This window comes from Streptomyces sp. NPDC085932 (assembly GCF_044540525.1).
GTDB lineage: Bacteria > Actinomycetota > Actinomycetes > Streptomycetales > Streptomycetaceae > Streptomyces > Streptomyces levis.
In genome coordinates, this window is record NZ_JBITSJ010000008.1 from 112977 (window position 1) to 169337 (window position 56361).

Consider the following 56361-nt stretch of genomic DNA (forward strand, 5'->3'; position numbering starts at 1 on the left):
TGCGGTTGCCTCTCCCTCGACACGTGCGTCCTGTCCAACCCGGGCGACGTCTTCGGCGAACGCCGTGCCGGCTCCCGCCTGATGGTGGAACGCAATGGCGGCGGGGGTGCGCGGGACGCCTAGGCGGCGGGGTGGATGGGCCGCGCCGGAGGGTGCCCGTCCCCGTCCTCGGACCGGCGCGATCGTTTGCGTGCCGACCGACTGTCTGTTGACGCGCCAACCGCTGCGGCGGACGCCCCCCGGCACGGCCCCTTGCGCCGTCCGGCGGGTGCGGGCGCGCTCCCGCTGAGCTGCGGGCGGCCCCCGGCACGTCCCCTTGCGGGCGCCGGCGGGCGCCGGCGCGTGCCGGTCCGCTCGGCTGCGGGCATGCGTGCCGCCTGGGGCGATGGGGGTCCCCCCTGCTCGAGCGAAGTCGAGAGCTTGGGGGGGATGGGCGCAGCGGTGCCCCGTCCCGCCGGGTCGCGCGGCGCCTCGGCCCCGGCAGCGACGCCCCGGCCCGTCAATGGCCGTACTGCGCCAGCCCCGCCGCCACCAACTCCGCGTTGGACCCCGCCCGTCGGCCGTCCGGCAGGACCAGGACGTCCTCCAGCCCCACCCGCGTGGCCAGCCCCAGTTCGCCCGCCAGTCGCAGCACCGGCCACGCGCCCCCGTCCTCCCCGTGCAGCAGCACGGGCCGGCCGTGCGCGGACCCCAGCTCGGACAGCAACCCCCGGGCCGAGGCCACCGCCGTGGAAGGCTCCGTGTCCGTCACCTCGGCCAGAACCCTGAGCACCCTCGGCCCGAGCGGTGAGGACGCGAACCGCCGTGCCCCGTCCGTGCCCGACCAGATGCCCGCCTCCACGCCCACCCCGAGGTCGAGCAGCGCGGCGGCGATCTCCTCCGCCCCGGGCTCGTGCCAGTTGACCGAGGCGTGGTCCGGCAGGACCGTCCAGCCCCGGATCCGGTCGAGCCGCGCGGCGGGATCCGGTTCGGCCCACGCCCCGGTGGTCACGCCCACCGGCACCGGCACGCGCGAACGCATCGCCGTCAGCGTCTCCGCCAGCACCCGCGGCGAGAGCGTGTCCCGCCCGCACGGCGTCTTGGGATGAACGTGGACGTCCGTGGCCCCGGCCGCGACGGCGGCCGCGGCGGAGGCGGCCATCGCCTCCGGCGTCAGCGGCACCGCCGTACCGTCAGCGGCCGTCCGCGGACCGTTCAGACATACCTGCACCATGCCGTCGATGGTGCCAGTCCCCACCGACAGTGGGGGTGCGGCATCCCCGGCGCACCCCCCGCGCACCCGCATCCGTCAAGCCGACACCAGCAGCCTCGCCCGCCTGGCGTCCGCCAGGGCTTCGGGCGTGAGCACGGGACGCGGCACCAGGATTCCGCAGTCCGTGCAGACCGGACCCGCCGAGGGTTCGTGATCCAGGTCGTACTTCCAGGCGAGTCGTTCCCCGTCGCACACGGGGCAGTTCGAACCCGGTTCGCGCTCCAGCGCGGCGATCAGCCGGCGCAGTACCTCGGCCAGCGGTTCACGGGGATGGACCGCCGGATCGTCGCACCACGCCACACCGAAACCGCCCCAGGTCAGCCGGTGCCAGTCGTCCACGCTGCCGGGCCTGCGCAGCCCGTCGTGCTTCTCCTTCTTGCGGCGCTCGGCGAACTCGACCTCGTAGGCGAGCCAGACCGCCCGGGCCTCCTCCAGTTCGTCCAGTGCGGCCACGAGCCGCACCGGATCGGGGGAGCGGTCCTCGGGACCGAACCCTGCCCGGGAGCACAGATGGTCCCAGGTCGCCCTGTGTCCGTAAGGCGCGAACCTCTCAAGGCACTTGCGCAGCGAATAACGCCGCAAGGCCAGATCGCACCGCGGATCGCGGACCTGTCTCGCCAGACTCCGGAAACCGGCCATCGTCCTGCACCTCCGTCACACCTGCACCTGTACATCCGGTCACTTCGGCGTCGTCGTAAGGACGTCGCCGAATAGACGTATCGACAAGCGAATCGGCTCCATCCGATTTCAAATGCCCTCCATAAGCCGTCCGACGAGGCCCGCTTGTCGACTGCCGTGATCCCTGTGCCTGTTGTGCTGACTTCCGAAAGTGACGCTTGTTCACCTTCAAAGGCGGGGATACCGGCGGTAACATCCCGCCCACCCCACGTCGGGAGGAGTCCCCATGCCACGGCGTCACCCACGCACCGTCCTCCACAGACTGAGAACTCCCCGCGGAATCCCCGGGTTCCTGAAGACCGCCTCCGTATGCGCCCTGATCGCGGGTCTTTTGTCGCCGATCGCCCCCGCGGCGGCCGCCGGGACCGCGCCTCCGCAGGTCGCGGCGGCCGCGAACGACCACTGCGGGAACCAGTGTTCGGACATCCTCCCGCCCGGCCAGAACGGCAACGCCACCCTCGCCCAGATCCTCCTCAACCAGGCCTTCGGCACCCAGCCCGAGCACGCCGAGGACCAGCTCGGGCCCTACAACGACCTCGCCAAGGGCCACCCCGGCCTCACCAACGACAAGATCAACACCTTCTTCAACGACGCGTCCTTCGGTGTCCCGGCGAACCAGGTCGCCTCCACAGTCAAGCCCGCCGGGCGCGGTGACGTGACGATCGTCCGGGACAAGAAGACCGGCGTGCCGCACATCACCGGCACCACCCGGTACGGCACCGAGTTCGGCGCCGGCTGGGCGGCGGCCCAGGACCGCCTGTGGCTCATGGACGTCTTCCGGCACGTCGGGCGGGGACAGCTGACCTCCTTCGCTGGCGGCGCGCCCTCCAACCAGGGGCTGGAGCAGCAGTTCTGGCGGCACGCCCCGTACACCGAGGCGGATCTGCAGGCGCAGATCGACAACGCCGTGGCCACGAACGGCGAACGCGGCCGACAGGCCCTCGCCGACGCCAAGGCCTACCTCGACGGCATCAACGCCTACATCGACGCCTCCGACAGCGGCCGCTACTTCCCCGGTGAGTACGTGCTGACCGGGCACAAGGACTCAATCACCAACGCCGGGAAGATAGAACACTTCAAGATCACCGACCTGGTGGCGCTCGCCTCGGTCATCGGCGCCCTGTTCGGCTCCGGCGGGGGCGGCGAGGTCAACAACGCCCTCTCCCTCCTGGCCGCCCAGGAGAAGTACGGCGTCGCCGAAGGCACCCGCGTCTGGGAGTCCTTCCGGATGCGCAACGACCCGGAGGCCGTCCTCACCCAGCAGACGGGCAGCTTCCCCTACGCCACCCGGCCCGACGCCCCGCAGGGCACCGCCCTGCCCGACGCCGGCTCGGTGCGCGCGGAGCCGCTGGTGTACGACCGCACCGGCAGCGCCACGACGTCCGCCGCCACCGGCGCCTCCGGAGAGGCGGCCCGGACGGCCCTGTCGTCCGCGAAGCGCGGCATGTCCAACGCCCTCGTGGTCAGCGGGAAGCACACCGCCAGTGGGCACCCCGTCGCCGTGTTCGGCCCCCAGACCGGCTACTTCGCCCCGCAGTTGCTGCTGCTCCAGGAGATCCAGGGCCCGGGCATCAGCGCCCGCGGCGCCTCCTTCGCCGGGCTGAGCTTCTACGTCGAACTCGGCCGCGGCCAGGACTACGCGTGGAGCGCCACGACCTCGGGCCAGGACATCATCGACACCTACGCCGTCGAACTGTGCCAGGACGACCACCACTACCTCTACCGCGGCACCTGCACCCCGATGGAGAAGGTCGAGCAGAAGAACGCCTGGAAGCCCACGGTCGCCGACGGCACCGCGGCCGGTTCCTACACGATGCGCGTGTGGCGAACGAAGTACGGGCCCGTGGAGTACCGCGCCACGGTCGGCGGCAAGAAGGTCGCCTACACCACCCTGCGCTCGTCCTTCCTGCACGAGGCCGACTCCATCATCGGCTTCCAGATGCTGAACGACCCGGACCACGTCAAGGGCCCGGAGGACTTCCAGGAGGCGGTGCGGCACATCAACTACACCTTCAACTGGTTCTACGCCGACTCCGAGCACACCGCGTACTACAACAGCGGCGACAACCCGGTCCGCGCGAGCGGCGTCGACGCCGAGTTCCCGGTGTGGGCACGGCCCGCGTACGAGTGGCGCGGCTGGCAGCCGGCGACCAACACCGCCGACTACACCCCGCCCTCCGCGCACCCGCACTCCGTCGACCAGGACTACTACGTCTCCTGGAACAACAAGCAGGCCAAGGACTACACGACCGCGCCCTGGGGCAACGGCTCCGTGCACCGCGGCAACCTCCTGGACGACCGGGTGCGCGAGCTGGTCCGGCAGGGCGGGGTGACCCGGGCCTCGCTGGTCAAGGCCATGGCGGACGCCGGGCTCACCGACCTGCGCGCCGAGGACGTCCTGCCCCGACTGCTGAAGGTCGTCACCGCCTCGCCGGTCACCGACCCCGCCGCGGCGGCCGCCGTGAGCAGGCTGCAGGCCTGGGTGGCCGCCGGGGGCAAGCGCACCGAGACCTCCGCCGGCTCCCGCACGTACGCCGACGCCGACGCGATCCGCATCCTGGACGCCTGGTGGCCGCTGCTGGTCAGGGCCGAGTTCGAACCCGGCCTCGGCAGCGGGCTGTACCGGGCCATGACCGCCAACCTGCCCGTCGACGAGTCCCCGTCGGCCGCGCACGGCCCGACCGGCTCGCACGCCGGGAGCTCCTTCCAGTACGGCTGGTGGAGCTACGTCGACAAGGACATCCGGGCCGTCCTCGGTGAACAGGTGAAGGGCCCGCTGGCCCGCGCGTACTGCGGCGACGGCAGCCTCGGCGCCTGCCGGGACACCCTTCTCCGCACGCTGAAGGAGGCGGCCGGGAAGACCATGGCCCAGGTCTATCCGGGCGACGACGTGTGCGCGGCCGGCGACCAGTGGTGCGCCGACTCGATCAATCACCGCACCCTCGGCGGCATCAAGCACCGCCCGATCAGCTGGCAGAACCGGCCCACCTACCAGCAGGTCGTGGAGTTCACCTCGCACCGGTGAGCACACCGGGTACGGAGTGCCGTACGGGGTGACGTACCGTCCGGCGGCGGGTCAGCGGACGCGGCCCGCCGCCAGGACCAGCCGGGCCAGCTCCTCGTGCAGGATGTCGCCGTGCGCGCCGGCCGGCGGGCCGCCCCGCCGGACCACCGCCGACGCGTCGACGTTCACGCACCCCGAGGCGGGCAGCCCCGCCCGCAGGGCCTCGGCGAGGGTGTACGCGCGCGTGCCCGGTACGGCTGCGATCCCGCCGTACCCCATCGCGCCCCACCGGGCGCCCAGGGCCCGCCGGACGGCCGGGCCGGCGACCGACCGGCTGTCGCCCGCCATGCGCGAGGCCAGCGGGTACATCGTTCCCAGGGCCGTGTCGTACCGGGAGTGACAGCACACCAGGGGCCCGTCGACGCGGTTCTGCTGTCCCTGGAGGACTCCTCCGGCCCGGGGGTCGTGCGGCAGCCGGGCGGCGAACGCGTAGTGCGAGAAGGCCCCTTGGAGCAGCGTCACCGACTTCACCGTGCGTACGCCCTCGGGCAGTCCGCGCAGCGCGAACGACACCAGCCGCGCGCCGAAGCTGTGGCCCACGAGGTGCACGCGCACCTCCGGCGCCCTCTCGGCGAGCTGCCCGACGACCCGGCCCAGACCGCGCTCGCCGACCGTGCCCGCGCGCCGCTTCATCGCGTAGTACGTGGCCTGCCGCAGCAGTTCGTGGGCACCGTCCCAGGGGTTCGGGATCCGCAGGTCGCGCCGCTCCCCGTCGGACGCGGGATCCGCCAGCGCCCGAGCGAACTCCGCACAGGCCGCCGCCGAGGAGCCGGCGAACATCTCCGGCTCGCTCTGCGGCACGCCCTCCGCCACGGTGTCGGCGGCGAACAGCTCCTGCGGCCCGGGCGCCACCACCTCCACCAGCAGGCGCACCAGCCGCCCGAACTCCTCCAGTTCGGCCTCCTCCGGCGGCTGCTGCTCCAGCAGCCGGGCGATCTGCTCGACCAGGACCGCCCGGCCCGGGAACGTCTCCAGCAGCGCGTGCCGGGTGTCCTTGTCCAGGACCGGCCGCCGGGGCGCCCCGGCGGCGACGGCCCGCGGAAAGTCGGGGATGGGCTCGTCGGAGAACCGCATCGCCGGCCACAGCACCCCGGCACAGCCGATCCGGGCCGCCGGGGCCAGCCGCGGCACGGGCGCGAGGAAGCGGTCGTAGAGGCGTCTCGCGCCCGAACGGTCGTTGTTCCAGCCGTGCGCGAAGACGATCAGGTCGCGCACCTTCCGCTCGCGCACCCCGGCGAGCAGCCGGTCGCGCGCGCGTCCCAGCGGATCCCCGTCCGCGTCGAACGTCAGCTCCCAGTAGGGACTCACACGCATCGCCGGATCCGCCATGACAGGCCCCCTCGTCCCCCGGGTGACGCCGCGATGTGGGCGCATCGTCCTGCCGACGGGCGGGATTGGCCATACGTCACGGACACATCGGGGGCGACCGGCCGATCGCTCAGCGGTAGAGGAGGTACTTCCGCCGGGTCCTGCGGAACGCCGCGAGCTCCTCCTGCCACCCGGCGACCACCTCGTCGGTGTCCGCGCCCGCGTCGATCATCGTGCGCACGAGCGTGCTGCCGGTGAGTTTGTCGATCCAGTGGTCCGGCCGCCAGGCGAAGCCGCTCCAGCCCCGCTTGGCGGTGACCAGCAGCCCGATCCCGGTGCGCACCGGGTCGAAGGCCGCCCGGTCGTGCACATGGAGCTGCACCCCGCCGACGGTCTTCCCCTGGAACTTGGAGAAGGTGGGGGCGAAGTACGCCTCCCTGAACCGGACACCGGGCAGGGCGAGTTCGTTCGCCGCGGCCGCCCAGTGCCGGTCGATCCCCTCCGCGCCGAGCAGTTCGAACGGCCGCGTGGTGCCACGTCCCTCCGACAGGTTGGTGCCCTCGAACAGGCACGTCCCGGAGTAGACCAGGGCCGTCTCCGGCGTGGGCATGTTGGGGCTCGGCGGCACCCAGGGCAGCCCGGAGGCGTCGTAGAAGTCGGAGCGCCTCCAGCCCGACATCGTCACGGTCTCCAGCGGCACGGGCTCGGTCAGGAACTCCCCGTTGAACAGTCGCGCCAGCTCCGCGACGGTCATGCCGTGCGCCTGGGAGATCGGCTGCCGTCCGACGAACGTCGCGAACTCCCGGTGCAGGACGGGCCCGAGGGCCGCCCGGCCGGTCACCGGGTTCGGCCGGTCCAGGACCACGAACCGCTTCCCCGCGAGCTGCGCCGCCTCCATGCAGTCGTACAGGGTCCAGATGTACGTGTAGAACCGCGCGCCGACGTCCTGGATGTCGAAGACGACCGTGTCCACGCCGGAGGCGGTGAAGACGTCCGCGAGCGGACGGCCGCTCTTGAGGTAGGTGTCGTAGACGGGCAGTCCGGTGGCCGGGTCGTCGTGGCGGCCCTCGGAGCCGCCGGCCTGGGCGGTGCCGCGGAAGCCGTGCTCCGGGCCGAAGACGGCGGTGAGGTCGACGCGGTCGTCCGCGTGCATCACGTCGACGATGTGGCGGGCGTCGCGGGTGATGCCGGTGGGGTTGGTGACGACGCCGACCTTCTGGTTCTGGAGCAGGGCGTAGCCGTCACGGGCGAGCCGGTCGAAGCCGGTGCGGAGCCGCTGGTGGGGCGGGGCCGCGGCGGCGGTGGGCGCTGCCGAGACGGCGGCCGTGGCGGCTGCCGTGAGGACGGCTCGTCTGGAAGGGCGCATGCAGGGGCCTCCGTGATCCGTTTTGTTCCGGTTCGTCGTGGCTGGTCGCGCAGTTCCTCGCGCCCCTAGGGTGCTGCGCCGCCCCCTTCCTTGAAACATACCGACCGGTTAGTCTGGGCCTGTTGCTGAGCCGCGTCTTAAGGAGACCGATGGTGGGAGCCTTTCAGGGGTCGGGCGTCGTTGTCACGGGAGCCGGGGGCGGGATCGGAGCCGCGCTCGCCCGGCGGTTCGCCGACGAAGGGGCCCGGGTCGTCGTCAACGACCTGGACGCCGAGCGCGCCAAGCGCGTCGCCGAGGAGATCGGCGGGATCGCCGTCGCCGGCGACGCCTCGGCGATCGTCGCCGACGCCCTGGACGCGCTCGACGGGACCGTGGACGTCTACTGCGCCAACGCCGGTGTCGCCTTCGGCGGCGGCGACGCGGACGCGCCGCTGGACGAGACGGGCTGGGCCGCCTCCTGGGACGTGAACGTCATGGCCCACGTCCGGGCCGCCCACGCCCTGCTGCCCCACTGGCTGGAGCGCGGGAACGGGCGGTTCGTCTCCACGGTCTCGGCCGCCGGACTGCTCACCATGATCGGGGCCGCGCCCTACGCCGTCACCAAGCACGGCGCTCTCGCCTTCGCCGAGTGGCTGTCGCTGACCTACCGGCACCGGGGCGTGAAGGTGCACGCCATCTGCCCGCAGGGCGTGCGCACCGACATGCTGGCCGCGACCGGCAGCGCCGGCGACCTGGTGCTCCAGCCGACCGCGATCGAGCCGGAGGACGTCGCGGACGCCCTGTTCCAGGGCATCGCGGACGACCGCTTCCTGATCCTGCCGCACCCCGAGGTCGCCGCCTACTACCAGGCCCGGGCCGGTGAGCCCGACCGGTGGCTGTCCGGCATGAACCGCCTCCAGCAGCAGTGGGAGGCCACCCGGTGACCGGCTCCCGTTACGCCGCCAAGCCCTGGCTCGCCCTGCTCAGCGACGCACAGAAGGGCGCGATCGACCCCGACGGCTCCCTGGTGCACGCCCTGCGCCGGGTGGCGGCCGAGACACCGGACGCCGGCTTCCTGGCCTACTTCGACGGCCGGCTGACCTACCGCGAGGCCGACGAGCTCAGCGACTCCGTCGCCGGGCACCTGGCCGCGCGCGGGCTCGAGCGCGGCGACCGGGTCGCGGTGCTGCTGCAGAACTCCCCGCACTTCGTGCTCGCCGTGCTCGGCGCCTGGAAGGCGGGCGCGGTCGTCGTGCCCGTCAACCCGATGTACAAGTCGGGAGAGGTGGCCCACGTCCTGCGTGACGGCGAGGTGGCCGCGCTGATCTGCTCGGACCGGGCCTGGGAGTCGTATCTGCGCGAGACGGCGGCCGGCTCGCCGGTGCGGATCGTGCTCACCGCCTGCGAGCTGGACTTCCAGACCCGGGGCGACGCGCGCGTGCTGACCTTCGAGCGCCTGCCGCAGGCCCCGGACGCGGACGACCTGGTGGCCGTCGCGCGGGCCGGGCACCGGCCGCCCGAGGGCCGGGACCCCGACCCGGCCGGTACCGCCCTGATCAGCTACACCTCGGGCACCAGCGGCACGCCCAAGGGCGCCACCAACACGCACCGCAACATCATGTACAACGCCGAGCGGCAGCGGACCGGCCTCGGCCTGCCCGAGCGCCCCGTGTACTTCGCGCTGGCGCCGCTGTTCCACATCACCGGCATGGTCTGCCAGTTCGGCGCCTGCCTGAACAGCGCTGGCACGCTCGTGCTGGCCTACCGCTTCGAGGCGGGCGTCGTCCTCGACGCGTTCGCCGAGCACCGGCCGCACTACACGGTGGGCCCGTCCACGGCCTTCATGGCCCTGACCGCGCACCCGGACGTCACCCGGGACCACTTCTCCTCCTTCCGGGTGATCTCCTCCGGAGGCGCCCCGCTGCCCCCGGCGCTGGTCGAGAAGTTCCGGGCGGGCTTCGGCCCGTACATCCGCAACGGCTACGGACTGACCGAGTGCACCGCGCCCTGCGCCTCCGTACCACCCGGTCTGGAGGCGCCCGTCGATCCGGTCTCCGGGACGCTCGCCGTGGGGCTGCCCGGCCCCGACACGGTCGTCCGGATCGTCGACGACACCGGCGAGGAGGTGCCCTTCGGCGAGCAGGGCGAGATCGTCGTGAGCGGTCCCCAGGTGGTGCCCGGCTACTGGCGCCGCCCCGACGCCACCGCCGAGACCTTCCCCGGGGCCGAGCTGCGCACCGGCGACATCGGCTTCATGGACGAGCAGGGCTGGCTGTACGTCGTGGACCGCAAGAAGGACATGATCAACGCGTCGGGCTTCAAGGTGTGGCCGCGCGAGGTCGAGGACGTGCTCTACACGCACCCGGCCGTGCGGGAGGCCGCCGTGGTGGGCGTGCCCGACGGGTACCGCGGCGAGACCGTCAAGGCGTACATCAGCCTGCGCCCGGGCGCCGAGACGGACCCGGATGCGCTCGCCGCCCACTGCAAGGAGAGACTGGCCGCCTACAAATACCCGCGCCAGGTGGAGATCCTGCCGGACTTGCCGAAGACGGCCAGTGGGAAGATCCTCCGTCGGGAACTCCGTTCCCGGACGCACGACAACTGACAGCAGTACGGAAAGGCAGGTGGCGGCAGTGCCCAGGACCACGGACCCGGACGGCACTCCCGTCCCTCAGCGGCTCCTGGCCGCCGCCACCCGGCTCTTCGCCGAGCAGGGCTACGACCGCACCTCGGTGCAGGAGATTGTCGAGGCGGCCGGTGTCACCAAAGGGGCGCTGTACCACTACTTCGGCTCGAAGGACGACCTGCTGCACGAGGTGTACGCGCGCGTGCTGCGCATCCAGCAGGAGCGTCTCGACGCGGTCGCGGGCGCGGACGAACCGGTCGAGAAGCGGTTGCGGGCCGCGGCGGCGGACGTCGTGGTGACGACGATCGACAACCTCGACGACGCGATGATCTTCTGGCGGTCGATGCACCACCTGAGTCCCGAGAAGAACAAGCAGGTGCGCGCGGAGCGCCGCCGCTACCACGAGCGCTTCCGCGCGCTGATCGAGGAGGGCCAGCAGACGGGCGTCTTCTCCAAGGCGACCCCGGCGGACCTGGTCGTGGACTACCACTTCGGCTCCGTCCACCACCTGTCCACGTGGTACCGCCCCGACGGCCCGCTCAGCCCCCAGGAGGTCGCCGACCACCTGGCCGACCTGCTGGTCAGAGCCCTGCGCCCGTAACGCTCGCGGGCCGGGTGGGGTTCAGGGGGCGCAGCCCCCTGAACCCGCCCTCTCACACGTACCGCTTCAGCTCCCGCCGGGCCAGCGAGCGCTGGTGCACCTCGTCCGGACCGTCCGCGATCATCAGCGTCCGCGCCCCCGCGTAGAGCTCCGCCAGCGGGAAGTCCTGGCTCACGCCACCCGCTCCGTGCAGCTGGATCGCCCGGTCGAGGATCTCCACGACCGCCCGCGGCGTCGCGATCTTGATCGCCTGGATCTCGGTGTGCGCCCCGCGGTTGCCCACCGTGTCCATCAGCCACGCCGTCTTCAGCACCAGCAGCCGCAGCTGCTCCACCGTCACCCGCGCGTCGGCGATCCAGTTGTGCACCACGCCCTGCTGCGCGAGCGCCTTCCCGAAGGCCTGGCGCGACACCGCCCGCCGGCACATCAGCTCGATCGCCCGCTCGGCCATGCCGATCAGCCGCATGCAGTGGTGGATCCGTCCCGGCCCGAGCCGCGCCTGGGCGATCGCGAAGCCGCCGCCCTCCTCGCCGACGAGGTTCGACACCGGCACGCGCGCCCCGTCGAAGATCACCTCGGCGTGCCCGCCGTGGTAGTGGTCCTCGTAGCCGAACACCTGCATCGCCCGCTTGATCGTGACGCCCGGGGTGTCACGCGGCACCAGCACCATGGACTGCTGGCGCCGGATGTCCTCCCCGTCCGGGTCGGTCTTGCCCATCACGATGAAGATCTTGCAGTCGGGGTGCATGGCCCCGGAGATGTACCACTTGCGGCCGGTGATGACGTACTCGTCGCCGTCCCGCTCGATGTGGGTCGTGATGTTCGTGGCGTCGGAGGAGGCCACGTCCGGCTCGGTCATCGCGAACGCCGAGCGGATCTCACCGGCCAGCAGCGGCTCCAGCCACTGCTTGCGCTGCTGTTCGTCGCCGAACTGGGTGAGCACCTCCATGTTGCCGGTGTCGGGCGCCGCGCAGTTCGTCACCGTCGGCGCCAGCTGCGGCGAGCGGCCCATGATCTCGGCGAGGGGCGCGTACTGCAGGTTGGTGAGCCCGGCGCCGTACTCGGAGTCCGGAAGGAACAGGTTCCACAGGCCCTGCCTGCGCGCCTCGGCCTTCAGCTCCTCCACCACGGGCGGGTTCTCCCACGGGGACGCGAGCCGTTCGCGCTGCTCGTGCGCCACGGCCTCGGCCGGGTAGACGTGCTCGTCCATGAAGGCGAGGAGCTTGGCGCGCAGCTCTTCGGTGCGCGCGTCGAAAGCGAAGTCCATACGGATCAGCCCTCCTGGAGGCCTTCGTTGAGCGTGGTCAGTCCGTGCCGGACGAAGACGGGCACGAGGTCGCCGATGCGGTCGAAGCCACGCCCGACCGTCTGGCCGAGCGTGTAGCGGTAGTGGATGCCCTCCAGGATCACGGCGAGCTTGAACCAGGCGAAGGCCGTGTACCAGGAGACGGCGGAGACGTCGCGCCCCGAGCGCGCGGCGTACCGCTCGATGAGTTCGGACGGCGAGGGGTGCCCGGGCGCCTCGGCGGTGGTCGAGACGGGCGACTCGGGCATGCCGAGCGGCATGCTGTACATCACCAGCAGGCCGAGGTCGGTGAGCGGGTCGCCCAGGGTCGACATCTCCCAGTCGAGGATCGCCCGGATCGCGTCGTCCTCGCCGATCAGCACGTTGTCCAGGCGGTAGTCGCCGTGCACCACGGCCGGGGCGGGGGAGCGGGGCAGTTCCCGCCCGAGCGCGGCGTGCAGCTCGTCGATGCCGTCCAGGTCGCGGTTGCGGGAGGCGTCCAGCTGCTTGCCCCAGCGCCGCAGCTGCCGGTCCAGGAAGCCCTCGGGCCGCCCGAAGTCGGCGAGACCCACCGCGCCCGGGTCGACCGCGTGCAGCTCCACCAGCGTGTCGACCAGGTTCAGCACCGCGCCCCGGGTCCGCTCCGCACCGAGCGGGAGGAGCTGGTCGGCGGTGCGGTAGGGCGTGCCCTCGACGAACTCCATGACGTAGAACGGCGCCCCGAGCACCTCCTCGTCCTCGCACAGCAGCACCGGCCGCGGCACCGGCACGGCGGTCGGGTGCAGTGCGCTGATCACCCGGTGCTCGCGCTTCATGTCGTGCGCGGTGGCCAGGACGTGGCCGAGCGGCGGCCGCCGTACGACCCAGCGGTCGGTACCGTCGGTCACCGCGTAGGTGAGGTTCGACCGTCCGCCCTCGATCAGCCGGCCGGACAGCGGGCCGTCGACCAGGCCGGGGCGCTCGCGGTCGAGCAGGCCGCGCAGCCGGTCGAGATCGAGTCCGGGCGGGTGGTCGGGGCTCATGCGTCGCTCCTACGGGCAGGTGAACAGTTCCCGACTCATGATGCCGACCGGTCGGTATGTCGTCCAGAGCCGGGCCGAAACGTGATCGGAGCCACGATAGGCCGACGGCGGTCCCGGCGGGGCTCGGGGCGCTTTCCGGCCGGTTCGTTCAGGCCATCCGGCTTGCGTGCCACCCGCCGAGCCGTGAGGGTCGAACCCATGAAGGCGATCAGCTACTCACGGTACGGCGGACCCGAGGTGCTGGCGTTCGGGGAGGTGCGCGACCCGGTCGTCGGCCCGGACGCGGTGCTGGTGAAGGTGCGGGCGGCGGCCGTGAACCCCGTCGACTGGAAGGCCCGCGAGGGCTACCTGGCCGGCATCCTCGCCCCCGTCTTCCCCGTGGTGCCCGGCTGGGACCTCTCGGGTGTCGTCGTCCGCCCCGGGGTGGCCGTCTCGGAGTTCGACGTCGGCGACGAGGTCATCGGCTACGTCCGGGAGGACTTCCTCTCGCGCGGCACCTTCGCCGAGTACGTGGCCGCGCCGCTGCGCACCCTCGCCCGCAAGCCGCGCAACCTCACCTGGGAGGAGGCGGCCGGCCTGCCCCTGGTGGGACTCACCGCCTACCAGGTGCTGCGCAAGGTGCTCGAAGTGAAGCGGGGCGAGACCGTGCTGGTGCACGCGGCGGCCGGCGGCGTCGGCTCGATCGCCGTGCAGCTCGGCGTCCACCTCGGGGCGCGGGTGATCGGTACGGCCGGCGAGCGGAACCACGACTTCGTACGGGGCCTGGGCGGGGAGCCGGTGACGTACGGCGAGGGTCTGGGCGAGCGGGTGCGGGGCCTGGCGCCCGAGGGCGTGGACGCGGTGTTCGACACGGTCGGCGGCGACGCCCTGAAGGTCTCCGCGAACCTGCTGGCCCCGGAGGGCCGGCTGGTGTCCATCGCCGACAACGAGGTGGTGAACTACGGCGGCCGCTACTACTTCGTCCGCCCCGACGCCGAGGACCTGCGCCGGCTGTCCGACCTGGCGGAGCAGGGCGTGGTGAGCGTGCACGTCGACGAGACGTTTCCGCTGGAGCGGGCGGCGGACGCGCACCGCCTGAACCAGGAGGGCCGCACCCGCGGCAAGATCGTCGTCACGGTGGACCAGGGCCGGTGAGGAGCGCGGCGCCTGCGGACACGGCCTAGAGGACGAGGGTCGCACCGCACACCGCCATCGCCACCGTGCACAGCACCGCCGCGGCGGCGTGCCGGGGCGCGAACGCCGCGGGACCCGGCGACGCCGCGAGCACGCGGATCCGGCGGTGGGCGATGACGAGCACCCCGAGCCAGAGCGCACAGCACAGCGCGCACGCCACGATCCCGGCCGCCGACGCCCCGCCGTGCAGCGTGGTCTTCACGGCGAGCACGGCGACGACCGTGCCGGACAGTGTCGTACGCCGCCAGGCGAGCCGGGTCCGCTCCGGCTGCAGCCCGGGGTCGCGCTCGGGACCCCGCCGGACCGCCGGCGGGCTCATCCCTCCCATCCCACGAGCACCACGACGACCATGGCGACGGCCACGACCGCCACGACGAGGCTCAGCAGCGCGGGGAACCGGGACACCGGCAGGTCCTCGCCCCGGCGCATCGCCCGCTCGCAGCGCACCCAGTGGTTGACCGCCCGCAGCGAGCACAGCACGCCCGCGGCGAGCAGCGCGAGCGCCAGCCCGACCCGCCAGCCCCAGCGCAGGTCCGGCAGGAACTGGTCCACGGCGAAGCCGCCGCCGATCAGCGCGAGCGCGGTGCGCAGCCAGGCGAGGAAGGTGCGTTCGTTCGCCAGCGAGAACCGGTAGTCCGGCGTCTCGCCGTCCCGCCGCACCTCGGCGGGCGCGAACCACAACCGGACGTTCCGTACGAACTCGATCACGTGCGCGACCCTACCCGGGGCGGGATCGCCCGCGGCGTCAGCCCGTCGCCCGGAACGCCCTGAGCCGTTCGTACGCCGCGAGCCCGTCCGGCACCCACTCCCAGTCGGCCAGGCGCCGCTCCACCTCGTCCTCGGGCAGGAAGTCGTGCCAGGCGACCTCCTCGGCCTGCGGCCGTACGGGCAGCTCGCAGCGCACCTCGTACACCGCCGACCACCAGCTGCGGCCGGCGCCGTCGTCGTAGAGGAACTTGAAGAGGAATCGCGGGTCCGGCAGGCCGCTGACGCCCAGCTCCTCCTCGGCCTCGCGCAGGGCGGCCGTGTCGTAGGCCTCGCCCGCGCCGACGACGCCGCCGACGAACATGTCGTACAGGGAGGGGAAGACCAGTTTGGTCGGCGTCCGGCGGTGCACGAAGATCCGGCCCTCACCGTCTCTGGCCAGCACGAACACACAGCGGTGCCGCAGGCCCCGGGCGTAGGCCGCACCGCGGGCGGACCGCCCGACGACCCGGTCGTGCTCGTCGACGATGTCGAGGATCTCGTCAGCAGCGCTCATACCCACATCCAAGCAGGGGCGGGGGAGCGGGGGCAGGACCGTCAGGGGGAGGCCGGGCTCACGGCGGGTGTGGCGGCCCGCGCGGGCCGCGCCGCCGACCCCGTCGGCAGCGCCGGGTGCAGCCCCAGCAGCACGATCCCCGCGACGACGGCCGCGAGACCGCCCGCCTCCCAGGTCAGCGCCACCACGTCGGTGCGCAGCCGGTCGCCCAGGAAGCCGACGCCGCAGATGATCCCGGCGAGCGGCTGGGCCGCGGTCAGCGCGGGCAGCGACTTGCGCAGGGACGCCGTCTCGAAGGCGCTCTGCACGAGGACCAGCCCGGTCACGCCGAGCGCCAGGACCGCGTAGGGCTGCCAGCCGGTCAGCAGCTCGGCCAGGCCGCCCTCGGCGGCTTTCTGCCCGCTCACCCGGGTCAGTGCGTCCTGCACCCCGTAGAGCAGCCCGGCGGCCAGGGCCAGCAGCACCGGACCGGAACCCAGCCGGGAGCGCCGGCCGCGGGCCGTGAGGAGCAGGGCGAGCCCGATCATCACGCCGATGATCAGCCACTGCCGCACCGGATCGGCCGTGGCCGTGCCGCCCTCGGGCTGCCCGGCCACGATGAACGCCGTGACGCCGCCCGCGAGCAGCAGCAGACCCGCCCAGCCCTGGCGGCCCAGCGGCTGCCCGGACTGCTTGCGGGAGAGCGCGAGCGCGAAGAGCAGGTTCGTGGCCAGCAGCGGCTCCACCAGCGACAGCTCGCCCTGTCCGAGGGCGGCTGCGCCCAGCGCCATGCCGACCACCATCAGCCCGATGCCGCCGAGCCAGCGGGGCACCTTGACCAGGTCGAGCAGCAGCCGGAAGGAGAGGAAGTCGCTCAGCGGGGCCCGCTGGGCCGCGTTCTGCTGCAGGACGAAGCCGAAGCCGAGACAGCAGGCGGCGCCGAGGGCGAGCGCCAGGACAAGAACCGACACGCGGTGTACCTCGATCGTCAGGTCGGGTCACGATGGCGTAGGGGCCGACTGTACCGGCCGGCTCAGCCCGGCGCGCCCGTACGTCCTGTCATCGTCGGGGCCGCTGTCCGCCCGCGCTATGACGTACGTCACAAAGGGCGAAACGGATAAAACGGCCGCCGGTCACCTGGTCACCAGGCGTCTCATTGATCACAAGGCCCTCACGGGCAACGGTAGTTGACGCGTGTAACGCGACGGCGGGCCTTGACGGCAAGCGTTGGCACGGGGTTGGCTGTGCGTGATCAGTTCATGGCGGTGCGCACATCCCGCGCGCCGACGACCACCGTGAGCCGAAACACAAGAAGAGCGCGTGAGGAAGTCCCGCGGTGTCCCCACCCCCGCCTCCCCTCGGCCGTGGCCGCAGACGTGCGGCGCAGGCCTTCGACGAGGCCCTCGACGACGCCGATCTGGTGACCGCGCGCGCCGCCCTGGCGCAGGGCCGCTGGCAGAACGCCCGTTCCCTGCTGGTCCACACCGGCGACGACTGGGACCGCCGCGGCCACCGCGTCGCGGTCCTGGCCCGCGAGTCCTACACGGCAGCCTGGGCCGGGGAGTGGCTGCTCGCCGAACCCGAGTCCGCCGACGCCCCGGTGCTGCTCGCCGTGGCCCAGGTCCGGCGGGTCCTGCAGGGCAAGGGCAAACCCGCCCGCGCCCGTGAGGCCTGCCGGGAGGCCGCCGCCCGCGTCCCCGCCGACCCCACCCCCTGGCTCGGGCTGCTCATGCTGGAGTGCGCGGTCGGCACCGACCAGGACGTCGTCCGGACCTTCGAGCAGGTCCGCGCCCGGTACGCCGACCACCACCACGCCCACCACCTGATGGTCGCCCGCCTCGCCGGCCGCCGCACGGAGGCCGGGCCCGACCCCCTGCACGAGGTCTACGACTTCGCCAACTGGGCCGCCGAACAGGCCCCCGCCGACTCCCCGCTAGCGATCCTGCCGGTCATCGCCCACGCCGAGCGCTACCGCGCCCTGGCCGCCGCCGGGCACGAGTCCGCCGACCCGGCCGCCTCCGGCCACTGGACCGGCCGCCGTGCCCGGCAGGTGATGAAGGCCGCCTTCGACTGGTGGCTGGAGTGGGAGCTGGAGGGGCATCCGCGGCGGCTGATCGACCTCAACTTCCTCGCCCACGCCAAGTTCTGCGAGGGACGGGGTGCCGAGGCCGCCGCCCTGTTCCACCGCATCGGTCCCCACGCCACCCCGGCGCCCTGGTCGTACCCGGACCGCGACCCGCACACCGCCTTCGCCGCCGCCCGCGCCGGCGCGCTCGGCACGGCCTGATCCCCCGTATCCCCGTCTCCCACCAGTGAGGACGCCCTCCCGATGACCACGGACAGTTCGCGCACGAGCACCTCCGCCCCAGGTGGCGGCATCAGTACGTTCAAGGGGCAGGAGCGGGCCCTGCGCGCCGACCGGCTCGGCACCGGCGGCCTGCTGCTGTCCGTGCTCGCCGCGACCGCACCGCTGATGGTCGTCGCCGGTGTCATGCCCACGACATTCGCGGTGATGGGCATCGTCGGCCAGCCCCTGCTCTTCGTGCTCCTGGGCGTGGTCCTGATCCTGTTCAGCATCGGCTACGCCGAGATGAGCCGCCACGTCCACAACGCGGGCGCCTTCTACGCCTACATCTCCCGCGGCCTCGGCGGTACCGCCGGAGCGGGCGCCGCCCTGGTCGCCCTCGTCGCCTACAACGCGCTCCAGATCGGCATCTACGGGATCCTCGGCTTCGAGGTCTCCGGGCTCCTCGCCACCTACGCCGAGATCGAGGTCGCCTGGTGGATACCGGCCCTCGTGGCCGCGCTCGCCGTCGGACTGCTGGGCTGGCTGAAGATCGACGTCAACGCCCGCGTGCTGGGGGTCCTGCTGGCCATCGAGGTGCTCCTCGTGGTGATCTTCGACGTCGCGGCCCTGGCCGACCCCGGCACCCAGGGCCTGTCGCTGCACGCCTTCAACCCCGACACCCTCACCGGTGCGGGCGTCGGCACCGCGCTGTGCTTCTGCATCGCCGCGTTCCTCGGCTTCGAGCAGGCTCCGGTCTACGCCGAGGAGACCAGCCGCCCGCACGTGCTGGTGCCGCGCGTGATGTTCCTCGCCGTCGGCGGGGTCGCCGTCTTCTTCGCGCTGAGCAGCTGGGCCCTGACCGTCGCCACCGGCCCCGCGGCGATCGTCGGCACGGCGCAGAAGCAGAGCGCCGGGCTGCTGTTCTTCCTCACCGAGTCGCGCCTGGGCGCCACCTTCACGGACGTCCTGCACGTCCTGTTCGTCACCGGCATGTTCGCCGCGCTGCTCAGCTTCCACAACGTCGTCGCCCGGTACGCCTTCGCCATGGGCCGCGAGGGCCTGCTGCCCGCCGCCTTCGGCCGCACCAGCGGCAGCAGCGGCGCCCCCGGAACCGGCTCGCTGCTCCAGACCGTCGTCGCCGTGGTCGTCGTGAGCGGCTTCGCGATCGCCGACGACAAGCCGGTCGGCGACCCGACCGCCCCCGTCCTGCACCTGTTCACCTGGCTCGGCAACATCGGCGCCCTCGGCGTGATCGTCCTGATGGCGGCGGCCTCCCTGTCGGTCGTCGTCTTCTTCGTCCGCCGCGGCGCGGCCGGTGCCCAGGCCTGGCGGCTGGTCACCTCCGCCCTGGCCGGGATCGCGCTGCTGGTCATCGCCGGCTACACGGTCAAGGACTTCGACGTCCTGGTCGGCGCCGGCCCCGGCTCCGCGCTCAGCTGGGTGCTGCCCGGCGTCATCGGCCTCGCCCTCGTGGCCGGGCTGCTCCTCGGCCTGGTGCTGCGCGCCCGCGCTCCCGAGAAGCACGCCCGCATCGGACTCGGCAACGAGGCCTTCCAGCTGGACAAGGCGGCGTCGTCCTGACCCCGCCCGCACGCGAAGTGGTTACGGAACTCTGACGAGCACCCGCGATCCCTGTCCTGGAGGGACCGCGGGTGTTCGAATGAGGACGTGAACCCGGACGTACATCAGGGCGTGGACACGGACCACCCCGAGCAGCGGGGCACCCCGGTCGGCCGCCGCGTCTTCCTCGGCACGCTCGCCCTGGGCGCCCTCGGCGTGGTGGCGGCACCCCCGCTGCAACGCGGCCTGGAGGGCTTCCTCGGCAGCGCCGCCGACCAGGACCCCACCGGCCTGACCGGCCTGCTCCCGAACGGCGGCGGCTTCCGCTACTACTCGGTCGCCTCGTCGGTCCCGCGCAGGAACGCCGACACCTACCGCCTCAAGGTCGACGGACTGGTCGACCGTCCCACCACCTACACCCTGGCCGACCTCAGGGCCCTCCCGCAGACCCGCATGGTCCGCGACGTCCAGTGCGTCACCGGCTGGCGCGTCCCGGACACCCCCTTCGAGGGTGTACGCCTGTCCCGTCTCCTGGACGCGGCGGGCGTCCGTCCCACGGCCCGGGCCATCCGCTTCACCTGCTTCGACGGCACGTACACCGAGAGCCTCACCCTCGCCCAGGCCCGCCGCGCCGACGTCCTGGTCGCCCTGCGCATGCAGGACGAGGACCTCGGCCACTCCCACGGCGGCCCCGTCCGCCTCTACGTGGCGCCCATGTACTTCTACAAGTCCGCCAAGTGGCTCTCCGGCATCACCGTCACCGACGAGGTCAGGCCCGGCTACTGGGAGGAGCGCGGCTACGACGTCGACGCCTGGGTGGGCCGCTCGAACGGACGCGACGATGAGCCTACGAGCTGACCCGCGCCCGGCAGCGGTGGAGGTGCGCCGCTTCACCCCGGCCCAGCGCCGGGTCCACCGCACCACGGCCGTCCTGATGGGCGTCTGCGTGGCGACGGCGGCCTGCCTCTACGTCCCGCAGCTCGCCGAACTCGTCGGCCGCCGGGCCCTCGTCGTCACGCTGCACGTGTGGGCCGGACTCGCCCTGCCCGTCCCCGTGCTGGCGGGCCTGGCCTCCCGGGCCTTCCGCGCCGACCTGGGACGCCTCAACCGCTTCGGCCCGCACGACCGCACCTGGCTGCGCGCCGCCCTGCATCGCGACAGACGCCACGCGTCCCGGCCGGCGGGCAAGTTCAACGCCGGCCAGAAGATCTACGCGGCCTGGGTCGCCGGGGCGAGCGTGGTCATGCTCGCCACGGGCCTGATGATGTGGCTCACGCACCTCACCCCCCTGTTGTGGCGCACCAGCGCGACCTTCGTCCACGACTGGCTGGCCCTCACCCTCGGCATCGTCCTGGCCGGGCACATCGGCATGGCCCTGGCGGATCCGGAGGCGCGACGGGGGATGCGCACCGGCAGCGTGAGCAGGGAGTGGGCGGACAGGGAGCACCCGTTGTGGCGCGACTAGCCCTTCGCCCCGGGGGCGCCCCGTCCCACGGGCTCTCACCCGCCGGGGCGCCCCGTACGCCGCCGCGCTCCTAGATCACGAGGGACAACAGCAGGACCAGACCGCCGGCGACCACCGAGATGATCGTCTCCATGACGGACCAGGTCTTGATGTTCTGGCCGACGCTCAGCCCGAAGTACTCCTTCACCATCCAGAACCCGGCGTCGTTGACGTGGCTGAAGAACAGCGAGCCGGCACCGATGGCGAGGACGAGGAGAGCGGCGTGCGTGGTGGACATGTCCGCCGCGAGCGGGGCGACCAGACCGGCGGCCGAGACCGTGGCCACCGTCGCCGAACCGGTCGCGAGCCGGATCACCACCGCGATCAGCCAGGCCAGCAGCAGCGCGGGGATGGCCCAGTCCTCGGAGATGTCCAGGACCATCTGCCCCACGCCCGTGTCGATGAGCGTCTGCTTGAAGCCGCCGCCCGCGCCCACGATCAGCAGGATGCCCGCGATCGGCATGAGGCTCTTCTCGACGAGCGGCGAGATCCGCTCCTTGGAGAACCCGGCGGGCCGCAGCAGCGTGAAGATGCCGACCAGCACCGAGGCCAGCAGGGCGATCATCGGGGCCCCGACGACGTCGAAGACGCGCTGCACGGCGTTCTCGGGGTCGTCCACCACGATGTCGACCAGTGCCTTGGCGAGCATGAGGATCACCGGGAGCAGCACGGTGAAGAGCGTGGCGCCGAAGCCGGGACGCTTCTCCAGGTCCTCGGAGGCGCGCTGCGGGATCATCTTCTCGGGGGCCGGGACGTCGACCCAGCGGGCCGCGTACTTCGAGAACACCGGCCCGGCGATGATCACCGTCGGGATGGCGACGAGGACGCCGAGCGCCAGCGTCACGCCGAGGTCGGCCCCCACGGCGTCGATCGCGACCAGCGGGCCGGGGTGCGGCGGCACCAGGCCGTGCATCACGGACAGGCCCGCCAGCGCCGGGATGCCGATGCGCATCAGCGAGTAGTTGCCGCGCTTGGCGACCATCAGCACCACCGGGATCAGCAGCACGATGCCGACCTCGAAGAACAGCGGCAGTCCGATCACGGAGGCGATGAGCACCATCGCCCACGGCATCGAACGCCCCCCGGCCCTGTCGAGGATGGTGTCGACGATCTGGTCGGCGCCCCCTGAGTCGGCGAGCATCTTGCCGAGGATCGCGCCGAGGGCGATCAGCACTCCGACACCGGCGACCGTGGAGCCGAGGCCGGTGCTGAAACTCGTGAGGACCTTGTCCAGGGGCGCCCCGGCGATCGCGCCGAGCGCCAGCGACCCGATGGTCAGCGCCAGGAAGGCGTGCAGCTTGAACTTGGTGATGAGCAGGACGATGACGGCGATGCCCGCCAGGACGGCGATGCCCAGCTGAGCGTGGCCGGCCGAGGTGATCGGCTCGGGTGCGTCCGCTGCCAGCATCTCGACGCTGAGTCTGGTCACGGGGTGTTTCCCTTGCGTTGGGGGAGTCGGGGAGAGGGGAAGCGCCGGAAAGGGCTAGCCGATCGGCTCGGGGAGCGAGGCGAGGGCGTGCTCCGCCCGCTCGGTGATCTCCGCCGGGCTGCCCGCGACGTCCACGGCGACCCCGGCCTCGTCCGCCTGGAGCGGCTGGAGCGTGGCGAACTGGGAGTCGAGCAGCGCCGTGGGCATGAAGTGCCCCTGCCGGTGCGACATCCGGTCCTCGATCAGCGCGCGGTCGCCCGTGAGGTGCACGAAGACCACGCCGGGCGCGGCGGACCGCAGCCGGTCGCGGTACGACCGCTTCAGCGCCGAGCAGCTGACCACCCCGCCGAGCCCGGCCCGCCCCTGTGCCCAGTCGCCGATGGCGTCCAGCCAGGGTCCGCGGTCCTCGTCGGTGAGCGGCGTTCCGGCCGTCATCTTGGCGATGTTGGCGGGCGGGTGGAAGTCGTCGCCCTCGGCGTACGGAACGCCGAGCCGGGCGGCGAGCAGGGGACCGATGGTGGTCTTGCCGGTGCCCGCGACGCCCATGATCACGACGACATGGGGGGTGTTCATCGCTGCCTCACTGTCTGCTGTCCTCGTCGACACGTGATGTCGACGCCACTGAAACCCATTAGGTACGACGAATTCAAGAGTCAGTGATAAATAAGTCTGACTTTTTGTCTCCGTGATCTACCCCGTACGCTGAGTGCATGAGCACACCGGGCCGGGGGCTGCACGGCCGCGTACTGGACACCCTCGGCCCCGAGATCACCGCGGGGGAGTACCCGCCGGGCAGCGTCCTGCGCACGGACGAGCTCGCGCAGCGCTTCGACGTGTCACGCTCCGTGATGCGTGAGGCGGTCCGGGTCCTGGAGTCCATGCACCTGGTCGAGTCCCGCCGCCGCGTCGGCGTCACGGTCCGCCCCAGGTCCGAGTGGAACGTCTACGACCCGCAGGTCATCCGCTGGCGGCTGGCCGGCGCCGACCGCCCCCAGCAGCTGCGCTCCCTGACGGTGCTGCGCTCGGCGATCGAACCCGTCGCGGCCGGCCTCGCCGCCCGGCACGCCACGTCCGAGCAGTGCGCCGAGCTCACCGAATGCGCCCTCGGCATGGTCGCCCACTCCCGCGGGCGCAAACTGGAGGGCTATCTCGTCCACGACGTCGCCTTCCACCGCGTGATCCTGTCGGCCTCGGGCAACGAGATGTTCGCCCGCCTCGGCGACGTTGTCGCCGAGGTCCTCACCGGCCGTACGCAGCACGACGTGATGTTCGAGGACCCCGACCCGGCCGCCGTCACGCTGCACGTGCGCGTCGCCGAGGCGGTCCGCGCCGGCGACGCGGCCCGGGCGGAGGAACTGACCCGCGAGATCACGATCGGCGCCCTCCAGGAACTCGACATCCTGGCGCCGTGACGCCCGCTACGGCAGGAAGTCCCCGTCGACGTACACCCACGCCCCGTCGACCCGCTCGAACCGGCTCCGCTCGTGCAGCGACCCGCCCCGGTACGACGCCCGGAACTCCACGGTCCCGGTCGCGTGGAAGGCGGACCCGTCCCGGGTGTCCAGGATCTCCAGCCCGGTCCACCGCGTCCCCGGGTCCGGCTCCAGCGTCCCCGGGCGCGTGCGAGGGTGCCAGGTCCGCAGCAGATAGGCGGCGTCACCCTTGACGAAGGCGCAGTACCGCGACCGCATCAGCCGCTCGGCGGTCGGCGCCGCGGCGGCCCCGGAGTGGAAGCGCCCGCAGCACGCCTCGTAGGCCTCGGGGAGCCCGCACGGGCAGGAACGCCTGGTCATGGTCACCTCGTCAGACCTTCTTCGCGGAAACGCCTGAGGGCCGCGACCTCGCGGTCACGGCCCTCAGGCTCATGTGTCCGAGGGGGGACTTGAACCCCCACGCCCGATAAAGGGCACTAGCACCTCAAGCTAGCGCGTCTGCCATTCCGCCACCCGGACAAGGTGTCTGTCGCGCGGCTTCTCCCCGCGGCGACGACGTAAACATTACCAGGCTTTCCGGGGTGACCGATCACCCCCCGTCCCCGCCCCCCCGCCCGGCGTGAACGACGTGTGACGGGCCGGGAGGGCCCTTGGGGAGCGGGCCGGGGAGAGGGAGGATGAAGGGGACCCACCAGCAGTGACACCGGGAGGAAGCACGTGAGCGAGACGGACACGGCCAGGAACGTCACCGGCGAGGACGAGGTCGTGGACCTCTGCCGCGAGCTGATCCAGATCGACACCAGCAACTACGGCGACCACTCGGGACCGGGCGAGCGGAAGGCGGCCGAGTACGTGGCCGAGAAGCTCGCCGAGGTCGGACTCGAACCGCGGATCTTCGAATCCCACCCCGGCCGTGCCTCCACGGTGGCCCGCATCGAGGGCGAGGACCCCTCGCGGCCCGCGCTGCTCATCCACGGCCACACCGACGTGGTTCCGGCCAACGCCGACGACTGGACCCACCACCCCTTCTCCGGGGAGGTCGCCGACGGCTGCGTGTGGGGCCGCGGGGCGGTCGACATGAAGGACATGGACGCGATGACCCTCGCGGTCGTCCGCGACCGGCTGCGCAGCGGGCGCAAGCCCCCGCGCGACATCGTCCTCGCGTTCCTCGCGGACGAGGAGGCCGGCGGCACCTACGGGGCCCGCCATCTCGTCGACTACCACCGCGACCTCTTCGACGGCGTCACCGAGGCGATCAGCGAGGTCGGCGGCTTCTCCTTCACCGTGAGCGAGGAGCGGCGGCTGTACCTGATCCAGACGGCCGAGAAGGGCATGCACTGGATGAAGCTCACCGTGGCCGGCACGGCGGGGCACGGTTCGATGATCCACCGGGACAACGCGATCACCGAACTGTCGGAGGCTGTAGCGCGGCTGGGCCGGCACAAGTTCCCGGTGCGGGTCACCAAGACCACCCGGGCCTTCCTCGACGAACTCGGCGACGCGCTCGGCACCGAGCTCGACCCGGAGGACATGGAGTCGACCCTCGCCCGGCTCGGCGGCATCGCCAAGCTCATCGGCGCCACCCTGAGCAACACGGCCAACCCCACGCAGCTCGGTGCCGGCTACAAGGTCAACGTCATCCCGGGCGAGGCGACCGCCCATGTCGACGGCCGGTTCCTGCCCGGGTTCGAGGACGAGTTCCTCGCCGACCTCGACCGCATCCTGGGCCCGAAGGTGCGGCGCGAGGACGTGCACGCCGACAAGGCCGTCGAGACCACCTTCGACGGGGCGCTGGTGGAGGCCATGCAGTCCTCGCTGCTCGCCGAGGACCCGACCGCCAAGGCGATCCCCTACATGCTCTCCGGCGGGACGGACGCCAAGTCCTTCGACGACCTGGGCATCCGGGGCTTCGGCTTCGCGCCGCTGAAGCTGCCGCCGGAGCTGGACTTCGCCGGCATGTTCCACGGCGTGGACGAGCGGGTGCCGGTCGACGGGCTGAAGTTCGGGGTGCGGGTGCTCGACCGGTTCATCGACGCGTCCTGAAAAGTCCGCCCGCGGGCCGGTATTCGGGCGCGCGTGCGAGATCGACTGGGAAGAGTGAATGCGACCATAAGCTCGTAGCCTCATTACTCCAGCCTCGTTACAGGTAATGCGATCGCACGATGGGTCGCTTTGCCAACTAGGAGGAATAATGATCAAGAAGGTCGTCGCTGCTGCGGCTGCCACCGGTGGGCTGGTTCTCGCGGGCGCGGGCCTGGCCGTCGCCGACTCCGGTGCCCAGGGTGCCGCGGTGCACTCCCCGGGTGTCGTGTCCGGCAACGTCATCCAGGTGCCCGTTCACGTCCCGGTGAACGTCTGCGGCAACACGGTCTCCGTGATCGGGCTGCTGAACCCCGCCTTCGGCAACACCTGCATCAACAAGTGATGCTTCCCCCTCTCTGAGGGGAGTTCAAAGCCACCGGTCCCGGAGCGCGAGCCATGCGCTCCGGGACCGAACGCTTCTTCTGGAGAATTCGAGAAGAATTCGATAAAGGGTCGAAGGCAGGTATTCAGGAATGCGACAGGTCACCCGCAAGGGTCTGATGACCGTGGCGGCCGCGACCGGCGTGATCGCCGCCGCGGGCGGCTCCGCTCACGCCGCCTCGGGTGCGCAGGGCTCCACGTCGGGCTCGCCCGGCGTGCTCTCCGGGAACACGGTGCAGGCGCCCGTGCACGCGCCGGTGAACGCCTGCGGCAACACGGTCAACGTCGTCGGCGTGCTCAACCCGTCGGCGGGCAACGCGTGCGCGAACCAGGGCGGTGGATCGTCGTCGGGGGGATACGGCGATCACGGGGGCCGTGGCGGCTCGCACGCGAGCGGCCACGCCGCTGACTCGCCCGGAGTGCTCTCCGGCAACACGGTCCAGGCGCCGGTCCACGCGCCGGTGAACGTCTGCGGCAACACCATCGACGTCGTCGGGGTGTTCAACCCCTCGACGGGCAACGGCTGCGCGAACGAGGGCGGTGGATCGCCGTCGGGGGGCCACGGCGATCACGGTGACCAGGGCGGCTCGCACGCGGGGGGTCACGCGACCGACTCTCCCGGCGTCGGCTCCGGCAACCACGTCCAGGCGCCTGTGTACGCACCGGTGAACGTCTGCGGCAACAGCGTCGACGTCGTCGGCATCGGCAACCCCGGCACGGGCAACGGCTGCGCGAACGGCGGCCACGGCGACCCCCACGGCAACCCGCCCGGCGGCGGCCACGAGACCCCGGGACAGCCGGGCGACCCGGGACACCCGGGCCACCCGGGCGGCCCGGGCAATCCCGGACACCCTGGTGATCCCGGCACCCCGGGCACCCCCGGAAACCCGGGCACCCCGGGCACTCCCGGAAACCCCGGCGAGCCCGGTCACCCCGGTACCCCGGCCACGCCGCCCACCACCGGCGTCGAGACGCCGGGCGGCTCCTCGCACGGCAACGAGCCGGGCGGCCAGTCCGTCACCCAGCCCCGCGGCGCCGCCCAGCTCGCCGCCACCGGCAGTGAGCTGCCGCTCGGGTTCGCCCTCCCCGCCGGTGCCGGCGCCCTGCTGGCGGGCGCGATCCTCTACCGGAAGGCACGCGCCTCCGCCTGAGGCCCCCGGCCGGACGGCTCCCGCGCACGGAGCGGGCCCCGCCGATGGCGGGGCCCGCTCCGTCTCGTGCCTTCTCCCGGCACCGTCTCAGCTCACCACGTGGCCCGCACCTGGCGGATGATGCGCCGGCGCAACCGCACTCTGCGGCTGCCGTCGCGCAGCAGGCTCAGACGGTGCAGCTCCCAGTGTCCGTACTCCGCATGGTCCGTGAGCAGACGTGCCGTCTCCTTGCGGGAGACCCCGCGCGGTACGTACACGTCGACAAATTCGTATTCCGGCATCGCATCTATTGTGCGGGCTGGGGCCTCGTACGGATAGCGTCTGCACTATGTCTGATGCTGCGCAGCCCACCGCTGCCGAGGTACGCGCCGCCGCCGAGGCGGTCAAGACCGCGCTCGACCGCCACCTGGCCGCGGTCGAACGCAGGTCGGGGGAGGACGACCCGGCCGTCTACGAGGCGTTCAACCAGCTGGCCGCGGCCGCAGAGGTGTACGACGAACTGCTCTACGACCGCTACGACGAGGTCACACCCTTCGAGATCCCCGGTGCGGAGGACGCGCTGCCCCCGTACACCGGCCCCGAGGAACCGAACGCGCTGAGCGTACTGATCCGCCGCGACTACGCCGTCGCAGAACCGCAGCGGCTGCTGGCGCAGGCGCAGCGGATCGAGGCGGCCGACGGCGACGAGGGCTCCCCGGCCTCCGGGACGGTCCATGGCGCGCTGGGCCTGCTGTTCGGCGAGTTCGAGCCCGACGAGATCGCCTCCCGCCACAAGGAGTTCGGACTGGAGGAGGGCGACTCCACGCTCTGGGTGACGGCGGCGGACGAACCGGCCGAGCCGGGGGAGTGGCTGGAGGCGCCGTTCGAGCAGGTCGACGCGCAGCAGGTGGTGTGCCGCTTCGACGTCAGCGCCGTCTTCGACGACGAGATCGACACCCTCGACGACGAGGACGACGTGGACGAAGAGGACCCGGAAGACCTGGAGGACCTCGACACCGACCTGGACGAGGACGACGAGGACGAGGATCTGGAGCCGCTGGACGCGGATCGCCGCTGACAGCGCGCCACGCCACCCGACGGCGGTGGTCACGGGCCCCGGGCGCGTGACCACCGCCGTCGCGCGTCAGGCGCCGACCTGCGGAGCGAGCAGCACGGGAAGCCGGGTCGTCCGCGGCTTCGCCGGGACCTCGGCCACGGCCCGGGGCAGCGCCTGCTCCACGCCGTGCACCACCGAAAGATGCCGGTCGGCCCGCCCGAACGCCGTGTACACCCACGGCCGGCTCAGCGCCTGCGCCGCGTCGCCGGGCAGCACCACGACCACCGCCGGCCAGCGGCTCCCCACGGCCTGGTGCGCGGTCATCGCCCAGCCGTGCCGCACGGTCTGCTCCACCCGCTCCTTCGGCACGACGACGGGCCCGCCCGCGCACGACAGGTGCAGCCCCTCGGCGTCCGCCTTCACCACCCGGCCCGGCACCGCCCTCCCCGGTGCGGGGGAGTGGACGATCCGGTCGCCGGGGTCGAAGCCGCCGAAGCGGCCGGGGCCCGGGTTCAGCCGCTCCTTCAGGGCCGCGTTGAGCGCGCGTGTGCCGACCGCACCGCCGTGCCCCGGCGTGATCACCTGGGTCTCCTCGGCCGGGACGCCGATGGCCCTGGGCACCGAGTCCACGACCAGCTGCACCGTGCGGTGCACGGCCTCGCCCGGGTCCCGCACGGGCACGATCACGACCTCCTTGCCCGGTGCCTCGACCTGGTTCAGCTCGCCGACGCCGATGCCGGATACCAGCTCGCCGAGCGGCCCCGGGTCCGGCAGCCGTGAGGCGACCTGCGGGCAGATCCGCGCCGCGAGGAGATCCGCGAACACCCGTCCGGGCCCCACGGACCACAGCACCGCCGGGTCGCCGGCCAGCACCAGCCGCGCCCCGTCGGGCAGCGACTCCGTCAGCAGCGCCGCCGTCTCGACGTCCAGCTGCGGCGCGTCGAGCACGACGAGCAGATCCAGGTCCAGGGCCCCGTCCGCGTCCCGCCCGGGCCCTTCGGCACCGGAGAGCAGCCCGGCGACCGTGGCCGCGGGCACCTCGGCGCCGCTCTCCTGCCCGGTCCGCCGCAGCAGGGCGGCGAAGCGGTCGCGGCCGACGGGGCCGTGGGTGGCGGCCCAGGCGCGCAGCCCGAGGGAACGTGCGGCGTGCAGCAGCGTCGCCGGCTCGGCCAGGGACGCCTCCCCGCCGGTGTGCAGGACCAGGCCGTGACCGGCCGCCGCGCGGATCAGCTCAGCCGTGGAGCCCGCGGCCGCCGCGGCGAGCCGCTCCCACTCCTCGGCCGAACCGTCCTGCTTGGGCGCGGAGTTGACCAGCCGGGCCAGACCGTCGGCCAGGCTCTCCTCCGCCAGCGCGTACCGCTCCAGACCGACCAGGACACGGACGGGACGCTCCGGCTCCGCCCCCTCCGGATCGTCCGGGTCCGCCGCGGGGGCCGGAGCGCCGGTCTCCTCCAGGGCGTCCTGGAAGACCAGCGCCTCGCCCTCCGCGATGCTGTCCTGCACGGCGCTCTCCGGCTCCGGCACGCCCCGCTGGGCCAGGGCCGTGAGCAGCGTCGGCATCTCCAGCGCGGTGTGGCCCGCCAGCGCCGCCTGCTCCAGCAGCCAGACCGTGACGGCCCGGCCACGGCGCGCGTCGTCCGGGGCGCACTCGGCGCCCAGCAGCGCCCGCGCGAATCCGTCGGCCTGCTCCGGCCGCACACCCGCGACCCGCAGCAACTGCCAGGGGTCGGCGCGCAGCAGCTCGTCCGCGCCCTCGCCGAGCACCGCGGCAGCCTGGGGCGCGAGCGTCTCCGGGGCGCCGCCCTCGCCGAGCACCCGCCGTACGCCCTGCACCGCCTCGGGTGCGGGAGCCGCGGGCGCGGCGGCGCTCTCGGCGGCCACCGGCTGCGGCCGGCGCACCGGCTCGGGGGCGGAGCGGCGGGGGGCGGGCGCGGGCTCCTCGAACACCGTGGCCACCGGCTTCTCGCCGCTCTCCACGGCCCGGACGGCCGCGAGCAGATCGGCGGCCCTGCCGCTCAGCTTGGCGCCGGCCTCGATGGGCGCCTTTTTCTCGGCCTTGCGCTGCTCGATGCGCTCCCGCTCGGCCCGCTGGGCCAGCAACTCGGCCTCGGCCTCGGAGAGCCGGGCACCCTCACCCTCCGCCGCCGCGCCCTGGCCCGCCGCCTCCTCGGAGGACCGGCCGGCCGCGCTGTCCGCCGCTGTCTCCTCCGCCGCCGAGTCCCCGGCGGAGCGGCCGGCCGCACTCTCCTCTGTCTCCTCCGCCGCCGAGTCCCCGGCGCCCTCCGCCGGGGCGCTCCCCGCGGCGCCCGGGGTCCCCGGCTCGGCGTCCTCCGTGGTCTCGGGCTCCGTGCTCACAGCGTGCTCCAGTCGTGATCGGGATAGCGGTGCACGGGCGCCGACACATCGTCGAGCGCCCGGCAGATCTCGTCAGGAAGACTAAGGGTCTCCACTGACAATGCCGCCGTGAGCTGCAGCGCGTTGCGCGCCCCGACGATGGGGGCGGTCACCCCGGGCCGGTCGCGGATCCAGGCGAGGGCCACCTGGAGCGGCGTGACCGCGAGCCCGTCGGCCGCGGTCGCCACGGCGTCGACGATCCGGCTCGCGGTGTCGTCGAGGTACGGCGCCACGAAGGGCGCGAGGTGGTCCGAGGCGCCGCGGGAGTCCGGCGGTGTGGTGTCGCCCCGGTACTTGCCCGTCAGCACCCCGCGTCCGAGCGGCGAGGACGGGAGCAGTCCTATGCCGAGGTCCAGCGCGGCCGGCAGCACCTCGCGTTCGACACCGCGCTGCAGGAGCGAGTACTCCAGCTGCGTGGCCGCCAGGCGGGTGCGGGTGCCCGGGGCCGCGAGCTGCCAGGTGGCGGCCTTGGCGAGCTGCCAGCCGCAGAAGTTGGAGACGGCGGCGTAGCGGGCCCGGCCGCCGGCGACCGCCAGGTCGAGGGCCTGGAGGGTCTCCTCCAGCGGGGTGTACGGGTCGTACGCGTGCACGTGCCAGATGTCGACGTGGTCGGTGCCGAGCCGCGCGAGCGAGGCGTCCAGGGCGGCGAGCAGATGGCCGCGGGAGCCGTCGACCCGGCGGTCGGGGTCGGGCACGCTGCCGGCCTTGGTCGAGATGACGAGGTCCCGCCGCGGCACGAGGCCGTCCATCAGCCTGCCGAGCAGGTACTCGGCCTCTCCGTCGCCGTAGACGTCCGCGGTGTCGACGAGGGTGCCGCCCGCTTCCCAGAACGTCTTCATGAGGTCCGCCGCGTCGTGCTCGTCGGTGTCCCGCCCCCAGGTCAGGGTGCCGAGCCCGATCCGTGACACACGCAGGCCGGTGCGGCCGAGATGCCTCTGCTCCATGAACGCCGAGATTACTGGCCAGAACCTGTCGTGTGGGTGGCTGTGGACGACCGATTTCCGGGGACGGCCCGGTGAGTTCCGCCCGGCCGCCACAGCCCGATGCCCGAGGTCAGCAACTGCCGTCCGACACCTGCAGTCCCTTGTCGGCGCCCGCCGTCCGGTTCACGACCGCCGGGACGCAGCCGGCCGCGTCGGGACGGAAGGAGTAGGGGAGGGAGACCGTGGTGTTCGAGGTCGGGTCGGGCCCCGCCGGGTGGTTCTCGCTGCCCGGCTGCGACCACGTCACGTTGTCGAAGACGTTGCCGCCGACCTGCCAGTAGCCGGCCTCGTCGGTGTAGAAGGTGCCGAGGACGTCCTTGGAGTCCTCGAAGTAGTTGTTGTCCACCCTGGCGCGGGCGCCGGCCCGGGAGTTGATGCCGGACTCGTTGAGGCGCACGTAGTGGTTGTTGTACATGTGCGCGATGCCGCCGCGCAGCAGCGGGGCGCGGGAGTCGATGTTCTCGTAGCGGTTGTGGTGGTACGTGACGAACCCGTTCGACCGGTCGCTCTCGCTGCTGCCGACCAGGCCGCCGCGGCCCGAGTTGCGCAGGACGCTGTAGGACAGCGTCACGTACTGGGTGTTGTTCTTCATGTCGAACAGGCCGTCGTAGCCCTCCGATTCGCCGCCCGAGGCCTCCAGGGTGGTGTGGTCGACCCAGACGTTGCGGACGTTGCTCTCCATGCCGATGGCGTCGCCGCCGTTGGACGTGGGGGAGCCGGACTTCTTGACGTTCCGCACGGTCACGTTCTGGATGACGATGTTCTTCGATTCGCGGATGTGGATGCCCACTTGGTCGAAGACGGCACCGCCGCCGACCCCGACGATGGTCACGTTGCTGATCCTCTTGAGCTCGATCACGCCGTCGGCGGTGTCGCAGCTGCTCCCGGAGACCTTCTTGGTGCCGGCGTGGGTGATGGTCCCCGTGACCTCGATGACGAGGGGGGTGCTGCTGCTCGCGCGGCTGCACAGGGCGGCGTGGATCGCGGTCCCCGTCGTCGCCCGGACCGTCTGCCCGCCTGCGCCGCCGGTGGTCCCGCCGTTCTGGCTCGCGTAGCCGGTGGCGGGGCCGGTCGCCGCCGAGGCCGCGGGCACCGGGACCAGCGTTCCGGCCGCGGTGGCCAGGGCCAGGGTGGCCAGGGCCGCGCCGAGTCGCGCCGATGTTGCTCGCTTCATCCGTACTCTCCGTTCCGTGTGCGGGGTGCGGGTGGGGTTAGAAAGCGCTTTCCGGTGACGTTAAGGATGTGCTGTGTACGCGTCAATGGTCGTGTACATGATTCTTGTTCACGGACTTGAAAGGCTCCGGCCGCATCGCTGTCCCGTGCGGCGGCCCCGCGCTAAGGTCGGCGCACAAGGCACGTTACTGATCAGTAAGGGGATGCGGCATGCAGCTCGGTATCAACCTCGGCTACTGGGGTGCCGGAATGGACGCGGACAACCTGGCCGTCGCCCAGGAGGCCGACCGGCTCGGTTACGCCGTCTGCTGGGCCGCCGAGGCCTACGGCTCGGACGCGGCCACCGTCCTGACCTGGGTCGCCGCCCAGACCGAACGCATCGACGTCGGCTCCGCCATCTTCCAGATCCCGGCCCGCCAGCCCGCGATGACCGCGATGACCGCCGCCACCCTCGACTCCCTCTCCGGCGGCCGCTTCCGCCTCGGCCTCGGCGTCTCCGGCCCGCAGGTCTCCGAGGGCTGGTACGGCGTCAAGTTCGACAAGCCGCTGGCCCGCACCCGCGAGTACGTCGAGATCATCCGCAAGGCCATGACCCGCGAGCGCCTGTCCTACGAGGGACAGCACTGGATGCTGCCCCTGCCCGGCGGCCCGGGCAAGCCCATCAAGCTGACGGTGCACCCGCAGCGCGAGCACATCCCGCTGTACATCGCCGCCATCGGCCCGAAGAACCTCGAACAGACCGGCGAGATCGCCGACGGCGCCCTGCTGATCTTCCCCTCCGCGGACCACCTGGAGGACACGGCGATCAAGCACCTGCGCGCGGGCCGCGAGAAGGCCGGCAAGACCCTCGACGGCTTCGACGTCTGCCCGACGCTGCCGCTCGCCGTGGGCGACGACAAGGACGTCACCACACTGGCCGACACCTTCCGCCCCTACACCGCGCTGTACGTCGGCGGCATGGGCAGCCGCAAGCAGAACTTCTACAACCAGCTCGCCCAGCGCATGGGGTACGAGAAGGAAGCCGCCGAGATCCAGGACAAGTACCTCTCCGGCGACAAGCAGGGCGCCGCGGCCGCCGTACCGCACGACCTGATCGACAAGACGACCCTGCTCGGTTCCGTGGACCGCATCGCCGAGCGGATGAAGGCCTACGCGGAGGCCGGCGTCACCACCCTCACGCTCGCCCCGGCGGGCTTCACGCTCGACGAGCGGCTGGCCTCCCTGCGGGCCGGCACCCAGGCCCTGGAGCGTGCCGGCCTCGCCTGAGGCCCGAGTTTCCGCGGCCGTGGTGGGGGCTCGGGGGTCTTCCCCGCCACGGCCGTCACGCGGAACAACGCGCCGGACCGCTGCCGGTTACGCCCGCGGCCGGGCCGGGCGGGCCGGGACGTCTCCCCGCACGTCCCCCATTCGGCGGAGATGTCCGGCACACCTGTTGCAGCGCCCCGTACCCCGCACTTGACTCGTTCTTCGCGGAAACCTGCGGATCCTGCAGCACGCGCACGCGCGCGGGAAGAGGTGCCCACGATGCTTTCGGCCAAGAGTCTGTTCCAGGAGATCCTCGACGACGACGAGTCCTTCGCCCTGTTCTGTTCCATCGCCGCCAGCGGCGAGTCCCAGGGCGGCTGGGAGAACGCCCGCATCGCCGCGCTCGTCCCCGACAGCGAGCGCGAGCTCGCACCGAAGATCTCCCGGCACGGCGCCGACGAGGACAAGCACGGCCGGATCTTCAACGCCCTGATGAAGAAGCGCGGCCTCGACCCCGTCCCGGTCCCGCCGGAGACCGACTACACGATGCTCCTGGAGAAGAACGGCATCGGTCTCGCCCACGAGCAGCTCAAGCGCGACGAGCGGCTCACCGTCCGGGACATCGTCACCTACCTCTCCCACAGCAGGGTCACCGAACAGCGCGCCTCCGAGCAGATGGACCTGCTGCGCAAGCACTTCGCCGACCACCCCGGCATCGGCCGCGCCGTCAAGCAGATCTCCAACGACGAGGACAACCACCTCGCCTACTGCCACGAGGAGCTGCTGCGCTTCGCCCGGGCGGGCCACGGCCGGCTCATCCAGCGGACCCTGCGCGAGTGCGCGCACGCCGAGATCCGGATCTACCGCGACGTCAGCCTCGCCGTCATGGCGCACATGGGCCGCATCCTCGGCTGGTCCCGGGCCAAGGCGGCGGTGCTGCAGGCCGGCATCCACGCCGTGTACGCCTACGAACGGCTCGGCGGCTGGCGCCGGATGGTGTCGCTGAGCCCGCCGCGGCGCCGCAACGCCCTCGGCGGCCCGGCCTCGCCGGAACCCGAGTTCGCCTGAACCGGCCCGCGGGCCCTACAGCCACCCCCGGCGCTTGAACAGCCGGAACACCATGACCTCCAGCACGACCATCAGGGCGATCAGCGCCGGATAGGACCAGACCCAGCGCAGCTCGGGCATGTGCTCGAAGTTCATGCCGTAGATCCCCGCGACCATCGTGGGGATCGCGGCCATGGCCGCCCACGCCGAGATCTTCCGCATGTCGTCGTTCTGCCGGACGCTCATCTGCGCCAGATGCGCCGAGAGGATGTCGGACACCAGCCGGTCGAGGTTCTCCACGGACTCGTTCACGCGCGTGAGATGGTCGCTGACATCCCGGAAGAACGGCCGGGCCCGGTCGTCCACGAAGGGCACGGCCACGCCGTAGGGTGCCGTGCCCGCCAGCCGGCTCATCGGCAGGGACAGCGGACCGGTGGCCCGGCGGAACTCCAGCACCTGCCGCTTGAAGTCGTAGATCCGGGACGCGGTGTGGCGTGAGCCGCCGCCGTCGGGGGAGAAGACCTCCGCCTCCAGGCCCTCCAGGTCCGCCTGCAGTTCCAGCGCCACGTCCAGGTAGTGGTCGACCGCGGCGTCGGCGACCGCGTACAGCACCGCCGTGGGCCCGGTGCCCAGCAGTTCCGGCTCGTGCTCCAGCCGGTGCCGTACCGCCTTCAGCGGGGCGCCCTCACCGTGCCGGACGGTCACCACGAAGCCGTCGCCCAGGAAGACCATGATCTCGCCCGCGGACACCTTGTCGCTGCGCGGCTCGTAGACCACCGGCTTGAGGACCACGAAGAGGGAGTCGTCGTAGATCTCCAGCTTGGGCCGCTGGTGGGCCTTGAGGGCGTCCTCGACGGCCAGCGGATGCAGGCCGAACTCCTCGGTGACGTGCTCGAACTCGCGTTCCGTCGGCTCGTGCAGCCCGATCCACACGAACCCGCCCGCCGCACGCGCCTCCCCCAGGGCGTCGGAGAAGTCCTCCGGCCCGTCCGTCCGATGTCCGTCGCGGTAGATGGCACAGTCGACGATCACGAAGCGAGTCTCCCGTCACTCGAACGACACCGCACGCGTGCGTGCGCCTACGCTGGAGCGCATGCCCACGCTGATCCTGGTCAGGCACGGACGCTCCACCGCCAACACCGAGGGACTGCTCGCCGGGTGGACGCCCGGCGTCGCCCTCGACGAGCGCGGGGCCGCGCAGGCCGCCGCGCTGCCCGGGCGGCTCGCGGAACTGCCCCTCGCCGAAATCGTGACCAGTCCCCTCCAACGCTGCCAGGAGACGATCCGGCCGCTGCTGCAGGCCCGGCCGGAGCTCAGTCCCCACACCGACGAGCGCATCGGAGAGTGCCACTACGGCGACTGGTCCGGGCGCAAGCTCGCCGAGCTCAAGGACGAGCCGCTGATGGAGGTCGTGCAGGCGCACCCGTCCGCGGCGGCGTTCCCCGGCGGGGAGTCGATGCGAGCTATGCAGACGCGTGCCGCGGAGGCCGTGCGCGAGTGGAACGCGCGCGTGGAGCGCGACCACGGCGCCGACGCCGTCTACCTGATGTGCTCGCACGGCGACATCATCAAGTCCCTCGTCGCGGACGCACTCGGACTTCACCTGGACCTCTTCCAGCGGATCTCCGTCGACCCCTGTTCCATCACCGCGATCCGCTACACACGACTGCGACCGTTCCTCGTCCGCCTCGGCGACACCGGCGACTTCACGTCCCTGGTGCCGCGCGAGGAACCGCCGGGCGAGGAGGCCCCCGTCGGGGGTGGTGCGGGCGCACCGTGATCGTCGGCCGCAGTAGGGTGAAGCGGTCGCAGCAGTGCCGTGCCCCCACGGTTCCCACGATTCCAATGGAGACAGGACGTGTCCCGTCAGGTGTTCCTCTACGACCATCCGGAGCGCTTCGTGGCCGGTACGGTCGGACTGCCCGGGCGCCGTTCGTTCTTCCTCCAGGCCGTCGCCGGCTCCCGGGTGACCAGCGTGGCCCTGGAGAAGACCCAGGTCGCGGCGCTCGCCGAACGCATGGACGAACTGCTCGACGAGGTCGTACGCCGTAGCGGCGGCAGCGCCTCCGTCCCCGCCGTCGCCCCCTCGGAGATCACCGACACCGCCCCGCTGGACACCCCCATCGAGGAGGAGTTCCGGGTCGGCACCATGGCGCTCGCCTGGGACGGCGAGGAACAGCTCATGATCGTCGAGGCGCAGGCGCTCGTCGAACTCGACGCCGAGTCCGAGGAGGACCTCGCCGAGGCCGAGGAACGACTGCTCCAGGACGAGGAGAACGGCCCCCCGATGCTGCGGGTCCGCCTCACCGGCGCGCAGGCCAGGGCCTTCGCCAAGCGCGCCCTCGACGTCGTCAACGCCGGGCGGCCGCCGTGCCCGCTGTGCAGCCTCCCGCTCGACCCGGAAGGACACGTATGTCCGCGCCAGAACGGATACCGCCGCGGAGCGTGACACCTCCCCCGGACACGGCCGAGCTGCTCGCCCGCGGCGAACTCACCGTGCGCGGCCGCATCCGTGAGGCCTCCAACGCGGCGCTGTACTGCACGGTGGCGTACGACGGCCGGGAGGCGGCCTGCGTCTACAAGCCGGTCGCCGGTGAGCGCCCCCTGTGGGACTTCCCCGACGGCACGCTCGCCCAGCGCGAGGTCGCGGCCTGGGAGGTCTCCGAGGCGACCGGCTGGGGCCTGGTGCCCCCCACCGTGCTGCGCGAGGGCCCCTACGGCGAGGGCATGTGCCAGCTGTGGATCGAGGCGACGCCCGACGCGGAACTGCTCGCGCTCGTCGACGCGCAGGAACCGGAGCCGGGCTGGAAGGCGATCGGCTTCGCCGAGGTCGGCGAGGGGCGCACCGCGCTGCTCGTGCACGCCGACGACGAGCGGCTGCGGCGCCTCGCCGTGCTGGACGCCGTCCTCAACAACGCCGACCGCAAGGGCGGGCACCTGCTGCCCACCGGCGACGGACGGCTGTACGGCATCGACCACGGGGTCACCTTCAACGCCGAGAACAAGCTGCGCACCCTGCTGTGGGGCTGGGCGGGGGAGCCCCTGACCCAGGAGGCCCTCGACGTCCTCGAAGGCCTGCGGAAGGACCTCGCGGAGGGCGGGACGCTCGCCGCCCGGCTGGCACCGCTGATCACCGGCGCCGAGCTCGACGCCACCCGCGCCCGGGTGGCGGCGCTGCTCACCTCCCGGACCCACCCCGAGCCGAGCGGGGAATGGCCCGCCATTCCCTGGCCACCCGTGTAGCAGCACACCGGGCCGGTTCGCCGCAAGAGCGCCTTCTCGGCCGTCCGGCCCGCTCCCATTCGTATATGGAACTTCAGTCCGGTTAGGCTCAAGGCATGCATGCCTGGCCCGCTTCCGAGGTCCCCGCCCTGCCTGGTCAGGGCCGCGACCTGAGGATCCACGACACCGCGACCGGCGGCCTCGTCACCCTCGACCCCGGTCCCGTCGCCCGAATCTACGTCTGTGGCATCACGCCGTACGACGCCACACACATGGGACACGCGGCGACCTACAACGCGTTCGACCTCGTGCAGCGCGTGTGGCTCGACACCAAGCGGCAGGTTCACTACGTCCAGAACGTCACCGACGTCGACGATCCGCTCCTGGAGCGGGCCCAGCGCGACGGCATCGACTGGGTGGCGCTCGCCGAGCAGGAGACGGCCCTCTTCCGTGAGGACATGACGGCCCTGCGGATGCTGCCGCCGCGGCAGTACATAGGCGCCGTCGAGGCCATACCCGGGATCGTCCCCCTCGTCGAGCGGCTCCGGGACCTGGGCGCGGCCTACGAGCTCGAAGGGGACGTGTACTTCTCCGTCGAGTCCGACCCGCACTTCGGCCAGGTCTCGAACCTGGACGCCGCGGCGATGCGGCTGCTGTCCGCCGAGCGCGGCGGCGACCCGGACCGGCCCGGCAAGAAGAACCCGCTCGACCCGATGCTGTGGATGGCCGCCCGCGAGGGCGAGCCCAGCTGGGACGGCGGCTCGCTGGGCCGCGGCCGGCCCGGCTGGCACATCGAGTGCGTCGCCATCGCCCTGGACCATCTCGGCATGGGCTTCGACATCCAGGGCGGCGGCTCCGACCTGGCCTTCCCGCACCACGAGATGGGCGCCTCCCACGCCCAGGTGCTGACCGGCGAGTTCCCCATGGCGAAGGCGTACGTGCACGCCGGCATGGTCGCCCTGGACGGCGAGAAGATGTCCAAGTCCAAGGGCAACCTGGTCTTCGTCTCCGCGCTGAGGCGCGAGGGCGTCGACCCGGCCGCCATCCGGCTCGCGCTGCTCGCCCACCACTACCGGGCCGACTGGGAGTGGACCGACCAGGTCCTCCAGGACGCCGTGGCACGGCTCGGCCGCTGGCGGGCCGCGGTGTCCCGGCCGGACGGCCCGCCCGCCGAGACGCTCGTGGAGGAGATGCGCGAGGCCCTGGCCGACGACCTGGACGCCCCGGCCGCGCTCGCCGCGGTCGACCGCTGGGTCGCCCGGCAGGAGCGGGACGGCGGCACGGACATCGGCGCGCCCGGCGTGGTCTCCCGGGCGGTGGACGCGCTGCTGGGCGTGGCGCTGTAGCCGCACCCCGGTGGCCCCGACGCGAAGGGGCGTCTCCCGGCCGGGAGACGCCCCTTCGCGCTGCTGCTCAGTCCTCCGACGAATCCTCGTCGTCCGTGCCCGGCTTGGGCGGCTTCGGCGGGCGCGTGCGGCCACTGGGGTTGTCCCGCAGGTACGACGTGCTGTCGCTGCCGTCCGCCGTCGCGTGCCCGCCGGCCGCGGGCGGTCCGCCGCCGTCCCGGCGCCGCAGGTAGCGCTCGAACTCGCGGGCGATCGCCTCGCCCGACGCCTCCGGCAGCTCCGCGGTGTCCCGGGCCTCCTCCAGCGACTGGACGTACTCGGCGACCTCGCTGTCCTCCGCGGCCAGCTGGTCCACGCCGACCTGCCAGGCGCGCGCGTCCTCGGGCAGCTCGCCCAGTGGGATGCGCACGTCGATCAGGTCCTCCAGCCGGTTCAGCAGGGCCAGCGTGGCCTTCGGGTTGGGCGGCTGCGACACGTAGTGCGGCACCGCCGCCCACAGCGAGACCGCCGGCACGCCCGCGTGCGTGCACGCCTCCTGGAGGACACCGACGATGCCCGTGGGGCCCTCGTACTTGGTCTCCTCCAGGTCCATGCGCCGTGCCAGGTCCGGATCGGACGTCGTCCCGCTGATCGGCACCGGACGCGTGTGCGGGGTGTCACCGAGCAGGGCGCCCAGGACGACCACCAGTTCCACGCCGAGTTCGTGTGCGAAGCCGAGCAGTTCGTTGCAGAACGAACGCCACCGCATGGACGGCTCGATCCCGCGGACCAGCACCAGGTCGCGCGGCTTGTCACCGCCGACCCGGACCACCGACAACCTTGTCGTCGGCCATGTGATCTTGCGGACGCCCGCTTCCATGAAGACCGTGGGGCGGTTGACCTGGAAGTCGTAGTAGTCCTCGGCGTCCAGCGCCGCGAAGACCTCGCCCTTCCACTCCCTGTCCAGATGCGCGACCGCGGTGGAGGCGGCGTCGCCGGCATCGTTCCAGCCCTCGAACGCGGCCACCATGACCGGGTCGATCAGCTCGGGAACCCCCTCGAGCTCGATCACCCAGTGCCTCCTTCCGACGTGCCCTCGCTTGACCCCCCAACTTTACGGCGTGCCAAGGGGGCGTCCGCAGCCCCCTCGCAGGGGGAGTGCCCCCATCACTGCCCCGTGATCCACCCGGGAACACCCCCGGATCTCGCCGAGCGGTCCGTGAGGCCCTGGTCACAGCGTGGAGCGCAGCCACTGCTCCACGCTCGCGATGTGCACGGTCGCCCACGAGCGCGCCGCCTCGGCGTCCCGGTCGCGCAGGGCGGCCAGGATCGCCCGGTGCTCGCGCAGCGTGCGGCCCACGGCGTCCTCCTGGGTCAGACCGCGCCAGACCCGCGCCCGGGTGGTGGGGCCCGACAGCCCGTCGAGCAGGGAGCACAGCACCGAGTTGCCCGCGCTCGACACGATGCCGCGGTGGAACTCCAGGTCGCACGCGACGAGATCCTCCACGGACGGGGCGTCGCCGAGCCGGTCCAGCTGCGCCGTGAGCGCGTCCAGTTGCTGCTCGCTGATCCTGGTGGCCGCCATCGCCGTCGCGGCCGGCTCCAGGATGCGGCGGACGGCCAGGAACTCCAGGACCGTGTCGTCGCGGTGGAAGTCCACGACGAAGCCGATCGCCTCCAGCAGCAGGTGCGGGTCGAGGCTGGTGACGTAGGTGCCGTCGCCCTGGCGGACGTCGAGGACGCGGATGAGGGACAGGGCGCGGACGGCCTCCCGAAGGGAGTTGCGGGACAGTCCGAGACCGGCGGCGAGTTCGCTCTCCCTGGGCAGCCGGTCGCCCGGTCGCAGCGCGCCGGAGACGATCATCCCCTTGATCTTCTCGATCGCCTCGTCGGTGACTGCCATGGCGGCCTCCCTGTCGCTCAAGACCTCCGACGTATCGGGTCATTATGGGGGCCCGGGAACGCGGAAGGGGCGGCTCCGTCGGCGTGGAACCGCCCCGCGCGACCCCCGGTCCTGCCGGGTGGTGCCTACTTCTTGTCGAGCAGGTCCTGCACCTTGCCGCGGACCTCGTCCGTGGCAAGGCCGCGGATGGTCAGCGTGGTGCGGCGGCGCAGCACGTCGTCCTGCGTCTCGGCCCACTCGTGGTCCCGGGCCCAGACGACCTGGGCCCAGATCTCCGGGGCGTCGGGGTGGACGCGCTCGGCGAGCTCCGGGCTCTCGTTGGCCAGCCGGGCGATGTCGAAGGCCAGCGAGCCGTAGTGCGTGGCCAGGTGCCGGGCCGTGTCGGCCGCCATGCGCGGGCCGGGCGCCGGGCGGTCGGTCAGCAGCCGGTGGGCGACCGCGCGCGGGTTGGCGATACCGGGCAGCGGCAGCTTCTTCGGCAGCGCGCTGATCGGCTCGAAGTCGTCGCCGAGCGGGTGGCCCGGCAGCGACTCCAGCTTCTTCATGATCGTCCGGCCGATGTGGCGGAAGGTGGTCCACTTGCCGCCCGCGACGGACAGCATGCCGCCCCGGCCCTCGGTGACGACCGTCTCGCGCTTGGCCTTGGCGGTGTCGCCGGGGCCGCCCGGCAGCACGCGCAGACCGGCGAAGGAGTACGTGATCAGGTCCCGGCTGAGCTGCTGGTCGCGGACCGAGAAGGCGGCCTCGTCGAGGATCTGGGATATGTCCTGCTCGGTGACCGAGACGTCCGCCGGGTCGCCCTCGAACACCTCGTCGGTGGTGCCGAGCAGCAGCATGTCCTCCCACGGGAGGGCGAAGGTGATGCGGTACTTGTCGATCGGGGTGGCGAGCGCGGCCTTCCAGGGGGAGGTGCGCTTCAGGACCAGGTGCGCGCCCTTGGAGAGGCGGATGGAGGGCGCCGCGTTCGGGTTCTCCATCCTGCGCAGGTGGTCGACCCAGGGGCCGGTGGCGTTCAGCACCAGCCGGGCGTCGACGCCGAACTCGTCGCCGGACAGGCGGTCCTTCAGCTCGGCGCCCGTGACCCGGCCCTGGGTGAAGCGCAGGCCGGTGACCTCGGCGTGGTTGAGGACGACCGCCCCGGCCTCGACGGCGGCGCGGACCGTCATCAGCGCCATGCGGGCGTCGTTCATCTGGTCGTCGCCGTAGACGGCCACGGCCTTGAGGTTCTCGGTGCGCAGCTCGGGCACGTCCTGCGCGGCCTTGGCCGGCGAGAGCAGGTGCCCGACGCCGTCGCCGAAGGCGGACAGCGCGGAGTAGGCGAAGACGCCCGCGCCCAGCTTCGCCGCGCCGTGCGGCCCGCCCTTGTACACGGGGAGGTAGAACGTGAGCGGGTTCGCCAGGTGGGGGGCCACCTGGCGGGAGACCGCGCGGCGCTCGAAGTGGTTCTCCGCCACCAGCTTCACCGCGCCGGTCTGCAGGTAGCGCAGACCGCCGTGGAGCAGCTTGGAGGAGGCGGAGGACGTGGCGCCGGCGAAGTCGCCGGCGTCCACCAGAGCCACCCTGAGGCCGGACTGCGCGGCATGCCAGGCGGTGGAGATGCCCAGGATGCCACCGCCGATCACGAGAAGGTCGTACGACGCCTTGGCGAGCTGCTCCCTGGTCTCGGCCCGGCTCGGGTTCGAGCCGGAGGCCGGGTGCGTCCCCAGGGCAGGCACGGACTGCAGGGTGGACTGAGTGGTCATGCTGTTTCTTACTCCTCGTCCTCGAGCCAGCCCATGGTCCGCTCGACGGCCTTGAGCCAGTTCTTGTACTCACGGGCGCGGGTCTCCGCGTCCATGCGGGGGGTCCACTCGGCGGCCCGCCGCCAGTTGGCGCGCAGGTCGTCGGTGCTGTTCCAGAAGCCGACGGCGAGACCGGCGGCGTAGGCGGCGCCGAGGCAGGTGGTCTCGGCGACCATCGGGCGCACCACGGGGGCGTCCACGAAGTCGGCCAGGGTCTGCATCAGCAGGTTGTTGGAGGTCATGCCGCCGTCGACCTTCAGGGCGGCCAGTTCGACACCGGAGTCCTTCGTCATGGCGTCGGCGATCTCCCGCGTCTGCCAGGCGGTGGCCTCCAGGACGGCGCGCGCGAGGTGCGCCTTGGTGACGTACCGGGTCAGGCCGGCGATCACACCGCGGGCGTCGGAGCGCCAGTACGGGGCGAACAGGCCGGAGAAGGCCGGCACGAAGTAGGCGCCGCCGTTGTCCTCGACCGACAGGGCGAGGGTCTCGATCTCGGCGGCGGTGGAGATCAGGCCCATCTGGTCGCGCATCCACTGCACCAGCGAACCCGTGACGGCGATCGAGCCCTCCAGGGCGTAGACCGTGTCCTGGTCGCCGATCTTGTAGCCGACGGTGGTGAGCAGGCCGCTGTAGGAGTTGATGATCTTGTCACCGGTGTTCATCACCATGAAGGTGCCGGTGCCGTAGGTGGACTTGGTCTCGCCCTCGGCGAAACAGGTCTGGCCGAACAGGGCGGCCTGCTGGTCGCCGAGCGCGGAGGCGACCGGGATGCCGCCGAGCAGGTCGCCCAGCTTGCCGCCGGTGATCTCGCCGTAGACCTCGGCGGAGGAACGGATCTCGGGCAGGATCTGCTTCGGGACGCCGATCGACTCGCAGATCTTGTCGTCCCACTGCATGGTGTGCAGGTTCATCAGCATCGTGCGCGAGGCGTTGGTGACGTCCGTGACGTGCTTGCCGCCGTCGACCCCACCGGTCAGGTTCCAGATGACCCAAGTGTCCATCGTGCCGAAGAGGATGTCGCCCGCCTCGGCGCGCTCCTTCAGACCGTCGACGTTGTCGAGCAGCCAGCGGGCCTTCGGACCGGCGAAGTAGGAGGCGAGGGGAAGGCCGGTCTCGCGGCGGAAGCGGTCCTGGCCGACGTTGCGGCCGAGCTCGCGGCAGAGGGCGTCGGTGCGGGTGTCCTGCCAGACGATGGCGTTGTGGACGGGCTCACCGGTGTTCCTGTCCCACAGCACGGTCGTCTCGCGCTGGTTGGTGATGCCGATGGCCTTGATGTCGTCGCGGGTGATGCCGGCCTTCTCGATGGCCCCGGCGACGACCTCCTGAACGTTCGTCCAGATCTCGGTGGCGTTGTGCTCGACCCAGCCCGGCTTCGGGAAGATCTGCTCGTGCTCCTTCTGGTCGACGGAGACGATCCGGCCGTCCCGGTCGAAGACGATGCAGCGGGACGAGGTGGTGCCCTGGTCGATGGCGGCGATGAAGGGGCCGGCGGTGTGCGCGTCGGTCACTGTGTGCTCCTGATAATTCCGGGTTCAAGGGGCTTTACGTACGGCGCTTGCTGGAAGTTTCGCGCGGACGCGCGGTCCTCCTAGGCGAACGCGACGTTGTAGATGCCTGCCGCGATGGCGCCGCCGATCAGCGGACCCACCACGGGGACCCAGGCGTAGCCCCAGTCGGAGCCGCCCTTGTTGGGCAGCGGCAGCAGGGCGTGCACGATACGCGGACCGAGGTCACGGGCCGGGTTGATCGCGTACCCCGTCGGGCCGCCGAGGGAGAGGCCGATGGAGACCACCACGAGCGCGGTGATCAGGGCCCCCAGGGTGCCCAGTCCGTTGCCCGCGTCGTTCAGGCCCTGGGTGAGCACGGCCAGCACCAGCACGACCGTGCCGATGATCTCCGTGGCGACGTTCTGCCAGGCGACCCGGACCTCGGGGCCGGTGGAGAAGACGCCGAGCACCGGGCCGGCGCCCTGTTCCTGGGCCTCGACGGCCTTGGCCGCCGTGTCCTGCGCACCCGGACCGCCGACGATCTCGCGGTCGGTGAGGTGGGCGTGGAACTGGCCGTAGTAGGCGATCCAGACCAGGGCCGCGCCGATCATGGCGCCGAGGACCTGTCCGGCCCAGTAGACCGGGACGTTCTTCCAGTCGCCGTCCTTGATTGCGAGGGCGAGGGTGACGGCCGGGTTCAGGTGGGCGCCGGAGAGCGGCGCCGTGGTGTAGACCGCCGTGAGCACCGCGAAGCCCCACCCGAAGGTGATGGCGAGCCAGCCGGCGTTACGTGCCTTGGAAGCCTTCAGCGTGACGGCGGCACAGACGCCACCGCCGAGGAGGATGAGTATGGCGGTACCGATGGTCTCGCCGATGAAGATGTCGGAGCTGGACACCCGCGACTCCTTTGTCCTACGTCCAGGGAAGTTCGATACCGGCCTGGCGTTGTCACACTCTAGCGCGTATTGCCGGTAGCTGTTCGGCAATGTCGACCGATGGACGGGAGTCTTGCTTCGGCGTTACGAGCACGTCAAGAGCTGTGTAGTCGAAAACACGATCGTTACTGATCGCGTGTGTCCGTGGATCTTCGTGCAGGTGGGAACGGGGGTGAGCCGGGGCATGCCGAAGGCCGGGACGCCGTGCGGCGCCCCGGTTCCGTCGTGTGGCGTCAGAACCGCCCGGCGCCCAGGTCCCGCGAGACCGCGCGGGCGCAGTCCCGGACGGCCGCGATGAGCTCCGGGCGCAGCACGGTCTCCTCGCCGGTGCGGCACAGCCGCTCCACGGCGCCGGTGATGCCGACCGCGCCGACCGGCATCCGCCGCCGGTCGTGGATGGGGGCGGCGAGCGAGGCGACGCCCTCCCAGGTCTCCTCCACGTCCGCCGCGTAACCCCGCGCGCGCGTGACGTCGAGGATGTGCTCGAACTCCTCCGGCTCGCACACCGTCCGGTCCGTGAACGCCTTGCGGTCGGCCTCCAGGGCCTCGCTGTGCGCCACCGGGTCGTAGGCGGACAGCACCTTGCCCAGGGCCGTGGAGTGCAGCGGCTGCATCGCCCCGATCTCCAGGACCTGCCGGCTGTCGTCGGGCCGGAACACGTGGTGCACGATCAGTACGCCCTGCTGGTGCAGGACGCCCAGGTAGACGCTCTCGCCGCTGGAGCGGGCCAGGTCGTCCGTCCACACCAGGGCGCGCGCCCGCAGCTCGTGCACGTCCAGGTAGGTGGTGCCCAGGCGCAGCAGCTCCGCGCCGAGCTGGTAACGCCCGGAGGCGTCGTCCTGCTCCACGAAGCCCTCCTGCTGGAGGGTGCGCAGGATGCCGTGGGCCGTGCCCTTGGCCAGGCCCAGCGACGAGGCGATGTCCGACAGGCCGAGCCGCCGCTCGCCGCCCGCCAGCAGCCGCAGCATCGCGGCCGCTCGCTCGAGCGACTGGATGTTCCGTGCCATCGCCGTACTGCCTCCGTCCCCTTCGACCGCCGACAAGCGGGGCCCACAGCCCTCGTTCGGCAATGTCGAACACTACCGGTCGTTGCCGACCTCTCGCTAATGGCAGGTCGCCATTTGTTGCGCCCGGCCCCGTCCGGACCCGGCAGGCCCGGGCCGGACCGCCACCGGCCCGCCGCCCGGGCGGCCCCGGCGAAGCCGGCGCGTCCGCCCCGTGGACGCGCTGCCCATCCGAGCCGACTCCCGGTTACGCTGGCGCCGTGCGCCGTCCCCGGATGCCCTGCCGGATGTCCGGGAAGCCGCATAGCCGACAGCCGTCGCATCCGAGGGAGCCCTTTTCATGGCCTCGTTGCCGCCGACCCCTTCCGCTGACAGCCGGACCCGCGTGTCCGCGCTCCGAGAGGCACTGGCCACCCGTGTGGTGGTCGCCGACGGTGCCATGGGCACCATGCTCCAGGCACAGGACCCCACGCTGGAGGACTTCGAGAATCTCGAAGGCTGCAACGAGATCCTCAACGTGACCCGCCCGGACATCGTCCGCTCGGTGCACGACGCGTACTTCGCCGTCGGCGTGGACTGCGTCGAGACCAACACCTTCGGCGCCAACCACTCGGCCATGGCCGAGTACGAGATCTCCGAGCGGATCCACGAACTGTCCGAGGCAGGCGCCCGCATCGCCCGCGAGGCGGCCGACGAGTACGCCGCCCGGGACGGGCGGCCCCGCTGGGTCCTGGGCTCCATCGGTCCCGGCACCAAGCTGCCCACGCTCGGCCACATCACCTACGGCACGATCCGCGACGGCTACCAGGCCAACGCCGAGGGCCTGCTCGCCGGCGGCGCGGACGCGCTGATCGTGGAGACCACGCAGGACCTGCTGCAGACCAAGGCGTCCGTCCTCGGCGCCCGCCGGGCCATGGAGGCCACCGGCGTCGAGGTCCCCCTGCTGTGTTCCATGGCCTTCGAGACCACCGGCACCATGCTGCTCGGCTCCGAGATCGGCGCGGCGCTGACCGCCCTGGAGCCCCTCGGCATCGACATGATCGGCCTGAACTGCTCCACCGGCCCCGCCGAGATGAGCGAGCACCTGCGCTACCTGACGCGGCACTCGCGCATCCCGCTGCTGTGCATGCCCAACGCCGGCCTGCCGATCCTCACCAAGGACGGCGCCCACTTCCCGCTCGACCCCGAGGGCCTGGCCGACGCCCAGCAGAACTTCGTCCGGGACTACGGCCTCTCCCTCGTCGGCGGCTGCTGCGGCACCACCCCCGAGCACCTGCGCCAACTGGTCGAGCGGGTCCGGGACGTCACCCCGCCCGAGCGCGACCCGCGGCCCGAGCCGGGCGCCGCGTCCCTCTACCAGTCGGTGCCGTTCCGGCAGGACACCTCCTACCTGGCCATCGGCGAGCGCACCAACGCCAACGGCTCGAAGAAGTTCCGCGAGGCCATGCTGGACGGCCGCTGGGACGACTGCGTGGAGATGGCCCGCGAGCAGATCCGCGAGGGCGCGCACATGCTCGACCTGTGCGTGGACTACGTCGGCCGCGACGGCGTCGCCGACATGGAGGAACTGGCCGGCCGCTTCGCCACCGCCTCCACGCTGCCGATCGTGCTGGACTCCACCGAGGTCGACGTGATCCGGGCCGGCCTGGAGAAGCTCGGCGGCCGCGCGGTGATCAACTCGGTGAACTACGAGGACGGCGACGGCCCCGAGTCCCGCTTCGCCAAGGTCACGCAGCTCGCCAAGGAGCACGGCGCCGCCCTCATCGCGCTCACCATCGACGAGGAGGGCCAGGCCCGCACCGCCGAGAAGAAGGTCGAGATCGCCGAGCGGCTCATCGACGACCTCACCGGCACCTGGGGCATCCACGAGGAGGACATCCTCGTCGACTGCCTGACCTTCACCATCTGCACCGGGCAGGAGGAGTCCCGCAAGGACGGCATCGCCACCATCGAGGGCATCCGCGAGCTGAAGCGGCGCCACCCGAAGGTGCAGACCACCCTCGGCCTGTCCAACATCTCCTTCGGCCTCAATCCGGCCGCCCGCATCCTGCTGAACTCCGTCTTCCTCGACGAGTGCGTCAAGGCGGGCCTGGACTCGGCGATCGTCCACGCGTCGAAGATCCTGCCGATCGCCCGCTTCAGCGAGGAGGAGGTCCAGACGGCTCTGGACCTCATCCACGACCGCCGCGCCGAGGGCTACGACCCGCTGCAGAAGCTCATGCAGCTCTTCGAGGGCGCCACCGCCAAGTCCCTCAAGGCCGGCAGGGCCGAGGAACTGGCCGCCCTCCCGCTGGACGAGCGCCTGCAGCGCCGCATCATCGACGGCGAGCGCAACGGCCTCGAAGCCGACCTCGACGAGGCCCTCCGGGAGCGGCCCGCGCTCGACATCGTCAACCAGACCCTGCTGGAGGGCATGAAGGTCGTCGGCGAGCTGTTCGGGTCCGGCCAGATGCAACTGCCGTTCGTCCTGCAGTCCGCCGAGGTGATGAAGGCCGCCGTCGCCCACCTCGAACCGCACATGGAGAAGACCGACGAGGCCGGCAAGGGCACCATCGTGCTCGCCACCGTGCGCGGCGACGTGCACGACATCGGCAAGAACCTCGTCGACATCATCCTGACCAACAACGGCTACAACGTCGTCAACCTCGGCATCAAGCAGCCCGTCTCCGCGATCCTGGACGCGGCCGAGGAGCACAGGGCCGACGTCATCGGCATGTCCGGTCTCCTGGTCAAGTCCACGGTGATCATGAAGGAGAACCTGGAGGAGCTGAACCAGCGCGACCTGGCGGCGAAGTACCCGGTCATCCTCGGCGGCGCCGCCCTCACCCGCGCCTACGTCGAGCAGGACCTGCACGAGCTCTACGAGGGCGAGGTCCGCTACGCCCGGGACGCCTTCGAGGGCCTGCGCCTGATGGACGCCCTCATCGGCGTCAAGCGGGGCGTGCCCGGCGCGAAGCTGCCCGAGCTGAAGCAGCGCCGGGTCCGGGCCACCGCCGCGGCCGCCGTGGAGGAGCGCCCCGAGGAGGGGCACGTCCGCTCCGACGTGGCCACCGACAACCCCGTGCCCGAGCCCCCCTTCCGCGGCACCCGGGTCATCAAGGGCATCCAGCTCAAGGAGTACGCGAGCTGGCTCGACGAGGGCGCCCTGTTCAAGGGCCAGTGGGGCCTGAAGCAGGCCCGCACCGGCGAGGGCCCGTCCTACGAGGAACTCGTCGAGAGCGAGGGCCGCCCCCGGCTGCGCGGCCTGCTCGACCGGCTCCAGACGGAGAACCTGCTGGAGGCGGCCGTGGTCTACGGCTACTTCCCCTGCGTCTCCAAGGACGACGACCTGATCATCCTGGACGACCAGGGCAACGAGCGCACCCGCTTCACCTTCCCGCGCCAGCGCCGCGGCCGGCGCCTGTGCCTGGCCGACTTCTTCCGCCCGGAGGAGTCCGGCGAGACCGACGTCGTCGGCCTCCAGGTCGTCACCGTCGGCTCGCGCATCGGCGAGGAGACCGCGCGCCTGTTCGAGGCCAACGCCTACCGCGACTACCTCGAACTGCACGGTCTGTCCGTGCAGCTGGCCGAGGCCCTCGCCGAGTACTGGCACGCGCGCGTGCGCTCGGAACTCGGCTTCGCCGGGGAGGACCCGGACGAGATGCAGGGCATGTTCGAGCTCAAGTACCGGGGCGCCCGCTTCTCCCTCGGCTACGGCGCCTGCCCCGACCTGGAGGACCGCGCGAAGATCGCCGACCTGCTCCAGCCGGAGCGCATCGGCGTCCACCTGTCCGAGGAGTTCCAGCTGCACCCGGAGCAGTCCACGGACGCCATCGTGATCCACCACCCCGAGGCGAAGTACTTCAACGCCCGCTGACCCGGCCCGCCGGGCACACGCCACCGCCACCCCCGGCGTACGCACCGTGTGCCCGGGGGCACAGCGGCCGAACGAGGCACTTCCGCCAAAGACGACGTAGACTGGTCGGTCCACTGCAGGCCGGTTCCCTTCGTGGGAGCCGGCCTGATCGTCCCTCAAGGAGGTAGGTGGATGACCAGTACGGTCCCCGCGCTCGGTACCCGGACGGCCGAAGGATCGGCCCTCCAGGCCGTGCTCCTCGACATGGACGGCACCCTGGTGGACACGGAGGGCTTCTGGTGGGACGTCGAGGTGGAGGTCTTCGCCTCCCTCGGCCACAGGCTCGACGAGTCCTGGCGCCATGTCGTGGTGGGCGGTCCCATGACCCGCAGCGCGGGCTTCCTGATCGAGGCCACCGGAGCCGACATCGGCCTCGACGAACTCACGGTCCTGCTCAACGACGGCTTCGAGGAGCGCATCGGCCGCGCCCTGCCGCTGATGCCGGGCGCCGGCCGGCTGCTGGCCGAGCTGTACGAGTACGAGATCCCCACGGCCCTCGTCTCCGCCTCGCACCGGCGCATCATCGACCGGGTGCTCGCCTCGCTCGGCGCGCACCACTTCCACCTGACGGTCGCCGGCGACGAGGTGCCGCGCACCAAGCCCCACCCCGACCCCTACCTGGCGGCCGCCGCCGGCCTCGGTGCCGACCCGGCCCGCTGCGCCGTCATCGAGGACACCGCCACGGGCGTCGCCGCGGCGGAGGCCGCCGGCTGCCGGGTCGTGGCCGTGCCGTCCGTCGCCCCCATCCAGCCGGCCCTCGGGCGTACGGTCGTCAGCTCGCTCGAAGAGGTCGACCTGACATTTCTGCACGGTCTGATGACGGAAATGCGCTAGGCGTTCACCCAGCGTGCAGCGGGGATAGGGCGGAAATTCCGCGGGTGAATTCGAACCCCTCCGGATGACCGAATTCCCGTACCCTCGAACCCGTTTACGCGTGTGACGTTCCCCACGCGGTCCGGGGTCGACAGCGGGTCCGGTGTGTGCTGTGCACCCCCTCCCGGGGGCCGTCGGCGTGCCCTTGTGTCCTGATTGATGGAACGCTGCACCAAAGCTTCCCCTGTCGGGTTTTCGGTGCGTCCGCGCCCGGTTCCGCAGCGTGATGGGTGCTCAACTCCGGTCACTGCGAGGGTTCCTGCCGGGCCGGACTAATCTCGTCGCGAGAACCTCGCCCCACCCCCGTGATCCGCTGCGCCACCCCTGCATGCCGGGTACACGGAGTCGACAGCTCTGGAGAAACTCGAGCATGAACCGCAAGACTTTGGTGCTGCCGGCCGTGGTCGGCCTGCTCGCGCCCGTGCTCGCCGCCTGCGGTGGTTCCGGCAGCGGGAGCGGCGACAGCGACGCGATCGTCGTCGGCACCACGGACCGGTTCACCGCCTCGAAGGACGCGCCCGCGCCCCTCGACCCGGCGTACGCCTACGACGTCGGCACCTGGAACGTCCTGCGTCAGACCGTGCAGACCCTGATGATCCAGCCGCGCGGTGAGGGCGAGCCCGTGCCCGAGGCCGCCGAGCGCTGCGGCTTCACCGACACCGGCAACGAGCGCTACGCCTGCACCCTGCGCGACGGCCTGAAGTTCGCCAACGGCGACCCGGTCACCGCGGCCGACGTGAAGTACTCCATCGACCGCGCCCTCTCCCTCAAGGCCGACAGCGGCGTCTTCGCCCTGCTGTCCACCATCGACACGGTCGAGACGCAGGGCGACCGCGAGGTCATCTTCCACCTCAAGACGGCCGACGCGACCTTCCCGTACAAGCTGTCGACCCCGGTCGCGGGCATCGTCGACCCGGACGACTACCCGAAGAACAAGCTGCGCGACGGCTTCGACCTCGAAGGCTCGGGTCCGTACACCCTCAAGGCCGTCGTCGAGAACGACGAGATGGTCCGGGCCGAGTTCACCAAGAACCCCGAGTACAAGGGGACCCTGAAGGTGAACAACGACAAGGTCGAGATGGTCGCCTTCAAGGACGCCGACGCCATGGGCGAGGCGCTGGAGAAGGGCGACATCGACCTGATGACCCGCGCCATGTCGCCCGACCAGATCCGCAAGCTCTCGGGCGACGCGGACACCGAGGTCGACCTCGTCGAGATGCCCGGCCTGGAGATCCGCTACCTGGGCTTCAACACCGACGCCCCGAGCGTGAAGTCCAAGGCCGTCCGCCAGGCGATGGCCCAGGTCGTCAACCGCAGCGCCCTGGTCGCCAAGGTCTACGGCTCCCAGGCCGAGCCGCTGTACTCGCTGGTCCCGGCCAGCGTCACGGGCCACTCCAACTCGTTCTTCAACAAGTACGGCGAACCGAGCGTCACCAAGGCGCGCTCGCTGCTCAACCAGGCGAACGTCACCACCCCGGTGAAGCTCACGCTGCACTACACGACCGACCACTACGGCCCCGGCACCAAGAAGGAGTTCGAGGTCCTGCGCGACCAGCTGAACTCCAGCGGCCTGTTCGAGGTCGACATCAAGGGCACCCCGTGGAACACGTTCCGCCCGGCCGAGAAGAAGGGCGAGTACGACGTCTACGGCATGGGCTGGTTCCCGGACTTCCCGGACGCCGACAACTTCCTCGCGCCGTTCCTCGACAAGGACAACACCCTCGGCTCGCCCTACGCCAACAGCCGCATCCGCAACACCCTGATCCCCGAGTCCCGCCGGGAGGCGGACCGGCTGTCCGCCTCCACCAGCCTGACGGACATTCAGGACATCGTCGCCAGTGACGTGCCGGTGCTGCCGCTGTGGCAGGGCAAGCAGTACGTCGCCGCGCGCGACGACATCACGGGTACCGCCTACGCCCTCAACTCCTCCTCGACGCTCCAGCTGTGGGAGCTCGGCCGAGGCGTGAGCGGCTGACGTACCCCAGGGAACCCCGGGGCCGGTGACCGCGGCCCCCGGGGAACCGTGCCCCGGAGCCGGGGACAGGCTCCGGGCGTTCTCGAGAACCGACGACAAGGCACACACGTGAACATACGCAACCAGTGGCCGGTCCTGCCCATCGTGGCCGGGCTCGCCTCCGGACTGCTGACCGGCTGTGGCACGGAGACCGGAGACTCCGCGGGGGACGGCTCCAACGTGGTGGTGGGGATGTCCGACGACGTCCTGGCCACCGATCCGGCCTCCGGCTACGACCCGGGCTCCTGGCTGTTGTTCAACAACGTCTTCCAGTCGCTGCTCAGCTTCCCCAAGGGCGCCACCGAACCGCAGCCCGAGGCCGCCGAGACCTGCGCCTTCAGCGACGCGGCGACCACGGTCTACAAGTGCACCCTGAAGGACGGGCTGAAGTTCAGCAACGGGAACGAACTCACCTCGAAGGACGTCAAGTTCTCCTTCGACCGCATGCTGAAGATCAACGACCCGGACGGGCCCGCGATCATGTTCCCGACGCTGGAGAAGGTCGAGACGCCGGACGAGCGGACGGTCGTCTTCCGGCTCAACACGGCCGACGCCACCTTCCCCAGCAAGATCGCCTCCGGCGCCGGGTCCATCGTGGACCACCGCGAGTACGACGCGGACGGCCTGCGCGAGGACGGCCGGGCCGTCGGCTCCGGCCCTTACAAGCTCGACTCGATCGACAAGGGTCACGCCGTCTTCTCCGTCAACGAGAACTACAAGGGCACCGCCGAGGTGAAGAACACCGGCGTGACGCTCAAGTTCTTCGACGGCGACCAGACCGCCCTGAAGCAGGCCATCCAGAACGAGGAAGTCGACATCGCCTACCGCGGTCTGACCGCGAGCGACATCGCCGACATGGAGAAGGCCGACGACGGCACCGGCGCCGAGGTCGTCGAGGGCAGCAGCGCCGAGGTCCAGCACCTGGTGTTCAACATGGACCACCCGGTCGCCGGAAAGCTCGGCGTCCGCAGGGCCATCGCCCACCTGCTCGACCGCGAGGCCCTCATCCGGGACGTCTACCAGGGCACCGCGACCCCGCTGTACTCGATCATCCCGGCCGGCATCGCGGGCCACAACACCGCCTTCTTCGACACCTACGGCGCCCGGCCCTCCAAGGCCAAGGCGGCGGACGCGCTGCGCGAGGACGGCATCACCGGCAAGGTGAAGCTGACCCTCTGGTCGACCCCCTCGCGTTACGGCCCCGCCACCGACCAGGAGCTGACCGCCATCGCCGGCCAGCTCAACGCCAGCGGTCTGTTCGACGCCGACGTGAAGTCCGTGCCCTTCGGCCAGTACGAGAAGGACATCGCGGCCGGCAAGTACGGCGTCTACGTCAAGGGCTGGGTCCCCGACTACCCGGACGCCGACAACTTCACGGCCCCCTTCTTCGGCAAGGGCAACGTGCTCGACAACAACTACGAGAACGGCACCATCACCGGCTCGCTCATCCCGCGCACCGCCTCCCTCACCAACCGGGCGGCCACGGACAAGGAGTTCGGCGAGCTGCAGGACATCGTCGCCGACGAACTGCCCGTCCTGCCGGTGTGGCAGGCCAAGCAGTACGCGGTCGTCCGCGACGGCGTCTACGGCCTGGAGTACTGCCTCGACGCGTCCACCGTGTTCCGCTTCTGGGAGCTGAGCAAGGACGCCTGACGCACGGATGTGACGAAGGGCGCCTCCTGCTCGGCAGGGGGCGCCCTTCTCGTCGTGCCGGTCGTCATTGCGCGGCTGTGCTTGCTCCGCCTACTGCGCCCCGGGGCGCACCAGTCCGCTCTCGTAGGCGTACACCGCCGCCTGCACGCGGTCGCGCAGACCCAGCTTGGTGAGCACGTGCCCGACGTGCGTCTTGACCGTGGTCTCGCTGACGAACAGGTCCGCGGCGATCTCCGCGTTGGACAGGCCGCGCGCCACCAGCTTCAGCACCTCGACCTCGCGGTCGGTCAGCGTGTGCAGCGTGTCCGGCACCGGCTCGTCGCCCGAGGGCAGGTGCGTGGCGTACTTGTCGAGCAGCCGGCGCGTGATGCTCGGCGCGAGCATCGCCTCGCCCGCGGCCACGACCCGGATGGCCTGCACCAGCTCGTTGGCGGGCGCGTCCTTGAGCAGGAAGCCGCTCGCCCCGGCCCGCAGCGCCTCCACCACGTACTCGTCGAGGTCGAAGGTGGTGAGCACCAGCACCTTCGCCGGGCCGTCGCGCCCGGGGCCGGTGATCTGCCGGGTCGCCTCCACGCCGTCCATCCGCGGCATGCGGATGTCCATCAGCACCACGTCGGGCTGGAGGGCCCGCACCTGGTCGAGCGCCTGGAGGCCGTCTCCGGCCTCGCCGACGACCGCGAGGTCCTGCTCGGCCTCCAGGATCATCCGGAAGCCCGTACGGAGCAGTGGCTGGTCGTCGACCAGTAGGACGCGGATGGCCACGTAAGTCTCCTTCGCTAGTCCGGCCCCATTCTGCCCTGCGCGGGCCCGCCGGACTCAGGCGCCCTCACCGGCGGCGACCGCGTCCGCCCGGGGGACCAGCCCCGGGCCGCCGCCGTCCGCCGTGCGCACCGGCAGCGGGTACGGCGGGGGAGTGCCGCCGAACTCCGGGCAGTGCGCCTGGTGGTCGCACCAGCCGCACAGCTTCGTC

General features: G+C 71.9%; 50 protein-coding genes, 1 tRNA gene and 1 pseudogene (2 of these 52 running past the window's edge). 25 read left to right on the forward strand and 27 right to left on the reverse strand.

What is annotated here, in order from left to right:
• On the forward strand, positions 1-123 hold the 3' portion of the coding sequence (gene soxR, locus ACIGAQ_RS33205) for a redox-sensitive transcriptional activator SoxR (protein WP_311684013.1). The gene continues 360 nt to the left of window position 1, outside the view; 123 of the gene's 483 nt are visible here — the last part of the coding sequence; the start codon falls outside the window, past its left edge; it ends in the stop codon at positions 121-123.
• Positions 124-499: 376 nt separating this feature from the next.
• Here soxR and ACIGAQ_RS33210 read toward each other — a convergent pair whose 3' ends face one another.
• Both ACIGAQ_RS33210 and ACIGAQ_RS33215 read right to left on the reverse strand, forming a co-directional pair.
• Positions 500-1213 (reverse strand): 3-keto-5-aminohexanoate cleavage protein, encoded by a 714-nt coding sequence (locus ACIGAQ_RS33210; RefSeq protein WP_399789592.1) that lies wholly within the window; start codon positions 1211-1213, stop codon positions 500-502.
• A gap of 75 nt (positions 1214-1288) precedes the next feature.
• On the reverse strand, positions 1289-1891 hold the full coding sequence (locus ACIGAQ_RS33215) for a hypothetical protein (RefSeq protein WP_311684018.1): 603 nt from the start codon (positions 1889-1891) through the stop codon (positions 1289-1291).
• Positions 1892-2156: 265 nt separating this feature from the next.
• Between ACIGAQ_RS33215 and ACIGAQ_RS33220 the strand changes: the two genes are divergently transcribed.
• Entirely contained in the window at positions 2157-4955 is a 2799-nt protein-coding gene (locus tag ACIGAQ_RS33220) for a penicillin acylase family protein (RefSeq protein WP_399789595.1), read from the forward strand.
• A gap of 51 nt (positions 4956-5006) precedes the next feature.
• Here the strand turns inward: ACIGAQ_RS33220 and ACIGAQ_RS33225 are convergent, their stop codons facing one another.
• Together ACIGAQ_RS33225 and ACIGAQ_RS33230 are read right to left on the reverse strand one after the other, a co-directional pair.
• Positions 5007-6323, reverse strand: a complete 1317-nt coding sequence (locus ACIGAQ_RS33225; protein ID WP_399789598.1) for a serine-threonine protein kinase — start codon at positions 6321-6323, stop codon at positions 5007-5009.
• 109 nt (positions 6324-6432) lie between these two features.
• Positions 6433-7668, reverse strand: coding sequence for an exo-beta-N-acetylmuramidase NamZ domain-containing protein (locus ACIGAQ_RS33230; protein ID WP_399789601.1), 1236 nt, complete (start codon positions 7666-7668; stop codon positions 6433-6435).
• 149 nt (positions 7669-7817) lie between these two features.
• Between ACIGAQ_RS33230 and ACIGAQ_RS33235 the strand changes: the two genes are divergently transcribed.
• From ACIGAQ_RS33235 to ACIGAQ_RS33245, 3 genes are read left to right on the forward strand one after another with little or no spacing between them, the layout of a single operon-like run.
• Complete coding sequence (locus ACIGAQ_RS33235; RefSeq protein ID WP_399789604.1) at positions 7818-8591, forward strand: SDR family oxidoreductase; 774 nt, start codon at positions 7818-7820, stop codon at positions 8589-8591.
• Positions 8588-10252 (forward strand): class I adenylate-forming enzyme family protein, encoded by a 1665-nt coding sequence (locus ACIGAQ_RS33240; RefSeq protein ID WP_399789607.1) that lies wholly within the window; start codon positions 8588-8590, stop codon positions 10250-10252. The genes ACIGAQ_RS33235 and ACIGAQ_RS33240 overlap by 4 nt, the downstream gene beginning before the upstream one ends.
• A 28-nt stretch (positions 10253-10280) precedes the next feature.
• Positions 10281-10874 carry a TetR/AcrR family transcriptional regulator gene (locus ACIGAQ_RS33245; RefSeq protein WP_311684030.1) on the forward strand — a complete coding sequence of 198 codons (594 nt, stop codon included), beginning with the start codon at positions 10281-10283 and terminating at the stop codon, positions 10872-10874.
• 52 nt (positions 10875-10926) lie between these two features.
• Here ACIGAQ_RS33245 and ACIGAQ_RS33250 read toward each other — a convergent pair whose 3' ends face one another.
• Positions 10927-12141: an acyl-CoA dehydrogenase gene (locus ACIGAQ_RS33250; protein ID WP_399789610.1), complete on the reverse strand. Its 1215-nt coding sequence runs from the start codon at positions 12139-12141 to the stop codon at positions 10927-10929.
• Positions 12142-12146: 5 nt separating this feature from the next.
• Positions 12147-13181 (reverse strand): phosphotransferase family protein, encoded by a 1035-nt coding sequence (locus ACIGAQ_RS33255; RefSeq protein WP_311684034.1) that lies wholly within the window; start codon positions 13179-13181, stop codon positions 12147-12149.
• Between the two features lie 198 nt (positions 13182-13379).
• Here ACIGAQ_RS33255 and ACIGAQ_RS33260 point away from each other — a divergent pair, with 198 nt between their 5' ends.
• Positions 13380-14315, forward strand: coding sequence for an NADP-dependent oxidoreductase (locus ACIGAQ_RS33260; RefSeq protein WP_399789613.1), 936 nt, complete (start codon positions 13380-13382; stop codon positions 14313-14315).
• 25 nt (positions 14316-14340) lie between these two features.
• On the opposite strand, the gene ACIGAQ_RS33265 is transcribed toward ACIGAQ_RS33260, so the two are convergent.
• The 4 genes from ACIGAQ_RS33265 to ACIGAQ_RS33280 are packed head-to-tail and all read right to left on the reverse strand — an operon-like array spanning position 14341 to position 16565.
• Positions 14341-14673: a DUF202 domain-containing protein gene (locus ACIGAQ_RS33265; RefSeq protein ID WP_399789616.1), complete on the reverse strand. Its 333-nt coding sequence runs from the start codon at positions 14671-14673 to the stop codon at positions 14341-14343.
• The gene (locus ACIGAQ_RS33270; protein ID WP_094055328.1) at positions 14670-15062 is read right to left on the reverse strand and encodes a YidH family protein; all 393 of its coding nucleotides are present in this window, start codon (positions 15060-15062) and stop codon (positions 14670-14672) included. Before ACIGAQ_RS33270 ends, ACIGAQ_RS33265 begins: the two co-directional genes overlap by 4 nt.
• Positions 15063-15099: 37 nt before the next feature.
• A complete protein-coding gene (locus ACIGAQ_RS33275; RefSeq protein ID WP_311684041.1) occupies positions 15100-15615 on the reverse strand; it encodes an NUDIX domain-containing protein in 516 nt (171 codons plus the stop codon).
• 41 nt (positions 15616-15656) lie between these two features.
• On the reverse strand, positions 15657-16565 hold the full coding sequence (locus tag ACIGAQ_RS33280) for a DMT family transporter (protein ID WP_399789620.1): 909 nt from the start codon (positions 16563-16565) through the stop codon (positions 15657-15659).
• A 365-nt stretch (positions 16566-16930) separates the two neighbouring features.
• On the opposite strand from ACIGAQ_RS33280, the gene ACIGAQ_RS33285 reads away from it, so the two are divergent.
• The 4 genes from ACIGAQ_RS33285 (at position 16931) to ACIGAQ_RS33300 (ending at position 20906) form a co-directional block, all read left to right on the forward strand.
• Positions 16931-17881 (forward strand): hypothetical protein, encoded by a 951-nt coding sequence (locus tag ACIGAQ_RS33285; protein ID WP_399789623.1) that lies wholly within the window; start codon positions 16931-16933, stop codon positions 17879-17881.
• 42 nt (positions 17882-17923) lie between these two features.
• Positions 17924-19462, forward strand: a complete 1539-nt coding sequence (locus tag ACIGAQ_RS33290) for an APC family permease (RefSeq protein WP_362278992.1) — start codon at positions 17924-17926, stop codon at positions 19460-19462.
• 87 nt (positions 19463-19549) lie between these two features.
• Entirely contained in the window at positions 19550-20299 is a 750-nt protein-coding gene (locus ACIGAQ_RS33295) for a molybdopterin-dependent oxidoreductase (RefSeq protein WP_399789626.1), read from the forward strand.
• Positions 20283-20906: a cytochrome b/b6 domain-containing protein gene (locus ACIGAQ_RS33300; RefSeq protein ID WP_311684050.1), complete on the forward strand. Its 624-nt coding sequence runs from the start codon at positions 20283-20285 to the stop codon at positions 20904-20906. Before ACIGAQ_RS33295 ends, ACIGAQ_RS33300 begins: the two co-directional genes overlap by 17 nt.
• Before the next feature lie 70 nt (positions 20907-20976).
• Here ACIGAQ_RS33300 and ACIGAQ_RS33305 read toward each other — a convergent pair whose 3' ends face one another.
• Together ACIGAQ_RS33305 and ACIGAQ_RS33310 are read right to left on the reverse strand one after the other, a co-directional pair.
• Positions 20977-22374 (reverse strand): GntP family permease, encoded by a 1398-nt coding sequence (locus ACIGAQ_RS33305; RefSeq protein WP_399789629.1) that lies wholly within the window; start codon positions 22372-22374, stop codon positions 20977-20979.
• Positions 22375-22428: 54 nt separating this feature from the next.
• Entirely contained in the window at positions 22429-22947 is a 519-nt protein-coding gene (locus ACIGAQ_RS33310) for a gluconokinase (RefSeq protein WP_362278993.1), read from the reverse strand.
• Positions 22948-23084: 137 nt separating this feature from the next.
• On the opposite strand from ACIGAQ_RS33310, the gene ACIGAQ_RS33315 reads away from it, so the two are divergent.
• Positions 23085-23786, forward strand: a complete 702-nt coding sequence (locus ACIGAQ_RS33315) for a FadR/GntR family transcriptional regulator (protein ID WP_311684057.1) — start codon at positions 23085-23087, stop codon at positions 23784-23786.
• A 6-nt stretch (positions 23787-23792) separates the two neighbouring features.
• On the opposite strand, the gene ACIGAQ_RS33320 is transcribed toward ACIGAQ_RS33315, so the two are convergent.
• Both ACIGAQ_RS33320 and ACIGAQ_RS33325 read right to left on the reverse strand, forming a co-directional pair.
• Complete coding sequence (locus ACIGAQ_RS33320) at positions 23793-24167, reverse strand: YchJ family metal-binding protein (RefSeq protein ID WP_311684059.1); 375 nt, start codon at positions 24165-24167, stop codon at positions 23793-23795.
• Positions 24168-24241: 74 nt separating this feature from the next.
• Positions 24242-24326, reverse strand: a tRNA-Leu gene (locus ACIGAQ_RS33325).
• A gap of 198 nt (positions 24327-24524) precedes the next feature.
• On the opposite strand from ACIGAQ_RS33325, the gene ACIGAQ_RS33330 reads away from it, so the two are divergent.
• From ACIGAQ_RS33330 to ACIGAQ_RS33340, 3 genes are all read left to right on the forward strand, one after another.
• Positions 24525-25850 (forward strand): M20/M25/M40 family metallo-hydrolase, encoded by a 1326-nt coding sequence (locus ACIGAQ_RS33330; RefSeq protein ID WP_399789633.1) that lies wholly within the window; start codon positions 24525-24527, stop codon positions 25848-25850.
• 148 nt (positions 25851-25998) lie between these two features.
• The gene (gene chpH, locus ACIGAQ_RS33335; protein WP_010988036.1) at positions 25999-26232 is read left to right on the forward strand and encodes a chaplin ChpH; all 234 of its coding nucleotides are present in this window, start codon (positions 25999-26001) and stop codon (positions 26230-26232) included.
• Positions 26233-26362: 130 nt separating this feature from the next.
• Positions 26363-27421 (forward strand): chaplin, encoded by a 1059-nt coding sequence (locus ACIGAQ_RS33340; protein ID WP_399789636.1) that lies wholly within the window; start codon positions 26363-26365, stop codon positions 27419-27421.
• A 92-nt stretch (positions 27422-27513) separates the two neighbouring features.
• On the opposite strand, the gene ACIGAQ_RS33345 is transcribed toward ACIGAQ_RS33340, so the two are convergent.
• A complete protein-coding gene (locus ACIGAQ_RS33345) occupies positions 27514-27702 on the reverse strand; it encodes a DUF5703 family protein (protein WP_094055315.1) in 189 nt (62 codons plus the stop codon).
• A 47-nt stretch (positions 27703-27749) separates the two neighbouring features.
• Between ACIGAQ_RS33345 and ACIGAQ_RS33350 the strand changes: the two genes are divergently transcribed.
• Positions 27750-28478: a hypothetical protein gene (locus ACIGAQ_RS33350; protein WP_311684068.1), complete on the forward strand. Its 729-nt coding sequence runs from the start codon at positions 27750-27752 to the stop codon at positions 28476-28478.
• Positions 28479-28544: 66 nt separating this feature from the next.
• Here ACIGAQ_RS33350 and ACIGAQ_RS33355 read toward each other — a convergent pair whose 3' ends face one another.
• The 3 genes and pseudogenes from ACIGAQ_RS33355 to ACIGAQ_RS33365 form a co-directional block, all read right to left on the reverse strand.
• Positions 28545-30812 (reverse strand): helix-hairpin-helix domain-containing protein, encoded by a 2268-nt coding sequence (locus ACIGAQ_RS33355; RefSeq protein WP_399789641.1) that lies wholly within the window; start codon positions 30810-30812, stop codon positions 28545-28547.
• A complete protein-coding gene (locus ACIGAQ_RS33360) occupies positions 30809-31795 on the reverse strand; it encodes an aldo/keto reductase (RefSeq protein WP_399789644.1) in 987 nt (328 codons plus the stop codon). The genes ACIGAQ_RS33355 and ACIGAQ_RS33360 overlap by 4 nt, the downstream gene beginning before the upstream one ends.
• Positions 31796-31907: 112 nt before the next feature.
• Positions 31908-33008: pseudogene (locus ACIGAQ_RS33365) on the reverse strand (polysaccharide lyase family 1 protein); the annotation flags it as partial.
• Between the two features lie 209 nt (positions 33009-33217).
• Here ACIGAQ_RS33365 and ACIGAQ_RS33370 point away from each other — a divergent pair.
• Together ACIGAQ_RS33370 and ACIGAQ_RS33375 are read left to right on the forward strand one after the other, a co-directional pair.
• A complete protein-coding gene (locus ACIGAQ_RS33370) occupies positions 33218-34273 on the forward strand; it encodes an LLM class F420-dependent oxidoreductase (protein ID WP_399789647.1) in 1056 nt (351 codons plus the stop codon).
• Positions 34274-34531: 258 nt separating this feature from the next.
• Positions 34532-35320, forward strand: a complete 789-nt coding sequence (locus tag ACIGAQ_RS33375; RefSeq protein ID WP_311684076.1) for a ferritin-like domain-containing protein — start codon at positions 34532-34534, stop codon at positions 35318-35320.
• Between the two features lie 15 nt (positions 35321-35335).
• On the opposite strand, the gene ACIGAQ_RS33380 is transcribed toward ACIGAQ_RS33375, so the two are convergent.
• On the reverse strand, positions 35336-36331 hold the full coding sequence (locus ACIGAQ_RS33380; protein WP_311684078.1) for a magnesium and cobalt transport protein CorA: 996 nt from the start codon (positions 36329-36331) through the stop codon (positions 35336-35338).
• Between the two features lie 61 nt (positions 36332-36392).
• Between ACIGAQ_RS33380 and ACIGAQ_RS33385 the strand changes: the two genes are divergently transcribed.
• The 4 genes from ACIGAQ_RS33385 (at position 36393) to mshC (ending at position 39867) form a co-directional block, all read left to right on the forward strand.
• On the forward strand, positions 36393-37079 hold the full coding sequence (locus tag ACIGAQ_RS33385; protein ID WP_311684080.1) for a histidine phosphatase family protein: 687 nt from the start codon (positions 36393-36395) through the stop codon (positions 37077-37079).
• 78 nt (positions 37080-37157) lie between these two features.
• Positions 37158-37748 carry a DUF3090 domain-containing protein gene (locus ACIGAQ_RS33390; protein ID WP_311684082.1) on the forward strand — a complete coding sequence of 197 codons (591 nt, stop codon included), beginning with the start codon at positions 37158-37160 and terminating at the stop codon, positions 37746-37748.
• Positions 37712-38542: an SCO1664 family protein gene (locus ACIGAQ_RS33395; RefSeq protein WP_399789652.1), complete on the forward strand. Its 831-nt coding sequence runs from the start codon at positions 37712-37714 to the stop codon at positions 38540-38542. The genes ACIGAQ_RS33390 and ACIGAQ_RS33395 overlap by 37 nt, the downstream gene beginning before the upstream one ends.
• A gap of 95 nt (positions 38543-38637) precedes the next feature.
• Positions 38638-39867, forward strand: coding sequence for a cysteine--1-D-myo-inosityl 2-amino-2-deoxy-alpha-D-glucopyranoside ligase (mshC, locus tag ACIGAQ_RS33400; RefSeq protein WP_362279000.1), 1230 nt, complete (start codon positions 38638-38640; stop codon positions 39865-39867).
• 67 nt (positions 39868-39934) lie between these two features.
• Here mshC and ACIGAQ_RS33405 read toward each other — a convergent pair whose 3' ends face one another.
• From ACIGAQ_RS33405 to ACIGAQ_RS33430, 6 genes are all read right to left on the reverse strand, one after another.
• Positions 39935-40918 carry a PAC2 family protein gene (locus ACIGAQ_RS33405; RefSeq protein ID WP_311684088.1) on the reverse strand — a complete coding sequence of 328 codons (984 nt, stop codon included), beginning with the start codon at positions 40916-40918 and terminating at the stop codon, positions 39935-39937.
• 159 nt (positions 40919-41077) lie between these two features.
• On the reverse strand, positions 41078-41749 hold the full coding sequence (locus tag ACIGAQ_RS33410) for a FadR/GntR family transcriptional regulator (RefSeq protein WP_399789656.1): 672 nt from the start codon (positions 41747-41749) through the stop codon (positions 41078-41080).
• A 125-nt stretch (positions 41750-41874) separates the two neighbouring features.
• Positions 41875-43491 carry a glycerol-3-phosphate dehydrogenase/oxidase gene (locus ACIGAQ_RS33415; protein WP_362279002.1) on the reverse strand — a complete coding sequence of 539 codons (1617 nt, stop codon included), beginning with the start codon at positions 43489-43491 and terminating at the stop codon, positions 41875-41877.
• An 8-nt stretch (positions 43492-43499) separates the two neighbouring features.
• Positions 43500-45038: a glycerol kinase GlpK gene (glpK, locus tag ACIGAQ_RS33420; protein WP_311684093.1), complete on the reverse strand. Its 1539-nt coding sequence runs from the start codon at positions 45036-45038 to the stop codon at positions 43500-43502.
• A gap of 80 nt (positions 45039-45118) precedes the next feature.
• Positions 45119-45913 (reverse strand): MIP/aquaporin family protein, encoded by a 795-nt coding sequence (locus tag ACIGAQ_RS33425; protein ID WP_311684095.1) that lies wholly within the window; start codon positions 45911-45913, stop codon positions 45119-45121.
• A gap of 272 nt (positions 45914-46185) precedes the next feature.
• Entirely contained in the window at positions 46186-46959 is a 774-nt protein-coding gene (locus ACIGAQ_RS33430; RefSeq protein WP_311684097.1) for an IclR family transcriptional regulator, read from the reverse strand.
• Between the two features lie 337 nt (positions 46960-47296).
• Between ACIGAQ_RS33430 and metH the strand changes: the two genes are divergently transcribed.
• From metH to ACIGAQ_RS33450, 4 genes are all read left to right on the forward strand, one after another.
• Positions 47297-50812: a methionine synthase gene (gene metH, locus ACIGAQ_RS33435; RefSeq protein WP_399789661.1), complete on the forward strand. Its 3516-nt coding sequence runs from the start codon at positions 47297-47299 to the stop codon at positions 50810-50812.
• A 171-nt stretch (positions 50813-50983) separates the two neighbouring features.
• On the forward strand, positions 50984-51685 hold the full coding sequence (locus ACIGAQ_RS33440; protein WP_311684101.1) for an HAD family phosphatase: 702 nt from the start codon (positions 50984-50986) through the stop codon (positions 51683-51685).
• A gap of 409 nt (positions 51686-52094) precedes the next feature.
• Entirely contained in the window at positions 52095-53699 is a 1605-nt protein-coding gene (locus ACIGAQ_RS33445; protein WP_399789664.1) for an ABC transporter substrate-binding protein, read from the forward strand.
• A 108-nt stretch (positions 53700-53807) separates the two neighbouring features.
• Positions 53808-55391, forward strand: a complete 1584-nt coding sequence (locus ACIGAQ_RS33450; protein WP_399789667.1) for an ABC transporter substrate-binding protein — start codon at positions 53808-53810, stop codon at positions 55389-55391.
• 90 nt (positions 55392-55481) lie between these two features.
• On the opposite strand, the gene ACIGAQ_RS33455 is transcribed toward ACIGAQ_RS33450, so the two are convergent.
• Both ACIGAQ_RS33455 and ACIGAQ_RS33460 read right to left on the reverse strand, forming a co-directional pair.
• A complete protein-coding gene (locus ACIGAQ_RS33455; protein WP_030606450.1) occupies positions 55482-56153 on the reverse strand; it encodes a response regulator transcription factor in 672 nt (223 codons plus the stop codon).
• Positions 56154-56207: 54 nt separating this feature from the next.
• Positions 56208-56361 carry the 3' end of a RecB family exonuclease gene (locus tag ACIGAQ_RS33460; RefSeq protein ID WP_311684108.1) on the reverse strand. 914 nt of this gene lie beyond the right edge of the window, so only the last 154 of its 1068 coding nucleotides appear in the window; its start codon lies off the right edge, out of view; it ends in the stop codon at positions 56208-56210.

Coding starts and splice junctions, on each gene's coding strand:
- ACIGAQ_RS33220 (WP_399789595.1), top strand. CDS start 2,157: ATGCCACGGCGTCACCCACGCACCGTCCTCCACAGACTGAGAACTCCC.
- ACIGAQ_RS33320 (WP_311684059.1), bottom strand. CDS start 24,167: ATGACCAGGCGTTCCTGCCCGTGCGGGCTCCCCGAGGCCTACGAGGCG.
- ACIGAQ_RS33315 (WP_311684057.1), top strand. CDS start 23,085: ATGAGCACACCGGGCCGGGGGCTGCACGGCCGCGTACTGGACACCCTC.
- metH (WP_399789661.1), top strand. CDS start 47,297: ATGGCCTCGTTGCCGCCGACCCCTTCCGCTGACAGCCGGACCCGCGTG.
- ACIGAQ_RS33395 (WP_399789652.1), top strand. CDS start 37,712: ATGTCCGCGCCAGAACGGATACCGCCGCGGAGCGTGACACCTCCCCCG.
- ACIGAQ_RS33385 (WP_311684080.1), top strand. CDS start 36,393: ATGCCCACGCTGATCCTGGTCAGGCACGGACGCTCCACCGCCAACACC.
- ACIGAQ_RS33360 (WP_399789644.1), bottom strand. CDS start 31,795: ATGGAGCAGAGGCATCTCGGCCGCACCGGCCTGCGTGTGTCACGGATC.
- ACIGAQ_RS33265 (WP_399789616.1), bottom strand. CDS start 14,673: ATGAGCCCGCCGGCGGTCCGGCGGGGTCCCGAGCGCGACCCCGGGCTG.
- ACIGAQ_RS33275 (WP_311684041.1), bottom strand. CDS start 15,615: ATGAGCGCTGCTGACGAGATCCTCGACATCGTCGACGAGCACGACCGG.
- ACIGAQ_RS33230 (WP_399789601.1), bottom strand. CDS start 7,668: ATGCGCCCTTCCAGACGAGCCGTCCTCACGGCAGCCGCCACGGCCGCC.
- ACIGAQ_RS33260 (WP_399789613.1), top strand. CDS start 13,380: ATGAAGGCGATCAGCTACTCACGGTACGGCGGACCCGAGGTGCTGGCG.
- ACIGAQ_RS33370 (WP_399789647.1), top strand. CDS start 33,218: ATGCAGCTCGGTATCAACCTCGGCTACTGGGGTGCCGGAATGGACGCG.
- ACIGAQ_RS33255 (WP_311684034.1), bottom strand. CDS start 13,181: ATGAGCCCCGACCACCCGCCCGGACTCGATCTCGACCGGCTGCGCGGC.
- ACIGAQ_RS33430 (WP_311684097.1), bottom strand. CDS start 46,959: ATGGCACGGAACATCCAGTCGCTCGAGCGAGCGGCCGCGATGCTGCGG.
- ACIGAQ_RS33445 (WP_399789664.1), top strand. CDS start 52,095: ATGAACCGCAAGACTTTGGTGCTGCCGGCCGTGGTCGGCCTGCTCGCG.
- ACIGAQ_RS33210 (WP_399789592.1), bottom strand. CDS start 1,213: ATGGTGCAGGTATGTCTGAACGGTCCGCGGACGGCCGCTGACGGTACG.
- ACIGAQ_RS33410 (WP_399789656.1), bottom strand. CDS start 41,749: ATGGCAGTCACCGACGAGGCGATCGAGAAGATCAAGGGGATGATCGTC.
- ACIGAQ_RS33215 (WP_311684018.1), bottom strand. CDS start 1,891: ATGGCCGGTTTCCGGAGTCTGGCGAGACAGGTCCGCGATCCGCGGTGC.
- ACIGAQ_RS33350 (WP_311684068.1), top strand. CDS start 27,750: ATGTCTGATGCTGCGCAGCCCACCGCTGCCGAGGTACGCGCCGCCGCC.
- chpH (WP_010988036.1), top strand. CDS start 25,999: ATGATCAAGAAGGTCGTCGCTGCTGCGGCTGCCACCGGTGGGCTGGTT.
- ACIGAQ_RS33290 (WP_362278992.1), top strand. CDS start 17,924: ATGACCACGGACAGTTCGCGCACGAGCACCTCCGCCCCAGGTGGCGGC.
- ACIGAQ_RS33250 (WP_399789610.1), bottom strand. CDS start 12,141: ATGGACTTCGCTTTCGACGCGCGCACCGAAGAGCTGCGCGCCAAGCTC.
- ACIGAQ_RS33300 (WP_311684050.1), top strand. CDS start 20,283: ATGAGCCTACGAGCTGACCCGCGCCCGGCAGCGGTGGAGGTGCGCCGC.
- ACIGAQ_RS33415 (WP_362279002.1), bottom strand. CDS start 43,491: ATGACCACTCAGTCCACCCTGCAGTCCGTGCCTGCCCTGGGGACGCAC.
- ACIGAQ_RS33310 (WP_362278993.1), bottom strand. CDS start 22,947: ATGAACACCCCCCATGTCGTCGTGATCATGGGCGTCGCGGGCACCGGC.
- ACIGAQ_RS33235 (WP_399789604.1), top strand. CDS start 7,818: ATGGTGGGAGCCTTTCAGGGGTCGGGCGTCGTTGTCACGGGAGCCGGG.
- ACIGAQ_RS33340 (WP_399789636.1), top strand. CDS start 26,363: ATGCGACAGGTCACCCGCAAGGGTCTGATGACCGTGGCGGCCGCGACC.
- ACIGAQ_RS33375 (WP_311684076.1), top strand. CDS start 34,532: ATGCTTTCGGCCAAGAGTCTGTTCCAGGAGATCCTCGACGACGACGAG.
- ACIGAQ_RS33440 (WP_311684101.1), top strand. CDS start 50,984: ATGACCAGTACGGTCCCCGCGCTCGGTACCCGGACGGCCGAAGGATCG.
- mshC (WP_362279000.1), top strand. CDS start 38,638: ATGCATGCCTGGCCCGCTTCCGAGGTCCCCGCCCTGCCTGGTCAGGGC.
- ACIGAQ_RS33345 (WP_094055315.1), bottom strand. CDS start 27,702: ATGCCGGAATACGAATTTGTCGACGTGTACGTACCGCGCGGGGTCTCC.
- ACIGAQ_RS33225 (WP_399789598.1), bottom strand. CDS start 6,323: ATGGCGGATCCGGCGATGCGTGTGAGTCCCTACTGGGAGCTGACGTTC.